Source organism: Streptomyces sp. NPDC000878, from assembly GCF_053599695.1.
The window spans coordinates 1-57,671 of sequence record NZ_JBSFMT010000063.1; the positions used below are offsets into that span (position 1 = coordinate 1).

Below are 57,671 nucleotides of genomic sequence, written 5' to 3' on the forward strand. Positions count from 1 at the left end.
GCCCCCGCCGCCCCTACCCGTCCCATCCTCGGGGGCTCCGCCCCCGAACCCCCGCATCGCGCTGAACGCGCTCGTCCTCAAACGCCGGACGGGCTGGATGGTGCCGGCCTGGGCTGGAGGGTTGCGGTCGGGGCTTGATCTTTCAGCACCGGCCCGCATTTCCAGCCCGTCCGGCGATTGAGGACGAGGCCGTTCAGGCCGACAGCGGGGGTCTGGGGGCCCAGCCCCCCGGAACGGGATGGGACGGGTAGGGGCGGCGGGGGCGAAACAGACCCCCTACTCCCCCACCGCCGCCGTAGTCTTCAACGCCAGCCACAGCTCCATCCGCACATCCGGATCATCCAGCGACCGCCCCAGAATCTCCTCCACCCGCCGCATCCGGTACCGCAACGTATGACGATGCACCCCAAGATCCGCCGCAGCCGCATCCCACTGCCCGTGCCGCGACAGCCACGCCCGCAACGACGCCACCAGATCCCCCCGACCCGTCGCGTCATGCTCGTTCAGTGGACGCAGCAACCCGTCCGCGAACGCCCGCACCGCATCGTCCGCGAGCAACGGCACCACGGACCCTGCGGCCAGCTGCTCATGCCCGACCAGCACCCGCCCCCGCCGCCGGGCCACCGACAACGCCTGCTCGGCCTGCTTGTACGCGGCAGCCGCCGCGATCGGCCCCGCCGGCCCCGACATCCCCACCACAAGCTCGTCCTCGTCACGGGAGCCGACCGAGGAGGAACCCCCAGACGCAGAGCCCGAGGCCTCCGCCCGAGCCCCCTCCACCGCCGCCGCGAACTCCCCACAGGCCGCCTCCGCCGCACCCCCGTCCACCGCGAGCACGACCAGCCGCTCCCCCTCCGGCACCACCAGCACCGCCTCCCCGGCCCGCGCGGCGGCGGACTCCAGGCACTCGGCGAGGCCGCCCAGCGGGTCCCCATTGGTGTCGGCGGCGACGAGACCACCGGCCGTGGGCCTGCTCACCGCTCCCACAGTCCCGGCCGGCGCCCCCTGCCCCACCGGCGGGGACGCCGACTCGGCGACGACGATCCGGAACGGCGCGTCGAGCAGCTCGCCGTACAGCCCACCAGCGACGGCACGCGCGTGGTCGGGCTCGCCGGCCAGCAGCATCCGCAGCACAGCCGCCCCGATGCGCTGCTCGGCGGCTTGGAGGGACCGGGACCTCTCCGTCGTCAACGTCAGCAGCGCGATGGCCGAGTGCAGGGCGTACCGCTCCGCCGTACCCAGCGCCGCAGCGGTCCCCACCGCCAGCGCGGCGCGCGGACGCCGCCCGGTACCGAGGGAGTGCAGCTCGACCCGGTCCTGGTCCTCGCCCCCACCGTCCGCCCCCGCACCCACCACCGCACTGGCCGGCGCCGGCCGCTCCCGCAGCCGTTCCACGTCCGCCGTGAGCCGTGCCGCCCGCCGCCCGGCCCACTCGGGCGCGGTGGCGACGACGGCGCCCGAGGCGTCGTACAGCGCGGCCCAGCCGTCGACCTGGGAGGCGAGCGCGGCGAGCAGGCCCTCCGGGCCGTCGCTCAGCGCCTGCCGGGTCAGTTCCCGCTGCGCCGCGAATCCGGCCGTCACGGCCCGGTACTGGTCGGCGGCGATGGCGGCCGACACCGCCTTGCTGATGGCGAGGAAGGGCGTGCGGCACGGGACTTCGAGGAGCGGGAGCCCCTCGTGCTCCGCCGCTTCCACCAGCGCCTTGGGGATCTCCGCGTAGTTGACCCCGACGGCGAAGCCGAGCCCGACGACCCCCGCCCCGACCAGCCGCTTCACATAGCGCCGCATGGCCTCGGGGTCCTCGGCGTCCAGCTTGAGCGCGGTGATCAGGAGCAGCTCCCCGCCCTCCATGTAGGGGACGGGGTCGGCCAGTTCGCTGGCGTGCACCCAGCGCACGGGTACGTCCAGGCGGTCCCCGCCCGCCCGCACGGTCAGCCGGAGCGCGGAGTGGTGGAGGAGCGAGGCGAGCGTCGGGGGCATGGGGCCTTCAGATCTGTGTGGACGCCGTGAACTTTTGGCCGCCGCGTATGAACGGCCTGTGCCGATTCTGCCTCACCGTACGTACCGCCGTACCTCGCGCCCCATACCTACGGCTCAGCCCCGCAGATCCACCAGCAATGGCGGTGCGTGCTCGCCCTCGACCGTCGTGAGGGACAGCACCGCATGCCCCGGCGGCACCTCGTGCGCCAGTTCGGACGCCGACCAGCGCTCCCGTTCGACCGTACGTACGGTCACGGCGTCGGTCGTGACGGCCTTGCCGGTGACCAGCTTGCGCAGGGCGTGGATGGCGCGGGTCATCGGCTGGTCCGCGAAGACCGTGTGCTTGGCCACGTCCCGTGTCTCCACCCAGGCGGTGCCCCAGGCCTGGGCGAACCGGCCGCCGTCCCAGGTCGTCACGCCGGAGAACGCCATCCGGCAGCCGACGGCGCCGTACAGCGGCCCGTGCAGCGCCTCCGGGACGTCGCCGATGGTCCGCAGGGCGAGCACGACGCCCGCGTTCTGGGAGCGCATCCGCTGGATACGGCGTACCGAACCGGCGGTGACCGTCCCGGTCGCGTCGTCGAGGACCAGGCAGGCGAAGTGCGCGCGCCGTCCGTCGCGTACGACCGCGCTGAACTGGGCGAGGACGAGCCGCGTGATCAGCCGGGCGGCCTCCTCGTGACCGTGCTCCGGCAGATCGACGCGGACGCGCAGCGGATGCTGGGTGAGCGCGCGAAGCGAGAAGGGACGAGCTGCACCGCCCCCGCCGAAGAAGCCGTCGAAGACGGGCCGGTTGAGCAGCGCGAGCCGATCCGCGACAACACGGCCGACGTCCGCCGGGCTCGCCGACTGCCGGATGCGTACGTCGAGTTCGCGCCGCATGACGGTGAACTCGTCCCCCGCGAGGGCGTCCCGCAGGGCGGTCAGCGCGGCGGGGTCGCTCTCCAGCAGCTCCCGCAGCACCGGCAGGGCGGGGAAGCGGCCGTGCGCCGCCCGGTACGGGCCGAGCACCTGGGCGAGCGCGGTGGCGGCACTCTCGGTACCGACGGTGTCGAGGTCGCCCACCAAGGCCTCGGCGAGGAAGGCGGCGGCCTCGTCGGGGTCGTCGGAGTCGGCGTAGGGATCGAGGTCATGGACGGAGTCACGGTCCCCGATCCGTACGACGACATCGAACGCGGAGTCGGCGGCAACGGGCGTCCCCGGCGCGGAGACGGCCACGAAAGCGCACTGCCCGGTGAGCGCCCGCAGGGCCAGCGCCTCGGTCACGGGTTCGACGAGCTGCCGTGTCTTGCCCGCCCCGGACGGTCCGACCGCGAGCAACGACGTCCCGAGCACCGCGGGCCCGAGCGCGGCGCCGGCGCCGTGATAGACGAGCGGGGCACGCTCGGCCGCCACCCACCGCCCGATCCGCACCTGCCCCACGGACAGATCGTGCTGCGCGGTACGCCGGGCCAGGTCCCGCGCTCCGGAGGGATGGCTCCAGGCAGCCGCTCCCTGTCGCAGGACGGTGTCCCGAAAGCCCGCGAGCGACCCGTCCCGCCTCGCGACCGCCCACGCGTGCTCGACCCGGGCACAGTCCACGTCGTTCATACGACCGCCGATGACCTCGGCGGTGAGCACTTCGGCGGCCTCGTACTGACCGGCCTCGCGGAGGTCGGGCCACTGTTCGCGGGGCCGGTCGGCGGGCGCGGGCCCGGTGGGCCCGGCAGCGGCCTTACGAGCGGCGAGCCGCTCCTTGGCGTACGACCACCAGCCCCCGATCCGAGCGAACGGCCAAACGACAAGCAGGGTGATGACCGTGTACAGCCCGAACTTGAACGCGGTCGACCCGAACACATCGAACCCGCCGGAGATCAGGGCGACGAGGGCGAAGACGGCGTCGACGATCGGCAGGGCGTCCCAGCCGACGCCCGGAAAGGCGTGGGGAAACACGAAACTGAGCGTGACGAGAGCGCCGAGCAGTGCAAGCAGCGCCCGAGCGGGCTGTGGCCGGCGCGCGACGAAATGCCGGGCGATGTCGGGCCAACTACCGAGCCGCCCCATGGCATAGAGCAGCACAAGAAAGAAAACACCGTTGTAGACGAGGACGGCAGCGCTGCCCTCCCAGCCCTTGGGCGAGACGGTGCCGGGCCACCACCAGTCCTCCGGCGTGAACACCTTCAGCAGCACCGACTGGTAGGGCATGGCGCCCCGCCGCCAGAGCGACCACAGGAACAGCCCGACAACGAGCGGAACGAGTATCCCGACAACGGTGACCGGGGAGAGACGTTCCGCCGCCTGGGCCCCCTTGGGCAGCCGGTACCCGTACCGCCAGATCCCCGGCTCGGCCTCGGGCCGAGGCTCGTTGAGCCACTCGGCGACGGACGCCCGAGCGGGCACCCCCCGCTCGACGGGCCCCGGCACCCTCCCCGGCCGAGGCGGCACGGAGGGCACGTCCGGCGGCCCCGCCGGACGCGGCACAGGATTCGCATGCGTACCCCGCGCGTCCTGCGTCCCGTCGCTGTCCATCGCCTTGCCCCCTGACCAGCCTGACCAGCCGTTCCGGCCACCAACACTCAACAGCGGTCAATCTAACGCCCCCACAAGGGGAGTTCACCGCTTACAGGGCCGACCTCGCGGAGCGGACCTACACGTTCCGGATATCGTCGTCCCTTCTCGCAGGCCGCGGAAGACAAAACAGGGGGCTTCTCAGGTGACCCACCAGAACGACTCGGCGCACGGCGAGGGGGCTGTGGCGTGGGACGATCCCGCGACCCGGCGCGCGTGGCGGCGCCAGACGGGACGCGGTCTGCTGATCGTCGCCGTCTGCGCCGGGTACTGGACCCTGTTCGCCAACGCCACGGACGCGGTGCGGGGGCGACTGGTCTGGGTGACCGTGGCCTTCTTCCTCTTCACGGCGATACGCGTCCCCCTGGAACTGCTCGCCGAACTCCCGAACGCCTGGCGGGTTCGCCGCGTCCTGCGCGACCGTCCCTGGCACACCACCGTGAACCCACCGCACGGTGTCTCGGACCATCCGAAGGCCCAGGACGTGCGTCACGCATGGTTCGAGGTACCCGACCCCGCCGCGCCGGAGCGACGACTTGCGTTGGTCCTCTCCAGCACGCCGAGCTGGTGGAGGCGGCGTATGCGCGCGGAGGCCCCGGCGGAGCGCCGGGAACAGATCGCCGTCCTGTGGTGGTGCGGCGTCCCGGGCGAGCGACTCGTCGTCGCGGCCTCCCGCCGCACGGAGAAGGCCCCGCGCCACATGCGCGAGCAGTACCAGCGCAACCTCCTGGTCCCGACGGAGGACACCCCCCGGCCGGATGCCGCCGTCCCCACGCCCGGAGTGAGCGCGCTGTCCCACCCGCCCACGCGCCGCGCGATACGCCGCCGGACGCACGTCCTCGTCGTGGCGCTCCTCCTCATCTGGCCGGCCCTGGTGTGTCTCCAGATCGCCGAGGTGGTGGCGGACGAGGGCCACGACAGGATCGGCCTGTTCGCCCTGCCCCTGGTCCTCGAACTGACGCTCCTCCCCCTCCACATCGGCCTGATCGTGGCCGTCCGCCGGATGGCGGCGACGCTCACCGAGCACTCGTGGCGCCTGGTCGACTGCGAGATCCGCCGCCATGGCACGAATCAGCGGATCAGCGTCGGCGGCCTCACCCTGGCACTGGCCCCGCGGGTCCGCCTCGACCCGCGGGCCACCCGGCTGTGGATGGCCGGCCACCCGGACCGGCGCTGTCTGGTCTCCGAGCCCGGCGGCGCCCGCCCACTCCGGGCCGGCGCTATGTCCACCGCGGACAACCGAATCCCCTGACAACGCCCACATGGAGCATGCCCACCCCCCTCTCCCACCCCTAGCCTGCGGAGAAAGAAACGAAGCGTCCGAAATTCTCCGCCCGCGAACCCCACCCGGAAGCCCAGCCAGGAAACTCCGGTTCGCAAGATCACCAGGGAGCCCTCATGACCGCCCTTCCCGCCCTCCCCCAGGAGCGCCGCGTACTCACCGCCATCCCCGGTCCCAAGTCGCAGGAACTGCAGGCCCGGCGGCTCGCCGCCGTCGCGGGCGGGGTCGGGTCCGTGCTGCCCGTCTTCACCGTGCGTGCGGGCGGCGGGATCATCGAGGACGTCGACGGGAACCGGCTGATCGACTTCGGGTCCGGTATCGCCGTCACGTCGGTCGGTGCGAGCGCCGAGGCCGTCGTGCGCCGGGCCTCCGCCCAGCTCGCCGCCTTCACGCACACCTGTTTCATGGTCACGCCGTACGAGGGGTACGTCGAGGTCGCCGAGGCGCTCGCCGAGCTGACGCCGGGCGATCACGCCAAGAAGAGCGCCCTCTTCAACAGTGGCGCCGAGGCCGTCGAGAACGCCGTGAAGATCGCGCGGGCCTACACCAAGCGGCAGGCCGTGGTCGTGTTCGACCACGGGTACCACGGGCGGACCAACCTCACGATGGCCCTGACCTCGAAGAACATGCCGTACAAGCACGGCTTCGGGCCGTTCGCGCCCGAGGTGTACCGCGTGCCGGTGGCCTACGGCTACCGGTGGCCGACCGGGGCGGAGAACGCCGGGCCCGAGGCCGCCGCTCAGGCCATCGACCAGATCAGCAAGCAGGTCGGGGCCGAGAACGTGGCCGCGATCATCATCGAGCCCGTACTCGGCGAGGGCGGCTTCATCGAGCCCGCGAAGGGCTTCCTGCCGGCCGTTCGGCAGTTCGCCGCCGACAACGGCATCGTCTTCGTCGCCGACGAGATCCAGTCCGGGTTCTGCCGTACGGGACAGTGGTTCGCGTGCGAGGACGAGGGCATCGTGCCCGATCTGATCACCACCGCGAAGGGCATCGCGGGCGGGCTGCCGCTCGCCGCCGTCACCGGGCGCGCCGAGATCATGGACGCCGCGCACGCGGGCGGCCTGGGGGGAACGTACGGCGGCAACCCCGTCGCCTGTGCGGGCGCCCTCGGCTCGATCGAGACCATGAAGGAACTCGACCTCAACAGCAAGGCCAAGCGCATCGAGGCCGTCATGAAGGCCCGGCTTTCCGCCATGGCGGACAAGTTCGAGATCATCGGTGACATTCGCGGGCGCGGTGCCATGATCGCCATCGAGCTGGTCAAGGACCGCACCACCAAGGAGCCCCACCCGGAGGCGACCGCAGCTCTGGCCAAGGCCTGTCACCAAGAGGGTTTGGTGGTCCTTACCTGTGGCACCTACGGCAACGTCCTCCGCTTCCTGCCCCCGCTGGTGATCGGCGAGGACCTCCTCAACGAGGGCCTCGACATCATCGAGCAGGCCTTCACCAGCGTCTGACCCGTCCCCGGCTCCCGCCACCCCTCCGCACCACCCGTTCGTACCGGCCGACCGGCCCGGATTCCGCTTGTTTCCGGGCCCGTGCGGAGCCCGTGCGGACGCCGTCAGAGCGTGTGAAGAAGGTGTGCGGGGTGGATGGCGGGTCGCCGATCCGCCTGTTTCAAGCCCCTCCCCTGCCGTAGGTTCTATCCAGATGAGAGATACACCCCGCCCGCAGGAAACTGTGGGTGGCACCTGGTCGGGGCCTCCCCAGCTTCGATCCGGTCGTGCCCTCGCGCACACAACCGGAGCTTCCGGCTCCGGGTCTCCTCACCGATCGGACAGTGGCCCGCCCCAAACCCCCCGGGGCGGGCGACGATCCGATCTGATCGACCGGCCCGGTACTCTCCCCCCTGTTCCGGGCCGGTCGAACTCTCGGATTCTCCTCACTCTCCTGACCCTCGCGGTCCTCCTCTTCGCGCTGATCACCTGGCAGGTCGCCGTCCACGGCCCCCTCGCCCGCGCGGACGAACGCCTCAGCGACTCCCTGGTCCACCCGACCCGCGGCTGGGCGCTCCTCGCGGATCTCGGCGGCATCGCGGTCGCCGTTCCGGTCCTCCTCGTCGTCCTGGTGTACGTCGGACTGCGCGCGCGTCGGGCGGGTACGGAGCGCTGGTGGCGGGAACCGGTCGGCGCGGGCCTGCTGATGGCGGCCGTACCGGCGATCGTCGTACCGCTGAAGGAACTGGTCGCCCGCTCCGGGCCGCCGGTCATGGGCCCCGGCACCGGCTTCTACCCCTCCGGTCACACCGCGACGGCCGTCGTGGCCTACGGCTCCGCCACACTGCTCCTGCTGCCGTGGCTGCGCCGTACGTACGCCCGTCTGCTCGTCCTGGTCAGCTGCCTCGCCCTCAACGCGGCCGTCGCCGTCGGGCTGGTCGTCCGGGGTTTCCACTGGCCGCTGGACGTGGTGGCGAGCTGGTGCCTGTGCTCGGCGCTGCTGATCCTGCTGCGGCTCTTCGTCCTCCGCAGGCCGCCCGCACCCGCACCCTCACCCTGAGCCCGTCGGCGGCCAGGCCACCCTCCAGTGCGGCGCCAGCACATGCACCGGGGTGAACTCGGGCCCGGTGCCGCCCGGGTGGAAGGCCCGCATGGTGGTCTCGGCGGTCACCAAGAGGTCCCAGCTCATCGTGGCCCGCTGGTCGCCGCAGGTGACATCGGCGAGCAGCCGCCAGTCGACGCGTCCTCGGTCCGCCGTGTGCGGCGCGAGCACGATCCGCCGGGCCGTGCCCGAGGCGATCCGCAGCGGCAGCCCGAAATCCGGCACCACGGGTATGCCCTTCACGTCGAGCGCGGGGCGCACCAGCGGCGGAGTCTCGTCGAGGAACACCTCCGCGTCCGGCACCTGCATGGGCTGGTAGTTCTCCAGACCGCGCCGACGCGCCTCCGCCAGATCCTCGGCGAACGAGATGCTGGGACCGGGCTGCGGTACGAGGCTCACCCCGTTCGGCTTCATCGGGCTGCGGCCGGTCACCTCGGCGCGCAGAGCGTGCAGTACGAGGTCAGGGTCGCCGCTCGCCACCAGGTCGACGTACACGTTGTGGCCGGTGAGGGGGATGTGCAGGGGTTCCGGGCCGACGGTCGTGCTGGGGTCGAGCACGGCGAAGACATGGCTCAGCCCGCCGACCCGTATCTCGAAGTTCTCGGGGCGCGGGGGCTCCCCCGGATGCCCCGGAACCTGGTTCGGCCGCTTCCGCTCCCGTCCACGCCACCACTTCACGCCAGGTCCTCCCAGCTCAGGCCGCGCGGCGGCCGGGCCGCCGTGCGGAACGGGTGGCCCGCGAGGTCCACCCTGACCGTTCCGGTGCGCCGGCCGCACACCCAGTCCAGCTCCAACTCCCAGGCCACCTGCCAGCGTTCGGTCTCCGCGCGCAGTTCGAACGTCTCCGGGTCGTCCGGGCCGACCGTGTACGAGAACGTGGCCGGCGTGTCCTCGCCGCGCGGATCGAGCCGGGGCGGGTCCTCGTCGAGCAGCACGGTGTACGCGCGCACCGGCAGTATCCCCGCGTGCGGCGACAACTCCCCGCGCGGCGGCCTCCGTTCGATGACGACGACCCGAAGTCCCGCCAGGACGACGGTACGTTCCGTCGCCGTGACGTACAGCTTCACGGTGTGCCCGCTCGCCGGAATGACGCGGGGCGGCTCACCGGCTCCCGCGGGCACATGGACGTAGCTGGCGTCCGAGACACGGACGTGGAAGTCCACCGGGTCGCCGCGGGGTGTTCGGCGACGCTGGAGGCGGACCGTTTCCTCGACCAGCGCGGCGGTGACGACCGCGCCCAGGGCAGGGGCGAGCCAGCCCGGGGCCAGACCGGAGACCCACAGGACGACCGTCGTCACGGCGGCGACGGCGAGACCGGCCGCGACCGCGCGCCCTCGGGCACGGACACGCCTCACTCTGTCTCCGAGCGCCACGGCGGCTCCTGTCTCCGTCAATTACCCGGCTGTACCCAGCTGTTGACTGCATGACACACCTACGGCACCCCAACAGCACACACCTGTACGCCACATGGCCACGGTTCGCGTCGACCGCACGGACGGCCGACGAGAGCGTGGTCATGCGGTGACTACGAGAACCGCGCGGGCCTCGGCATCACCTGTCCTCGTCGGTCGCCAGACCCGCCGCCGCCTCGTGCATGGCCAGTTCGAGGAGTGCCGGGTCGGTGAGGGTGCCCGAGCCGTCCGGCGGGATCAGCCAACGGACGCCTCCCGTCGCGCGGTTGGGGTACGGCACGACGATCCACGTGCCGCGTCCCGCCGTACGCACCCCCGTCCCCAGCCACCGGGCCGCAGTGCCCGGCGGCACGAAGAACCCCATCCGGGAGTCGCCGAAGTCGACGAGCACCGGGCCGGGTTGGTCGATGACGCGGGTGAGGACGTCGAGGGTGGGGTAGCCGAGTTCGCCCGGCAGGATCAGTACGTCCCAGGCCTTGCCGGCGGGCAGCAGCGCGATCCCCAGGGGATTGCGCTCCCATTCCCACCGGCAGGCCTCGGGATCCGGAGCCACGGACGCCAGCCACTCGACCGCCGTTTTCGCCCCTGTCATGAGGGGTCCTCCCTTTCTCTGTGAACGCTGATCGCGTCACGAGGGAGAGAGAGGTTTCCCTGAAGCATTACGCGGGTTCCGCCAGGTTTCGGGAGTGAACCAGCTCATAGCCACTGAGCTGGGCGCAAGCGCCCCCTAAGGGGCGCGGGGAACTGCGCGACAAGCCCCCACGGGCCCGCACCCGACGAACAACCTGCTAACTGTCGAATCCCAACCCGAACCGATCCATCGCCCGAAGCCACAGATTCCGCCGCCCCCCATGCGCGTCCGCCCGCGCCAGCGACCACTTCGTCAACGCGATCCCCGTCCACGCGAACGGCTCCGGCGGAAACGGCAACGGCTTCTTGCGAACCATCTCCAACGACGTACGCTCCGTCCGCTCCCCCGCCAGCAGATCCAGCATCACGTCCGCACCGAAGCGCGTCGCACCGACACCGAGGCCGGTGAACCCCGCCGCATACGCCACACGCCCCCCGTGCGCGGTGCCGAAGAACGCCGAGAAGCGCGAGCAGGTGTCGATCGCGCCGCCCCACGCGTGGGTGAAGCGGACGCCCTCCAGCTGCGGGAAGCAGGTGAAGAAGTGGTCGGCCAGCTTGGCGTAGGTCTCCGGCCGGTCGTCGTACTCGGCGCGCACCCGGCCGCCGTACGGATAGATCGCGTCGTAACCGCCCCACAGGACGCGGTTGTCGGCGCTCAGCCGGAAGTAGTGGAACTGGTTGGCGCTGTCCCCGAGGCCCTGCCGCCCCCGCCAGCCGACCGAGGCGAGCTGCTCCTCGCTCAGGGGTTCGGTCATCAGCGCATAGTCGTAGACGGGGACGGTGTACGCCCGTACGCGCTTCACCAGACTCGGGAAGATGTTCGTCCCGAGCGCGATCCGCCGGGCGCGGACCGACCCGTAGGGGGTGCGTACGGCCATTCCGGCGCCGTACGGCCGCAGGGTCAGCGCCGGTGTGTGCTCGTACACGCGGACGCCCAGGCGCAGGCAGGCCCGCTTGAGCCCCCAGGCCAGTTTCGCCGGGTTGAGCATCGCGACGCCGGTGCGGTCGTGCAGGCCGGCCAGGAAGGTTGGGGACGCGACCTGGTCCCGTACCGCCTCCGTGTCCAGGAACTCGATGCCGGTCGCGAGGCCCTTGTCCGCCAACTCCTCGTACCAGGCGCGGAGTTCGGCCGCCTGGTGCGGCTCGGTGGCCACGTCGATCTCGCCGGTGCGTTCGAAGTCGCAGTCCAGGGAGTGGCGGGCCACCGCCTTCTCGATCTCGTCGAGGTTCTGCGCGCCCAGCTCCTGGAGGCGGTGGATCTCGTCCGGCCAGCGGGCGAGGCCGTTGGCCAGGCCGTGGGTGAGGGAGGCCGCGCAGAAGCCGCCGTTGCGGCCGGAGGCGGCCCAGCCCACCTCGCGGCCCTCGACGAGCACGACGTCCCGCTGCGGGTCGCGCTCCTTGGCGATCAGCGCGGTCCACAGCCCGCTGTAGCCGCCGCCCACCACAAGCAGATCGCAGCTCTCGCCGCCGGTCAGGGCGGGCTCGGGGTGCGGCTTGCCGGGGTCGTCCAGCCAGTAGGCGACCGGCTGGGCGTCCGAAAGAGATTTCGTCCAGCGATTTACGTTTCCATGGGTCATGGCGCTTGGGGCCATGATTCCAACTCCCTACGAATTCTTCTGCCTGTTTCGGCGGTTGCCGATGACCATTCCACTCAGCACTAGCAGTACGGCGACCAGGAACATGGCCGTACCGATGACATTGATCTGAACGGGCGTTCCGCGTTGTGCCGAGCCCCAGACGAACATGGGGAAGGTGACGGTCGAGCCCGCGTTGAAATTGGTGATGATGAAATCGTCGAAGGAGAGCGCGAAGGCGAGCAGCGCGCCCGCCGCGATCCCGGGGGCCGCGATGGGCAGGGTCACGCGTACGAAGGTCTGCACCGGGCCCGCGTAGAGGTCCCGGGCGGCCTCCTCCAGCCTCGGGTCCATCGACATCACGCGTGCCTTCACCGCGACGACGACGAAGCTGAGGCAGAACATGATGTGGGCGATCAGGATCGTCCAGAAGCCCAGCTGGGCGCCCAGGTTGAGGAACAGGGTGAGCAGCGAGGCCGCCATGACGACCTCGGGCATCGCCATGGGGAGGAAGATCATCGAGTTGACGGCGCCCCGCGCGCGGAAGCGGTACCGCACCAGCGCGAAGGCGATCATCGTGCCGAGGACGGTCGCCCCGACGGTCGCCCAGAAGGCGATCCGGAGGCTGAGGGAGAGCGAGCCGCACATGTCGGCGACCCCGCAGGGATCACGCCAGGCGTCCGTCGAGAACTGCTGCCACTCGTAGTTGAAGCGGCCCTTCGGCTTGTTGAAGGAGAACACCGTGACGACGACGTTCGGCAGGAGCAGATAGCCGAGTGTGATCAGTCCCGCGATGACGACGAAATGGCTCTTGAGCCAGCGCCCGATGGAATTCACGAAGGCCATTTAAACCAGGTCCTCCGTCCCGGACTTGCGGATGTAGAGGGTGACCATGATGAGGATCGCCGCCATGAGGATGAAGGAGAGGGCGGCGGCCGTCGGATAGTCGAGGATGCGCAGGAACTGCGTCTGGATGACGTTTCCGATCATGCGGGTGTCCGTCGAGCCGAGCAGATCGGCGTTGACGTAGTCGCCGCTCGCCGGGATGAAGGTGAGGAGCGTGCCGGAGACGACCCCGGGCATCGACAGCGGGAAGGTGACCTTGCGGAAGGTGGTGAAGGGCCTGGCGTACAGGTCGCCGGCCGCCTCGTGCAGCCGTCCGTCGATGCGTTCGAGCGAGGTGTAGAGGGGCAGGATCATGAACGGCAGGAAGTTGTACGTCAGACCGCAGACCACCGCGAGCGGCGTGGCCAGCACCCTGTCCCCGGCCGTGAAGCCGAGCCAGCTGGTGACGTCCAGGACGTGCAGCGAGTTGAGGGCGCCGACGACCGGGCCGCCGTCCGCGAGGATCGTCTTCCAGGCGAGCGTACGGATCAGGAAGCTGGTGAAGAACGGCGCGATGACCAGGATCATGATCAGGTTGCGCCAGCGCCCGGCACGGAACGCGATCAGGTAGGCGAGCGGATACCCCAGCACCAGGCAGAGGATCGTCGCGGCACCGGCGTACAGCACCGAGCGCAGGAACTGCGGCCAGTAGTCGGCCACGGCGTCCCAGTAGGTCGCGAAGTGCCAGGTGACCTTGTAGCCCTCCTCCAGGGAGCCCGTCTGCACGGACGTGGAGGCCTGGTAGACCATCGGCAGCGCGAAGAACACGAACAGCCAGAGAATGCCGGGCAGGAGCAGCCAGTACGGCGTCCAGCGGCCCCTCTTCCTCGGGGGCTTCTTGGCCGGCGCGGGCGCCAGGGGCGGCGCGTCGGGCGTCGCGGTGGCCATCAGACAACCGCCTCTTCGCCGACCGTCTCGACGCCTGCGTCTATGTCCTGGGCGGCGTCCAGCCCGAAGGTGTGGGCCGGGTTCCAGTGCAGGACGACATCGGCGCCGGGGGCGAGCCTGGCGTCGCGGTCGACGTTCTGGACGTACACCTCGAACTCGGGACAGACCGGGCTGTCGATGACGTACTGCGTGGAGACGCCGATGAAACTCGTGTCGGCAATCGTGCCGGTGATGCGGTTGCGGCCGGCCGGGATGTCGCCGGCGTCGTCCGCGTGCGTGAGGGTGATCTTCTCGGGGCGGACCCCGACGAGCACCTTGCCGCCGGTTCTGGTCGGCGCGGAACAGCGGGCCTCGGGGAGCAGGAGCTTGCCGCCGCCCGCCTTGAGGACGATCTCGTCGCCGCTCTTGGCGTCGACCTCGGCCTCGATGAGGTTGGAGGTGCCGAGGAAGTTCGCGACGAAGGTCGTCTGTGGGTTCTCGTAGAGGTCGGCGGGCGAGCCGAGCTGCTCCACGCGCCCCGCGTTCATCACGGCGACCGTGTCGGCCATCGTCATGGCCTCCTCCTGGTCGTGCGTGACATGGACGAAGGTGATGCCGACCTCGGTCTGGATGCGCTTCAGCTCCAGCTGCATCTGACGGCGCAGCTTGAGGTCGAGGGCGCCGAGCGGCTCGTCGAGGAGCAGCACCTTGGGGGTGTTGATCAGCGCACGGGCCACGGCGACGCGCTGCTGCTGGCCGCCGGAGAGCTGGTGCGGCTTCTTGCGCGCCTGCTCGCCCAGCTGGACGAGTTCCAGCATGTCCTCGACCTGCTTCTTCACCGACCTGATGCCGCGCCGGCGCAGACCGAAGGCGACGTTCTCGAAGATGTCGAGGTGCGGGAAAAGGGCGTACGACTGGAAGACGGTGTTCACCGGCCGCTTGTACGGCGGCAGGTTGGTGACCTCCTGCTCGCCGAGGTAGACGGTCCCGGAGGAAGGTTCCTCCAGCCCGGCGATCATCCGCAGGGTGGTCGTCTTGCCGCAGCCGGAGGCGCCGAGCAGAGCGAAGAACGAGCCCTGCGGGACGGTGAGGTCGAGGGGGTGTACGGCGGTGAAGGAGCCGTAGTTCTTGCTGATCCCGGAGAGACGGACGTCGCCGCCGTGTTCTGTGTCTGTGCTGGTCATGGTGTTGATCCCTGGGAGGTCGGAGGGGGTTTCGCACTGCCGTGCCGGGGCGCCTGACGTGTCCGCTACGCGCCGGTCAGCTTGGCGAACTTGCCCTCGTAGGCCGTCTCTTCCTTCTGGCTCAGCAAGCGGAAGGCGTGGGACTTCGCGGCCATCGCCGCGTCGGGGATGATCAGCGGGTTGTCCGCCGCCGACTTGTCGATCTTCGCGAGGTAGGGCTTCACTCCGTCGACGGGACACACGTAGTTGATGTAGGCGGCCAGTTCGGCGGCCGGTTCGGGCTCGTAGTAGTAGTCCATGAGCCGCTCGGCGTTCGTCTTGTGGCGCGCCTTGTTGGGGATCAGCATGTTGTCGCTGGACGTGATGTAGCCGCTGTCCGGGATGATGAAGTCGATGTCCGGGCTGTCCGCCTTGAGCTGGACGACGTCCCCGGCCCAGGCGATACAGGCCGCGAAGTCGCCCGAGGTCAGGTCGGCCGTGTAGTCGTTGCCGGAGAAGCGGCGGATCTGCCCCTTGTCGACGGCCTTCTGCAGGCGGGCGACCGCCGCGTCGTAGTCGTCGTCGGTGAAGTTCGCCGGGTCCTTGCCCATGTCGAGCAGGGTCATGCCGATGCTGTCGCGCATCTCGGAGAGGAACCCGACGCGCCCCTTGAGCTTGGGATTGTCGAGCATGTCGGAGACCGACTTCACCTCGACACCGTCGAGCGCCTTCTTGTTGTAGGCGATGACGGTCGAGATGCCCTGCCAGGGGTACGAGTAGGCGCGGCCCGGGTCCCAGTCGGGGGTGCGGAACTGCTCCGCCAGGTTCGCGAAGGCGTGCGGAAGGTTCGACGCGTCCAGTTTCTGGACCCAGCCGAGGCGGATCAGCCGGCCGGCCAGCCAGTCGGTGAGGACGATGATGTCGCGGCCGGTGTCCTGGCCCGCCGCGAGCTGCGGCTTGATCTTGCCGAAGAACTCGACGTTGTCGTTGATGTCCTCGGTGTACTTGACCTTGATGCCGGTCCTCTTGGTGAACGCGTCGAGCGTGGGGTGGTGCTTCTCGCTCTCGTCGACGTCCATGTACTCGGTCCAGTTGGAGAAGTTGACGGTCTTCTCCTTGGCCGAGTGGTCGTCCGCGGAGACGCCTCCCGCGGTCTTGCCGGCCGCGGGGATGCCGCAGCCGGTCAGCGCGCCGAGGCCGCCGGCCACCAGGGCGCCGCCCGCGGAGGCGCGCAGCAGGGACCGTCGGGTCAGGGCGGCCCTGCCGTTTCGGAAGCTGCGCCGCATGGCGGCCACCTGGGCCGGGGAAAGGCGGTCGGGCTCGTACTGCTCCATGCGCTGGTGCCCTTTCGGGAGGATGGTTCGGCCGCTGGTCGGTCGGCCTGTGTCCGGTCAGCGGTCCCCGAAGATCGTGCGGTGCCAGTCCTTTCGGGCAACCGCGGTGTTGTCGAACATGACGTGCTTGATCTGCGTGTACTCCTCGAACGAGTACGAGGACATGTCCTTGCCGTAGCCGGACGCCTTGTACCCGCCGTGGGGCATCTCGCTGATGATCGGAATGTGGTCGTTGACCCACACACTGCCCGCCTTGATCTCGCGGGTGGCGCGGTTCGCCCGGTAGACGTCGCGGCTCCAGGCGGAGGCGGCGAGACCGTAGGGCGTGTCGTTGGCGAGCCGGATGCCTTCGTCGTCGCTGTCGAAGGGGAGTACGACGAGAACGGGCCCGAAGATCTCGGACTGGACGATCTCGCTGTCCTGGGCGGCGTCGGCGACCAGGGTCGGCCGGTAGTAGGCGCCGTTCTTCAGCTCCCCCTGGGGAGCCTCGCCGCCGGTCACCACGCGCGCGTAGGCACGCGCCCGCTCGACGAAACCGGCGACCCGGTCGCGCTGCGCGTGGGAGATAAGCGGCCCGAGGTCGGTGCCCGGGGCGAACGGATCACCGAGCCGGACGCTGTCCATAAGGGCAGCCGTTTTCGCGACGAACTCCTCGTACAGCGGCCGTTGCACGTACGCGCGCGTGGCGGCCGTGCAGTCCTGCCCGGTGTTGATGAGGGAGCCCGCGACGGCGCCGTTGACAGCCGCGTCGAGATCGGCGTCGTCGAAGACGACGAAGGGTGCCTTGCCGCCCAGCTCCAGGTGGAGCCGCTTGACGGTGGCGGTGGCGACCTCGGCGACGCGCCTGCCGACGGCGGTGGACCCGGTGAAGGACGTCATGGCGACATCGGCATGCCCGACGAGATGCTCACCGGCTTCCAGTCCGGTCCCGGTGACGACGTTGACCACCCCGTCCGGAATCCCGGCCGCGGTGGCCGCCTCGGCGAAGAGGAGCGAGGTCAGCGGGGTCAGCTCGGCGGGCTTCAGCACGATCGTGTTGCCGGCCGCGATCGCCGGGAGGATCTTCCAGGCGGCCATCTGGAGGGGGTAGTTCCAGGGCGCGATGGAGCCGACGACACCGAGGGGCTCCCGGCGGACGTACGAGGTGTGGTCACCGGAGTACTCCCCGGCCGACTGCCCCTGGAGGTGCCGGGCGGCGCCGGCGAAGAACGCGGTGTTGTCGATCGTCCCCGGCACGTCGAACTCACGGGTCAGCTTGAGCGGCTTGCCGCACTGGAGGGACTCGGCGCGGGCGAATTCCTCGGCGCGCTCGGCGAGGACGGCGGCGAAGCGGTGCAGCGCGTCGGAACGCTCGCCCGGGGTGGCCCCGGCCCAGCCCGGGAAGGCCGCACGGGCCGCGGCGACGGCGGCGTCCACGTCGTCACGACCGGCCAGCTCGTACGTGTAGACCTCGTCGCCGGTGGCGGGGTCGACGACCGCGAACGTACGGCCGGAGGTGCCGTGGGTCAGCCGGCCCGCGATGTACTGCGCGCCGGCCGCGAGCCGCTCCTGCGCCGGGAAGCGATGGCCCGGATCGTGCATGTCGCTCTCCTCCGTCGCCCGCCCCGATCTGCGGGGGTCAACGTAGCTCCAGGTCGATTTGAGTGCCGATCCTGACAGAGTAAGTGGACTCCAACAAGGGATTCCGTTGTTGCCATTTGGTTACGCGACGGAATCTGTCGACCAGGTGTCGAGTCGAACGGGAAAAGGCGGGGCACGTTGTCAGTGGTGGCTGCCAGACTCGCACGCATGGGGAAAATCGCAGAGATCAACGCAAACGCGCCGAATCCGGATCATTCGGGGCAGATCACTTCGTTGGAGTCTCTGACCAGGGAAGTCCGTGCGGGGGACCGGGTCAAGTATCTGCACTTCTGGGGTCACCGGCCACGCCCGGACGGCCGCGTGGGAGCGAGCTGTCTCAGCCAGTGGTGGCCGGCCCCGTTCTCGGTGGCCGGGGTGGAGTACGCGACGGCGGAGCACTGGATGATGGCCGCCAAGGCCCGCCTGTTCGAGGACCCGGAGGCGGAGCACCGGGCCATCACGGCACCGAACCCGGCACTGGCGAAGAAGGCCGGCCGGCTCGTACGCGGCTTCGACGAGGCCATATGGGAGCGCGAGCGGTTCGGAATCGTGGTCGAGGGCAGCGCCCAAAAGTTCGCCGCACATCCCGCGCTACGGGAGTTCCTACTGGCCACGGGCGAGCGCGTCCTGGTGGAGGCAAGCCCGATGGACCGCGTGTGGGGCATCGGCCTCACGGCGGACGACGAGGCGGCCCAGGACCCCGAGCGCTGGCGGGGCCTGAACCTGCTGGGGTTCGCGCTGATGGCGGCGCGGGAGCAACTGCGGGGCTAGGAGCGCGCCCCAAAGGGGCGCGGGGCTGTGTCGATCTGCGGCTCCGCCGCGTGGGCGCGACCAGCCACGACGAACCCGCAGACAAAGACGGCCCCGAAGCCGCGCAGCCCTGCTCGCCCGGCCTACTGGTGGGGCTGCGCGGCCTGGGACAGAGACGTCGAGTAACCGTCGTCAAAGGTGCTCGCGTCACTGTCGTCGCCAAAGGCGATGACGATGACACCGAACGCCACAGCGATGACGATCCCGACCGCCCCGCAGATGATCCCGGCCAGCGCCTGCCCCGAGTTGGTCGCCTCACCCCGCCTGGCCTTCCCGCGCCCGATCACCCCGAAGATCACCGCGAGGATGCCCAGGATGATCGCCAGCGGCCACAGACAGAAGATGACGGCCGAGACGATGCCGACCACGAGCGCGGCCGTACCCATGCCGTTGCTCGGCTGGGGTGCCATGGGGGCCCAGCCGTAGCCGGGGCCACCACCGTAGGCCGGAGGGGGCGGGGCATACACGGGGCCGCCACCGCCGTATCCGGGCTGCTGCGGGTAGCCGTACACCGGTCCGGCCGGATAGGAGTGCGGGGCCTGTCCGGGACCGTCGGGGGCTATGGGCGGCGGGGGCACCGGCGCGGCGGGCTGGGCGTAGGAGCCGTGCGGGGTGGGAGGTGCGAAGGGGTTGTCCTGTGGGGTGCCCGCCACGGAACCGCCGGGCGGGGCGAAGGGGTTGGCCCAGGGCTGGGAGGGCTGGGGCGGGGTGACCGGGGCCGGCTGCCCGTAAGCACCAGGCTGGGGCGCGCCGGCCGCAGGCGTCGCGGGGACCGTCGGGTGGCCGTGGACGGAGGGGACCGGCGGGACCGTACCGCCGTCGTCCCAGAACTGCGTGGTGCCGGAACCGCCGGCGGCGGACCCGGAGCCCGGGGCGTCCTCGGCCGGCGGTGCCCAGGGATCGAACTCGGGAACGGAGTCCGTGGTGCCGCCGGAGGCCGACCCGGCCGGAGGCTTGTCCAGCGGGACCCGGGCAGGCGTGCCGCTCGCGGGGCTCTCGCTGACTGTCTCACCGGTCGCCGCGCCCTCGGAACTCGCCCCCTCCGAAGGGACGTTCTCCGGTGGGTGCGGCGGCTGCGCGGCGTCGGACATGCGTGGGGTCCCCTCGTTCGTGCGTTCCCGTCATGCTACGGCCCGGGATCACTGGGCGACGGGGGACCTCGGCATCCCCTCCCACCACTCCCCCGCCCGCCACTCTCCCCCGCGCCCTCCCCGCCCCGGGACGGAATCCCCCGGGCGTCTCCCCGTGGACCCGGCCTACGATGATCCCCGAGTCATCGATCAGCCGATCACCCGCGTCCCGCCGACCGTCGCATGTCCGGGGCGCCGTTCCCGGGGAGGAACCCTTGACCGACAACCACCAGCGCTCCGCGGCAGGCGTCCCTGACCCGCACGCCTTCATCGCCGGGCTGCCCAAGGCCGAACTGCACGTCCATCACGTCGGCTCCGCCTCCCCGCGGATCGTGTCGGAGCTGGCCGCGCGCCACCCCGACTCCAAGGTCCCCACCGACCTCGAAGCCCTGGCCGACTACTTCACGTTCACGGACTTCGCCCACTTCATCCAGGTGTACCTGTCCGTCGTGGACCTCATCCGGACCCCGGAGGACGTGCGGCTGCTGACCTACGAGGTGGCCCGCGACCTGGCCCGGCAGCAGGTCCGGTACGCCGAGCTGACGATCACCCCGTTCTCCTCGACCCGGCGCGGCATCGACGAGCGCGCCTTCATGGACGCCATCGAGGACGCCCGCAAGTCGGCCGAGGCCGAGTTCGGGACCGTACTGCGCTGGTGCTTCGACATCCCCGGCGAGGCCGGGCTCGAAGCCGCCGAGGAGACCGCGCGACTCGCCACCGACGACCGGCTGCGCCCGGAGGGGCTGGTCTCGTTCGGGCTCGGCGGGCCCGAGATCGGCGTACCGAGACCGCAGTTCAAGCCGTACTTCGACCGGGCGATCGCCGCCGGGCTGCGCTCGGTGCCGCACGCGGGCGAGACCACAGGCCCGGAGACCGTCTGGGACGCGCTGAACCATCTGCGCGCAGAACGAATCGGGCACGGTACGAGTTCCGCGCAGGACGCCGAGCTGCTCGCGCACCTCGCCGAGCAGCGCATCGCCCTGGAGGTCTGCCCGACCTCCAACATCGCCACGCGCGCGGTCCGTACCCTCGACGAGCACCCGATCAAGGAGTTCGTGCGGGCCGGCGTCCTTGTCACGATCAACTCCGACGACCCGCCGATGTTCGGCACCGACCTCAACAACGAGTACGCGGTCGCCGCCCGGCTGCTCGACCTCGACGAGTGGGGACTCGCCGACCTCGCCAAGAACGCCGTCGAGGCCTCCTTCCTCGACCCGGCGGGCAAGGCCGCGCTGGCCGCCGAGATCGACACGTACACCTCGGCGTGGCTCGCCCCCTGAGGAGCGCCGGGGAACACCACGGGCCCTGTCCCAGCACAATGGACCCATGCAGAACGTGACCGCCGTGGCTCATCGCGGCGACCCCTACAGCGTCCGTGAGAACACGCTCGCCTCCCTGCGTTCCGCGCTCGACAAGGGCGCGGACGCGGTCGAGTTCGACGTACGCCTCACCCGGGACGGCGTGCCCGTGCTGCTGCACGACGCGACGCTCAAGCGGCTGTGGGAGCGGGACCGGCCGCTGGCCGCGCTGTCGGCGGCCGAGGTGCGCGGGCTGACGGAGGGCGGGGTGCCGACGCTCGCGGAGGCGCTGGCCGTGACCGAGGGCAGCCGGGTGATGATCGATCTGCCGGGGTCGCCCGACGCGCGGGCGGTACGGCGGGTGGTGGACGTGGTCCGGGAGTGCGCGGCGGCGGACCGCGTGTACTACTGCTCGGACGCCCCGGCGATGCTCGCCGTGCGCGCGGCCGACCCGTCCGCCGAGATCGCCCTGACCTGGAAGACCCTCGCACCGCCGCGGCCGGCCCTGCTGGCGGCGGTACGCCCGCGCTGGCTCAACCACCGCTTCGCGCTCGTCGACCGGAGCCTCACGGCACGGGTGCACCGGGACGGCTACCTGCTGTCGGTGTGGACCCCGGACACCCGCCGCTCCATGCGGCGACTGCTCGACGTGGGCGTCGACTCGATCACCACGAACCGCATCGACACGTTGTGCGCGCTGCGCAAGGGCTGACGAACCCTCCTGTCAGGCGGGCCCGCCCGCGAACTCCCGTGGCGGCGTGATCGCCTGAGCATCCGCCCCCTCCCCCACCCACAGCCCGATCAGCAGCGCCGCCGTCGCCTCCAGCAGGGCCGCCCGGTCCAGGCTTCCGGCGCTCAGCGGCTCGCAGCCCAGGTCGCGGACGAGCTGTCGTACGACGGACAGCGCGTGTTCGTCGTCGCCGGCAAGGGGGACGGCGAGGGGGCGGCCGTCGAAGACCGGCGGGGTCAGACGCCAGACGTCCTCGTGGCAGAGGTTGAAGGCCTTGACCACGTGGGCGGCGGGGGCGGCGGACGCGATGCGCCGGGCCGCCGAGGGGCCGTCCGCCGTCAGCAGGACGAAGCCCGGACCCACCGGATTGGTGCAGTCGATCAACACCCGCCCGCGCAACGGGACTTCGAGCGCGGCGACCGTCTCCGCCGCCAACGGGTAGGGCAGCGCGAGGAGTACGGCGTCGGTGCCGTGTTCCGCCGCCTGCAGCAAGTCGCCGCTGCCGACGGCACCGACGCGGTGGGCGAGCGCCGCCGCGCGTTCGGCGTTCCGGCCACCGACGAAGACCTCGTGACCGGCCCGCGCCCACTGCGTGCCCAGGGCGTCCGCCATTCCTCCCGTACCGAGGATTCCGATTCGCCGTGTCGTTCTCATGCTCGTTCTCATCTGCCTGACGGTAGAAGGCCGTTCGGGCACCATTCGGTACGTGGCCACCGACACCGAACCGCCCTTCCTCGCCGACTGCCGGGCGCGGCTCGCCTTCGATCTGCTGGGCAACACCTGGAACGCGGTGGTGGTGTGGGCGCTGCGCCACGAGCCCGTGCGCCATGGGGAGTTGAGGGACCGGATCGGCGGCATCAGCCAGAAGGTGCTGACCGAGACGCTGCGGCGGCTGGAGTTCAACGGGCTCGTCCGACGGCGGGCGTACGACGGCTCGCCACCGCGCGTGGAGTACGAACTCACCGGCCTGGGACGGTCGTTGCTCGCCCCGGTCGAGGCCTTCGGCGTGTGGGCCTTCGAGCACGGTGACGAGGTCATGGAGGCACAGGAGAACTACACGCGGGACGCCTGAGCGACGGTCGCCGGGTCGGTCGGGATGGACCGGGTGACGTACTGCGGAACCGGGGTGTCGTCCCCGCCGGTGTCGCGGACCAGGCCGTAGCGGGTGGCGCCTTCGGGGGGTCCGCTGGTCACGTCCTGCTCCACCTTGTCCCAGGTCGTGGGGAAGACGTTGAGGCCGTAGTCGGCGCCGCGTTCGTTGACGGTGAGGGTGACGCTGCCGTCGACGTAGAAGTACTCGTTCTGCCACATCTGCTGGGTGCCGGTGGGCAGGACGGTGTAGCCGGTGGTCGCGTTGCCCATGCCGGTGGCGGTGGTGTCGGTGGTGCTGACGCTGTCGTCCATGCGGCGGCCACCGCCCGAGGCCACGTGGAAGAGCTTGCCCTTCAGGGCGGTCCAGGTCGGCATGACCAGGCTGCCGGACCGGTACTGCGGTGAGATCTGCCAGCGGACGAGGACATAGCCCTTGCCGGTGAGCGTCACGCTGTCCCCGCGATGGTTCATGGTGGCGTGCGCGCCGCCGGTGCTGGTGATCCCGGACTCGGTCCGGTGCGGGAGGACGGCGGGCCGGGCGTTCGGGTCGGGGGCCGTGTCGACGGCGTCGACGACCGTGCCGTACGCGTCGGTCTTGGGCCGGGTCGCGGACGGGGAGGGCGAAGGAGTGGCCGAGGGCGAGGGTGAGGGGGACGCCGACGGGGACCGGGGCGGGGAGGCGGTGGGGGCCTCGGGCGACTGGGCGCGGGCCGTGGGAGCCGCGATGGCCGGCGGCGGGTCCTCCGGGGCCTGCGTCACGACGTACGCGCCCCCCGCGACGATCGTCGCCCCGGCGCTCAGGGCGACGGCCGGCTTGGCCAGGGCGCCGAGCACCTTGCCCGACCAGCCGACGGAAGCGGCGGCGGTGGCTGCTGCGGCCGTCTTGCCGCCGAAGGCCAGCGACAGGGTGAAGCCCACGGGGAGCGGGACGAGGGCGATGCCGACGAGGAGCCGTTCCGCCGGTACGACGACCGCCTCGCCGGGGCTCGCGCAGTACGCGCACCCCCTGATGTGCCGGGCCAGCCGCTTCCGCCAGACGGAGTCCGGGTCGCCGTCCCAGCGGGCGGTCAGTTCGCGCAGGTCGGGGCAGGCGCCGTCGAGCGCCCGGACGATTCCGCGCGAGGCCTCCAGGCGCTCCTTCATCCGCTGGACGCGTACGGCGGCGTGCTGCCGGCTGATACCGACGGCCGCCGCCAGCTCACGCCGGGTGAGTTCGCCCGCGACCTCCAGCCACCACAGCGACAGCAACTGCCGGTCCTCGTCGTCGAGCCAGCGCACCGCCTCCGCGACCTCGCGCCGCTGCCCCTCCAACTGGAGCCGCAGCACCGTGAGTTCGGCGAAGTCGGCGGCTCCGCCGGCGGTCTCGTCGCGCAGGGTGTCGGTCGTACGGCGGCGTGCGCGGTCCCGGATCTGGCGCATCGCGATCGCGACGAGCCACGACCGGAAGCTGTCGGGGTCGCGCAGCGAGCCGAGGTTGTCGACGGCCCGGAGCATGGTCTCCTGCACGACGTCGTCGACGTCCGCGTGACCGTTCAGGGCCCGGCCGACGATGTTGTAGACCAGCGGCAGCCAGCCCGCGACCAGCTCGTCCAGCGCCCGCCGGTCACCGGCCTGCGCCGCAGCGATGGTGGAACTCCACTGGCGCCCGTCCACGAAAGCCCTTTCTCGTACGTATGTGCACCTTACGTCGCCCTATTGCACACCAGCCCCACACCCCGGTGACACACCAGGTCGCCCGGGGAGACGGATCGGGGGCGCCTCCGATAACAGTTTTTTGCCTCCCGCAGAGGCGGGCCGGGACACGGCCCCTAGGTGCGATCCCCTACAACTTCCGTACGGGGTAACCCAGTTGGCCTCGGGCCGACACCGGGGTCGACGTCATCCTCGGTGACGATCCGCGCCACCCCTCATGGATCAAGGATGTGAACACCGACACCAGCCGCCTCCAGGAGCAGCCGATGACCACACGCACCCGCACCGCCTTACGCACCACAGCTCTCGCCACCGCCCTCACCCTCGCCCTGGCGGCCGGCCCGCTGGCCGCACCCGTGCTCGCCACCTCCGCGCCTGCGACCGCTACCACCACCACGACCGCGCACGTCAAGGGCCCCGACGCCAAGGCCCTGCGAGCCGCGATCGCCGGGCTGCCGAACGCGGACGCGACCGCCGCACTCGTACGGGTCGGTGGCAGAGGCCCGGACTGGCACGGCAGTGCGGGGGTGCACGACCTCGTGAGCGGGCGGGCGGCGGACCCGGACGGGCGTTTCCGGGCCGGGTCGACGACCAAGGTGGTCACGGCGGCGGTCGTGCTGCAGCTCGCGGCGGAGGGTCATGTGGACCTCGGCCGGCCGGCCCGGCACTATCTGCCGGACCTGATCCCGGCCGCGTACAAAGACGTGACCGTGCGCCAACTGCTCAACCACACCAGCGGAATTCCGGCCCCCGACTTCCCCGGCGACACCTTCGAGGAGGTGTACGCCCACCGCTTCGACATCCACACGGCCCGCGAGATGGTCGCCTCGGCCACCGCGAAGAAGCCCGAGTTCGCGCCGGGCACCGGGCAGCACTACCTCAACATCGGCTACACCGTCCTCGAGGTGCTGATCGAGCGGGTCACCGGGCACGCGTACGAGCGGGAGGCGGCCCGCCGGATCTTCGGGCCGCTGGGGATGCGGGACACGTATCTCCCGGGCACCGACCCGGAGATCAGGGGGCCGCACAACCACGGCTACCAGGCCGTGCCGCGCACGGACGGGACGACGGAACTGCGCGATGTGACGGTGTGGGGTGCCACGGACAGCGGGGCGGCGGGGGCCATGATCTCCACGACGGCGGACCTGGAGCGGCTGCTGACCGCCCTGTTCCGTGGCCGGGTCGTGCCCGAGCGGCAGCTGGCGGAGATGTTCACCCTGCCCGCCGGTGTCCCCGGGGCCACGATGAGCGCGGGCCTCCAGCGGCATGTCACCGACGACGGCACGGAGGTGTGGGGGAAGTCGGGCGGTCGCTGGGGCTACAACACGATCGTCGCCGCCACCCGCGACCTGTCCCGCACGCTCGTCTACTCGGTCAACTCGACCGACGCGAAGGGCTACGACATGAACCCCGTCGCCGCACGCATCATCGATGCCGCGTTCAGACGGTGACGGCCGCCGTGGCCGGGGGCGCCGGGCTGAGCGCCTCCAGCCGCTTGATCCGCTTCCGTACGGCGTACAGCGGGATCACCCCGAACACCCCGAACGAGATGTCGATGACCGTCCACCAGAAGGGGATTCCCCGGATCGGCCCGCAGATCAGCGCGAGCGGAACGATCCCGGCACAGGCGATCATCCCGAACTCGACGACCCAGATGTTGCGTACGGGGTCGCGGTAGGGCCCGTAGAAGGCAACCGCGATGACGAGGTGGGCGAAGGCGAGCCAGTCCGTGCCGTAGAGGACGAAGGGGTAACGCTCGTCGGTGGCGTCGAGACCGTCACGGACGCGCGCGACCCAGTCCATCAGCCCCGGCAGATGCTCGGGGACGGACAGGGCCCGCAACAGGCTCTCGGTCCAGCGCAGTTCGTGCACGAGGGGGAAGGCGGTGGCACCGCTGAGCACCAGACAGACGACGAAGAGGACCAACCAGGCGCGGATGCCCTTGAGAAGGGCGGCTCTGTCGCTCATGGAGGGAGCATACGCTTGAATTGAACACGTTCAAAAGAACTGCCACCGCGTGAAACCGGCCTGCCGTTCAGATCATGCAGATCATGCCGACGGGGGCACCAGGGCCGCGAATGCCTCGTCGAGGAGGGCGTCGAGGTCGGGGCCGCCGTCGGAGGAGGTCCAGTGGTCGACGGCGATGTTCAGGGCGTCCACCGCGGCGGCGGCACGCACCAGCGGGCGCAGTGCCGTGGGCCCGGACGAGCCGGCGCGCTCGGCGAGGGCCGCGGCGATGACGGGCCGCCAGCCGGCCTGCTTCTCCTGGCTGCGCGCGCACAGCGCGGGCGTCTCCATGATCAGACGGGACATCACCAGCGCACCGGCCGGATCCCGGCGATGGGGTTCCAGGACGACGGCGAGCGCGTGCCGCAGCGCCGTCCAGTCGTCCTCGTCGGCCGGGCGGGCGCGCAGCGCGTCGGCGATCGTCTCGCCCTGCGCGTCGACGGCACCGAGGACGGCGTCCTCCTTGGTCCCGAAGTAGCGCAGGAAGGTGGAGCGGGACACGCCTGCGGCAGCGGCCAGGTCATTGACGGTGACCTTGTCGAACCCCTCGGACCGGAACAGCTCGAAGGCCACCTGGGCCAGCTCCGCCCGTACGGCGGCCCGTGCGATGTCCCTCGTATTCGTGCGCACTGTTGCACTCACCCCCGATGACCTCCGGTCGCTCTTCTGACACCAAGTCTCGATCATACCCGGCCGTCGCCGACACTCCGAGTTCACCACATGCGTACCCCGAATCAATTCGGACGGGTGCGGCGAGAAAAGCGATTTGAAAACCCAGGAAAAGTGTGATCGAAGGCAGGCCGCACTCACCCGTGCCCACACCTCGACCGAAAAGGCAAATCGACGTCCGAGCAGATCAGGAGGCCTGTTGCACGGGATCCGGCGAGAATGTCAAGCGCGAGAATGACCACATCACATTCCCCCTCTTCCGTGGCCTCGCCGGAATGGAGGAGGTGCTACGGTCGCATTTCTCCATTCCCACGGATCAGCGGGCCGTTTCCCCATCCGAAGCTCTCGGGAATGCTGTCGCCCTCACACTCCCTCTGGAGTTCTCGCATGCCTTCCGACAGCGCGACTGTCACCCCCTCGGTCCACACCGGCGCGGATACCGGCGCCCCCGGTGGCCCACACCGTCTGGGGCTCGCCCTCGTCGTGATCGCCGCGGCCCAGCTGATGCTGATCCTCGACGCCACGATCACGAACATCGCCCTGCCCGCCATCCAGACAGAACTCGACGTGTCCGACGCGAACCTCGCCTGGATCGTCAACTCCTACGCCCTGGCCTTCGGCGGACTGCTGCTGCTCGGCGGCCGGGCCGGCGACCTCTACGGGCGGCGCCGGGTCTTCCAGATCGGCATCGCCGTCTTCACCGTGGCCTCCCTGCTCGGCGGCCTCGCCCAGAACGAGGGCGTGCTGATCCTCGCCCGCGTCCTCCAGGGCGTCGGCGCGGCACTCGCGGCGCCCAGCGCGCTGGCCCTGATCACCACCACGTTCCCCGCCGGCAAGGAACGCAACAAGGCCATGGGGGTCTACGCGGCCATGGCCGGCATCGGCGCCACCGTCGGCCTGCTCCTCGGCGGTGTGCTCACCGACACCCTGGACTGGCGCTGGGTGTTCTTCGTCAACATCCCCATCGGCGTGGCCGTCCTGGCCGGCACCCGGCTGCTCGTCGAGGCCGAACGCCACCCCGGCCGCCTGGACGTGCCCGGCGCGGTCACCGGCACCGGCGGTCTGATCTCCCTGGTGTACGGCATCACCCGCGGCGGCGAGCACGGCTGGACCAACGGCCTCACGCTGGCGTCCTTCGCGCTGGCCGCCGTACTGCTGGCCGTCTTCCTGGTGGGCCAGCGGCGCGCCGCGCACCCGATGATGCCCCTGCAACTGTTCAAGGACCGCACCCGGTCCGGCAGTTACGCCACGATGCTGTTCATCGGCGCCGGGATGATCGCCTTCTTCTACTTCCTCACCCTCTACATGCAGCTCATCCTCGGCTACAGCGCCGTGAAGACCGGCTTCGCCTATCTGCCCTTCAGTCTGGGCATGGGCATCGCGGCCGGCGTCAGCTCCAAGCTCGTCACGCATGTCGCTCCGCGCGTCGTGGCGGCGCCCGGGCTGCTGGTCGCCGGAGGGGGCATGTTCTGGTTCGCCGCCCTCACACCGGACTCCTCCTTCACGGCCCATCTCATGCCGGCGATGTTCGTCACCGCCCTCGGCCTGGGCATGAGCTTCGTCCCGATGACCCTCGGCGCGGTCCACGCCGTGGAGCACCACGAGACGGGCAGCGCCTCCGCACTGCTCAACACCGCCCAGCAGATCGGCGGCGCGCTCGGCCTCGCCGTCCTGTCGACGCTCTCCACCACGGCCGCCGACGACAGGCTCCCCGAGGCGGCCTCCTCCCTCTACCGGGGCCTGGCCACCCAGGACCACGCCCTGACCGCGAAGGCGGGCGAGGCCCTGACCCATGGCTACACCGTGGCCTTCGCCGCCGCGTCGGTCATGTTCCTGGCGGCCCTGGTGATCACCGCGACCGCCATCAACGCGAAGAAGCAGCAGCACGTCGAGGGCGCGGCCCCGGTCCACATGGGCTGACACCGGCCCGCATGGAGCGAGCCGGTCGGCCTTCGGGCCGACCGGCTTCATTCACCGTCCTCAACACGCCGAGGAAGGCCCGAGAAAGGCGCGAGGAAGGCCCGATGAAGAGCTACGCCTCGCCGGGAACCGCCGACGAAGTCGATCCGGTCAGTTGTGCGCCCAGCCAGGCGCGGCTGCGCTCCAGCAGCTCCCGGGCGAGGCGCGAGTCGGGAGCCCATGTCTCGAAACCGTGGGGAGCGCCGGGGACGAGGTCGAAGACGCAGTCCACGCCCGCGCCGCGCAGGCGGTCGGCGTAGGTGCGGCACTCGTCGGTGAACAGGTCGATGTCGCCCACGCTGATCCAGGCCGGTGGCAGTCCGCGCAGGTCGGCGCGGCGGGCCGCGACCGCGTAGTCGGGGGTGCGGAGGCCGCCGGGCTCGGTGCCGAGGTAGGCGCCCCAGCCGAACCGGTTCGCGGCGTTGTTCCACACCCGGTGCTGGACCTGGTCCAGTTCGCGGCGCGTGGCGGTGCGGTCGTCGGCCATCGGGGCGAACAGCCACTGCGCGACCGGCCGGGCACCGCCTGCGTCGTGCAGCCGTTGCACCAGGCAGGCGGCCAGCCCCGCACCGGCGCTGGCACCCCCGACGGCGACGCGTTCCCGGTCGATCCCCAGGGAACCGGCCGCCTTCGCCAACCACTCCCAGGCGGCGAAGGTGTCGTCGAGAGCGGCCGGGAAGGGGTGTTCAGGGGCGAGGCGGTAGTTCGCCGAGACGACGACGATGCCGAGGGCGTGGGCTGTCGCGGAGCAGAAGACCTCGTCCTGCAAGGCGTCGCCGATGACGTATCCACCGCCGTGCACCCACAGCAGTGCCGCCCCCGAACCACCGTCGGCCGGGGTGTACACACGCATGCCCTGGCCTTCGTCGACGATGTCGACGTCGACGCCCCGCACCGGCTCGCCCGGACTGTGCCGACGGGCCAGGGCGCGCACACCGCGCAACACCCACCTCGGGCGGAGCGGCAGTCGCGGCATCCGCGTGACGCCGCGGCGCAGTTCCGGGGCGACCAGGTCGAGCTTCATGGGCACTCTTCCATCTGGTAAATCGTATTACCATGGGTTCGCGGTAGCCTAACCAGCGGGCCCGAGACCGCACAAGACCCGGGACCCGGAGCGGAGTACACCCAAGAGGCCCGCCCACGGCCCGGCGCCCCGAGGAGCGAGCAAGTGAGCGAGTCCCCGCGACAGTCCGCGCGACCTTCCCCGCGCGTGACGGCCAAGGACGTCGCCCGAGCGAGCGGTGTCTCGCAGACGACGGTGAGCTTCGTCCTCAACGGCGCCGCCGGGCACGTCTCGCAGGAGACACGGGAACGGGTCCGGGAGGCCGCCCGCACCCTCGACTACGTCCCCAACGGTTCGGCGCAGGCGCTGCGCAAAGGGGCGTCCCGCATCGTCCTGCTCAACGTCGAAGGGGTGCCCACCGGCAGCGGCCTCGGCAGCTACATCCGCGGCCTCGACGCCGAACTCGCGTCGCACCAGCACGTACTCCTGGTGCTGCACGGCCACCTTTCCTCGCAGGCCCTTTCCGACGTGGCCCAGGCCGTCTCCGCGCGGGCCGTGATCGATCTCGGCGACGCCGGCCACGCGGACGCCCTCGCCACCGGCCTCGGGGCCTCCCTCACCGCGTTCTCCGCACAGGCCGACGTCCCGGTCCAGTACCTCGTCGAGCGGGGCCACCGACACATCGCCACCGTCCTGCCGGACACCGCCGAGCTCCAGACCCTGGCCGGTCTGCGCGAGCGCCTCATGTGGCAGGCCGCTCACACCGCGGGCCTGGCCGACTGCCCGACGCTCGTCCTCCCCGGTGACCCCGAGGCCGCCGGGCAACGGCTACGGACCTTCCGCGCCGAACACCCGGACGTCACCGCCCTCGCCGCCTACAACGACGACCTCGCCCTCGTGACGCTCGCCGCGATGCGCCACCTCGGCCTGCGGGCCCCGCAGGACCTCGCCGTCATCGGCTTCGACGACACCCCGCACGGGGCACTCTTCTCACCGGCGCTGACCACCGTACGGCTGGACGCGGAGTCCCTCGGCCGCATCGCCGCACGCCACGCACTGGGGCTGCCGACAGCTGGCCTCGCCCCCGAACCGGCGCGGGTGATCGTCCGACAGTCCGGATAGCGGCCCGGACGTCGTGGGCGGGCAGTCAGGGAGGGGCGACCGCGCCCGCCGACACCTGGGCCAGAGACAGAGCCAAGAGACAGAGCCATGCGCTGCGGGGCGACCGGCGAGGCTACAACCCCACGATCACGTTCCACCGCTTGGCGAACTCCACCCGCTCCTTCCCGGTGATGTCCCGGGCGATCGCGAGCCGCTTGCGCATGGCGGTGTCGGGGAAGATCAGCGGGTCCTCGGCGAGAGCGGCCGTGTCCTCGTCCTTCGAGGACGCCAGCACGTCCTGTGCGGCCGGTACCGGACAGACGTAGTTGACCCAGGCGGCCAGCTCGGCGGCGACCTCGGGCTGGTAGTAGTAGTCGATCAGCGCTTCCGCGTTCGCCTTGTGCCGCGCCAGATTCGGGATCATCAACGACTCCGCCCACAGCTCGGCGCCCTCCTCCGGGACGACGAAGCGGATGTCCGGGTCGTCCGCCTGAAGCTGGATCACGTCGCCCGAGTACGCCTGACAGGCGAGTACGTCGCCACTGGCCAGGTCCTTGATGTAGTCGTTGCCGGTGAAGCGCCGGATCTGCCCGCTGCGCACCCGCGCCGCGACCTGCTCGCAGACCAGCTCGAAGTCGTCCGCGGTCCACTTCGTGATGTCGACCCCGTTGCCCTGCATGAGCAGCGCGAACGCCTCGTCCAGCCCGGAGAGGAGCGTGACGCGCCCCTTGAGGTCGTCCGCCCAGAGGTCGGAGACGTGCCGGATCTCCCGCCCGACCCTGCGGCGGTTGTACGCGATACCGGTGATCCCCGACTGCCACGGCACGGTGAACTTACGTCCGGGGTCGAAGGCGGGTGAACTGAGCTGTGGATCAAGGTACTTGGTGACGTTCGGCTGCCGGGCACGGTCCATCTCCTGGACCCAGCCCAGCCGGACGAACCGCGCGCACATCCAGTCGCTGATGACGACGAGATCGCGGCCGATGCTCTGGTGGTTCATCAGGGCCGGGCTGATCTTCCCGAAGAACTCGTCGTTGTCGTTGATCTCCTCGACATAGTCGACGGTGATCCCCGTGCGCTTCTCGAACCCCTCCAGCGTGGGCCGCCGCGTCGTGTCCTCGTCGTCGGTGTCGATGTAGAGGGGCCAGTTCGCCCAGGTCAGCCGCTTGTCCCGGGCAGAGAGATCAGCCCCGGCCCGCTCCCCCGGGGCCACATAAGCGGCGGGCACACCACACCCGGCGAGCACCGCACCTCCGCCCACCGCGCCGATCGTACGCAGCACGGACCGGCGGGTGAGGGGCGCGGACACACGGGTCAATGGCACCCGGGCAGCATGCCCGGCACACGTACACCCAGGCAATCGACGCCGTGTCGAGATGTACGGGGCCTCAGCGACACCCTGTCGACCAAGGGGGGTGCGGATTCCGTTGGCAGCGGCGGAGACGCGCCCCCAAGGGGCGCGGGGAACTGCGCGACCAGCCACGACGAACCCGCACCCTCCCCCTCAGGAACCCCTCGTCAACACGCGGCCCCGAACGGAGACCTCCCGCCCGGGGCCGCGTGTCACAGAGAATCCCTAGCCGTCGAGCGACGTCATCACATGCTTGATCCGCGTGTAGTCCTCGAACCCGTACCCCGAGAGGTCCTTGCCGTAGCCGGACTTCTTGAAGCCGCCGTGGGGCATTTCCGCGACCAGCGGGATGTGGGTGTTGATCCACACGCAGCCGAAGTCCAGGACCTTGGACATCCGCATCGCCCGCGCGTGGTCCTTCGTCCACACGGACGAGGCGAGGGCGTAGTCCACGCCGTTGGCCCACTCCACGGCCTGCTTCTCGTCCGTGAAGGACTGGACGGTGATGACCGGGCCGAAGACCTCGTTCTGGATGATCTCGTCGTCCTGCTTCAGGCCCGACACGACGGTCGCGGCGTAGAAGTAGCCCTTCTCACCGACCCGGTGACCGCCCGCCTCGACCTTCGCGTGGGCGGGCAGCCGCTCGATGAACCCGGAGACCTGCTTGAGCTGGTTCGGGTTGTTGAGCGGCCCGTACAGCACGTCCTCGTCGTCCGGCTGCCCGGTCTTCGTCTCGGCGGCGGCCTTCGCGAGCGCGGCGACGAACTCGTCGTGGATGGACTCCTGGACGAGGACGCGCGTGGCCGCCGTACAGTCCTGGCCCGCGTTGAAGTAGCCCGCGACCGAGATGTCCTCGACGGCCTTGGCGATGTCCGTGTCCTCGAAGACGACGACCGGCGCCTTGCCGCCCAGCTCCAGGTGGACACGCTTGAGGTCCTTCGCCGCGGACTCGGCGACCTGCATACCGGCGCGCACGGAACCCGTGATCGACGCCATCGCCGGAGTCGGGTGCTCGACCATGAACCGGCCGGTGTCACGGTCACCGGTGATGACGTTGAAGACACCCTTGGGCAGGATCGCGCCGATGATCTCGGCGATGAGAACCGTGGACGCGGGCGTCGTGTCCGACGGCTTGAGCACCACCGTGTTGCCGGCCGCGAGAGCGGGGGCGAACTTCCATACGGCCATCATCATCGGGTAGTTCCAGGGCGCGACCTGCGCGCAGACCCCGATCGGCTCGCGCCGGACGATCGACGTCATCCCGTCCATGTACTCGCCGGCGGACCGCCCCTCCAGCATCCGGGCGGCACCCGCGAAGAAGCGGATCTGGTCCACCATCGGCGGGATCTCCTCGGACCGGGTGAGCCCGATCGGCTTGCCGGTGTTCTCCACCTCGGCCGCGATCAGGTCCTCGGCGCGCTCCTCGAACGCGTCCGCGATCTTCAGGAGGTACCTCTGCCGCCTGGCCGGCGTCTCGTCGCGCCAGGCGGGGAAAGCGGCGGCAGCCGCCGCCATGGCGGCGTCGACGTCCGGCTGCCCGGACAGCGGCGCGGTCGCGTACGCCTCGCCCGTCACGGGGTTGACCACCTCGGTGGTCCGCCCGTCGGCGGCGTCCCGGAACTCACCATCGATGTAGTTGCGCAGACGACGCAGCTCGGTGCTCACTGCCGGCCCTCCAGGTTCGGTGTCGATTGACTCGGGTCTCGACTGACTCAGGTGTCCATTGGGGACTCAGGTGTCCATTGGTTGAGACACCCACACCCACACCCACCCTAATCCGCAGCCCGACGTTTTCAACACCCTCACTCCCCCATTGGCTGCGAAATCCGCACGCTACTGGCTCATGAACAACGAATTACATCGATCGAGCCTTGCGAAACCGTCGACTCCTCGTGCACAGTGAGCCCGTGGCCAGTCGAAGCGCAGAGCACAAGGACGCACGCGAGCCCAGAACTCGTGAGTCCAGGAACGGCACCCCCCAGTTGGACGCCGTCTCCCTCGCCATCGTCGAACAGCTCCAGGAGGACGGCCGGCGGCCCTACGCGGCGATCGGCAAGGCGGTGGGCCTCTCAGAGGCTGCCGTGCGCCAGCGCGTCCAGAAGCTGCTCGACCAGGGCGTGATGCAGATCGTCGCCGTCACGGACCCGCTCACCGTGGGTTTCCGCAGGCAGGCGATGGTCGGCATCAATGTCGAGGGAGACACGGAGTCGGTGGCGGACGCGCTCACGGCCATGTCGGAAGTCGAGTACGTGGTGATGACCGCGGGCTCCTTCGACCTCCTCGCCGAGATCGTCTGCGAGGACGACGACCATCTGCTGGACGTCATCAACAAACGCATACGGGCCCTGCCCGGCGTGCGCTCCACCGAAAGCTTCGTCTACCTCAAGCTCAAGAAGCAGACCTACATGTGGGGAACCCGATAACCGTGACGACGACCGACAGCCACCACCCCAAGGACCTCAGCCGCACCGCGTACGACCACCTGTGGATGCACTTCACCCGCATGTCCTCGTACGAGAACGCCCCCGTTCCGACGATCGTCCGGGGCGAGGGCACGTACATCTACGACGACAAGGGCCGGCGCTACCTCGACGGCCTCGCGGGCCTGTTCGTGGTCCAGGCCGGACACGGCCGCGTCGAGCTCGCCGAGGCCGCCTTCAAGCAGGCGCAGGAGCTGGCGTTCTTCCCGGTGTGGTCGTACGCCCACCCGAAGGCGGTGGAGCTGGCGGAACGTTTGGCCAACTACGCGCCCGGCGACCTCAACAAGGTCTTCTTCACCACGGGCGGCGGCGAGGCCGTCGAGACCGCCTGGAAGCTCGCCAAGCAGTACTTCAAGCTGACCGGCAAGCCCACCAAGTACAAGGTCATCTCGCGTGCCGTCGCCTACCACGGCACCCCGCAGGGCGCCCTGTCCATCACCGGCCTGCCGGCCCTGAAGGCCCCCTTCGAGCCGCTCGTCCCCGGCGCCCACAAGGTCCCGAACACCAACATCTACCGCGCCCCGCTCTTCGGCGACGACCCGGAGGCGTACGGCCGCTGGGCCGCCGACCAGATCGAGCAGGAGATCCTCTTCGAGGGCGCGGACACGGTGGCCGCGGTCTTCCTGGAGCCGGTCCAGAACGCGGGCGGCTGCTTCCCGCCCCCGCCCGGCTACTTCCAGCGGGTCCGCGAGATCTGCGACCGCCACGACGTCCTGCTCGTCTCCGACGAGGTCATCTGCGCCTTCGGCCGTCTCGGCACGATGTTCGCGTGCGACAAGTTCGACTACGTCCCGGACATGATCACCTGCGCCAAGGGCATGACCTCGGGCTACTCCCCGATCGGCGCGTGCATCATCTCGGACCGCCTCGCGGAGCCCTTCTACAAGGGCGACAACACCTTCCTGCACGGCTACACCTTCGGCGGCCACCCGGTCTCGGCGGCGGTGGGTCTGGCCAACCTGGACCTGTTCGAGCGCGAGGGCCTCAACCAGCACGTCCTGGACAACGAGGGCGCGTTCCGCTCGACCCTGGAGAAGCTGTACGACCTGCCGATCGTCGGCGACGTCCGCGGCAACGGCTTCTTCTACGGCATCGAACTGGTGAAGGACAAGGCGACCAAGGAGTCCTTCGACGCGGAGGAGACGGAACGTATCCTCTACGGCTTCCTGTCCAAGGCCCTCTTCGAGAACGGCCTGTACTGCCGCGCCGACGACCGCGGCGACCCGGTCGTCCAGCTCGCCCCGCCGCTGATCTCCAACCAGGAGACGTTCGACGAGATCGAACAGATCCTGCGCGCGACACTGACGGAGGCGTGGACCAAGTTGTAGCCTCCGGCGGTTCAACAGCTCGTCACGGCCCGGGGTTGCACCCATACAAGTGAGAAGGGTGCACCCCGGGCCGCGTGCTGTCCGGGGTGCACGCCCAGGATCTTTAGCGTGCCTGGTAACCGATCGGCCCTGCTTTCGTTCCCCCGCACGGGGGACTGCAAGGCACAACGGACCAGAACGAGGTGTACGCGATGGTGGCCCCGCCGGACAACGACGTGCTCTGGGCACGCGCCCTGCACTTCCAGCACAACGACGGCTCGCCGGCGCTGAGCGGTGTCTCGCTCGGCGTCCGGGAGGGCGAGATCCTCGCCGTCAGCGGCCCGCGCGGCAGCGGCAAGACGACCCTGCTGCGCTGCCTCTCGGGCCTGGTACGACCGCTGCGGGGCGAGGTCTGGTTCAACAGCGTGCCCGTGCACACGATGGGCCCGGTCACCCGCGAACGGCTGCGCCGCGACCGGTTCGGCTGGATCGACCCGGCCCCCGTCCTCGTACCCGAACTGAACGTCTGGGAGAACGCGGCCCTGCCCCTCATGCTGCGCGGCACCAGCCGCCGACGCGCCAAGACTGCGGCCCTGGAGTGGCTGGAGCGCCTGGACATCGGCGAACTGGCCCGCAAACGCCCGTACGAACTGCGCCAGTCCGAACGCCAGCGCGTCTCGATCGCCCGGGCGCTGGCCCCGGCCCCCACGGTTCTCTTCGCGGACGAACCGACGGCACCCCTGTACCAGGCGGACCGCGCCCACGTCCTCAGAACCCTGACGACAGCGGCCCGCTCACACGGCATCACGGTGATCCTGGCGACCCACGACACGGCGACGGCATCCCTGGCGGACCGCACGGTCTCCCTCCTGGACGGCCGCCACGTGAACACCGTCCACCTGCCCCCGGTCACCGAGAGCGAGAACGGGGGCACTAGCCAGACCAGAGCTGGGAACGGGGCCGGCAGCGGGACCGGTGCCGGTGCCGGGACCGATGCGGAAGGTCGGGCCGCGTGCTCGCTCTCCGTCTAGCCCGCGGCTCCCAGTCGGCCGTCCAGCTGCGCCGTCTGCTGGTGGCAACGGCGTCGGCGGCCACGGGTTTCCTCCTCCTGGGCACCCTGGGGCACGCCCTCGTCCACCAGGACTCCGCCGGCGGCTCGGCCCTGCGGCTGGCCTGGTGCGTGGCCCCCATCGCGGCCACGGTCCACTTCGCGGTGACGGTGGCCCGCACGGACCCCGGCACGCGACCGCGCCCGGGCCTGTCCGCGATCGGCCTGGGCCCGGCCCGCCTGATGGCCGTCTCGGCCACGACAACGGCCCTGTCCTGCACCCTGGGTTCGATGGTGGCCCTCCTGTTCTTCCTCCACCTGCGAGGCGACCTGACGGGCATGCCCTTCGACGGCGCCGCGTCGGACTTCCTGGCCGCCAGCCACCCCCTCCCCCTCCCGGCAGCCCTGACCCTCCTGACCCTGGTACCGGCGGCGGCATCGATCTCGGTCGCACTGACCTTGCGCCCACGGGACACACGCCGCCGCGCACCAGCTGCGGGCACACCCGCCCAAGCCGCGCGCGCACGCACCCAAGCCGCAGGCACACCCGCCCAAGCTGCGGGCAGCAGTGCCGCTGGGGCGGCGCCCGTCCCACAGAGAGACGGCACCCCGCAAGCGCCGGGCAGCGCGACCAACCCCCCAGCCCCCACCCCGGGCACCCCTGAATCCCCGGCCCAGGACCCCGACCCCATCCCCACCGACCCGCACCCCCTCCCCACCCCCAACCCCACCCCCCGAGACCTCCCCTGGGGCATCGCGGTCCTCGCAGCCGGCCTCGCCGTAGAGGCGTACGCCAGCCGCGACACCCACACCCCCGGCCTCACCATCCCCGGCGGAGCCACCGGCAGCCCCGCCGCCGTACTCGCCGGCTGGACCCTCACCGCCCTGGGCCTCGCCCTCGCCGGCCCCGGCCTCACCCACCTCTGCGGACGCCTGCTCCAGGCCGTCCGCCCCGGCGCCCTCCGCCTCCTCGCCGGCCGCGTCCTCATGGCGGAGTCGACCCGCATCGGCCGCCCCCTGGGCGTCGTCTGCGCGGTGGCCTCGGGCGCGTACGCCATGGCCGCCCTGTACGACGCCGACGACCCGTCCCTCGGCCCCCTCACCGCCCTCGGCGCCCTGGTCGTGGCCGGCTGCACCGTCGCCACGCTCCTCACGGCCGCCGCCGAGGCCAGACACTCCCGCGCGGACACCACCGAGGCCCTGCTCCGCCTGGGCGCTCCGGCGACGACCCTGCGTACCGCCGCGGCCCTGCGCGCGGGAGCCCTCCTCGCCCTCTTCACCCCGCTGACCTTCCTGATCGCGGAGCTGGCGGCGCTACCGCTGACCACCTGAACCCCGTACAGAGCCCGTACGGAGCCCGTACGGAGCCGTCCAGAACAACTCGCACCGAAGACTCGTACGAAAAAATCCCGCACCCGCCGATGAGTTCCGCCCGACCCCCGGGTCTACCCCTCCGAACAGCACACATCCGAATGGGAGAGACTCCGATGACTTCGCCGACCTACCAGCAGATGATCTTCGTGAACCTGCCCGTGAACGACCTCGGTGCCTCGAAGAAGTTCTTCACGGAACTCGGCTACACGATCAACCCGCAGTTCAGCGACGACAACGCCGCGTCCATCGTGATCAGCGACACCATCGTCGCGATGCTGCTCACCAAGGCGTTCTACGCGACCTTCACCCAGAAGGAGATCGCGGACGCGACGAAGACCAGCGAGGTGCTGGTCGCGCTGAGCGCCGAGAGCCGCGAGAAGGTCGACGAGCTGGTCGACAAGGCGCTCGCCGCGGGTGGTTCCCCGGCCGGCCAGACGCAAGACCTCGGTTTCATGTACGGCCGCTCGTTCGACGACCTCGACGGCCACACCTGGGAGGTCGTGTGGATGGACCCGGCGGCTGTCCAGGGCTAGTCCGAGCACGTACACGGACCGTGCTTACATGGGCGGGTGCAGACGAGCCCCGCCCATGCGGCCCACCACGACGACCGTGAGATCGAGACGCTGGAGGAGTTCGACGCCGTGGTCTCGGCGCGCGGCACCCTCGCCGGATTCCGCGTCCAGGCAGTCGATCTGACGGACCGTACGAAGGAACTGCTGACCAGCGACACCGCGGGCGCCGTCTTCCTCGGCTGCCCGATGCGGCAGGACGCGGCGGCGAAGGTCCGCGCGGGCGGCGCTCTGGTCTTCCCGCCCGCCCCCGACCTGCCGTTCGACCCGTACCGCGGCCATCCCTACGCACCGGACGAGCTGTTCGCCGGGCTCGACAAGGGCTACGAGCGGACACCCGACGCCCTGGCGTACGCCTGGTTCCAGCGCACCAAGGCCGACGGCGACATCTTCGCGTCGATGCTGCGCTCCGTCCACGACGACTCCGTCACCGACGCCCTCGACGAACTCCTGCGCGGGACACAGGTGGTGGGGGTGATGGGCGGGCACGCGATGGCACGCGGGACCGAGGCGTACGCCGGTGCCGCGCGCCTGGGGCGTGAGCTGACGCGCGCCGGGTTCACGGTGGCCACGGGCGGCGGCCCGGGCGCGATGGAGGCGGCGAACCTCGGGGCGTACGCGGCGCCCTTCGAGGACGCCATGCTCGACGAGGCGTGCGAACTCCTCGCCGGGGCACCGTCGTTCACGCCCTCGATCACCGACTGGGCGCGCGCCGCGTTCGAGGTCCGTACCCGCTGGCCGCGCGGCGGCAATTCGGTCGGCATCCCGACCTGGTTCTACGGACACGAGCCGCCGAACGCCTTCGCCTCGCACATCGCCAAGTACTTCGCCAACGCCACCCGCGAGGACGGCCTGCTGGCCCGCTCGAACGCGGGGGTCGTCTTCCTGCCGGGCGCCGCCGGGACCGTACAGGAGATCTTCGACAACGCGACCCCGAACTACTACCAGTCGCGCGGCGAGCCCACGCCCATGGTGCTCGTGAACCGCGCCCACTGGACCGAGCGGCTGCCCGCCTGGCCGCTGCTCCGGTCACTCGCACGGGAGCGGGCGATGGAGGACCGAATTGCCCTGGTCGACCGGATCGAGGAGGCTCCGGAGGCCTTGAAACGTCTCGCTGGTTAACGGGTAGGCAAAACCAATCCCTGTAGCCCGCATACGGATTGACAGCCCTTATCCCGCGCTTATAAACCTGTGAGACTCCTGGGGGTGACGAGGTGATGAGGTCTCTTCACTCCCTCCACCCCCCTCAGTTGCGCATCCCGTGAAGGGCAATCGTGTCCATATCTCGCCGTACCGCACGTTCCGTGCGTTTTCTCGGTGTCGCCTCCGCCTCGGCCGCGCTCGCGCTGGGTGTCGCCGGCAACGCGTTCGCCTGCAACATCAGTGAGTTCTCCGCCGTCGCCAAGTGCGACGGCGAAAAGGGTGTCATCAGCGTCACCGACAAGGACCCGTCGGGCACCCCGGCCACGGTCACCGTGTACCTGGGCGACAAGGTCATCGGCTCCGAGGACGTCGTGGGCACCCGCGAGGGCGTCACCGTCGACTTCTCCGAGGACTGGGCGCCGAACACGACGTACCGCGTCCACGTCAAGGCCGGCAACCAGGTCGACGAGTACGTCAAGCCGGACGTGACCACCCCGGGCGACGCCTGCAAGACGGAGCCGACCCCGACGCCGACCCCGCCGGCCTCGGAGACCCCGGAGCCGTCCGAGCCCGCGACGCCGACCCCGTCGGCCTCGGAGCCCGAGGAGTCGGCCACCCCGACCCCGTCGGCCGACGAGAGCACCCCGGGTGCCCCCGCCAGCAGCGTTCCGACGCCCGCGGGCGGCAGCTCCAACCTCGCCGAGACCGGCGCCAGCTCGAACACCGGCGTGATCGCCGGTATCGCGGCTGCCCTGGTCGCCGTCGGCGGCGGCGCCGTCTTCTTGGGCATGCGCCGTCGTGGAGCGTCCAGCAACAGCTGACGTTCCGCAGCAGTACCTGTATCGGTATCAGTTGTACGTTGTGGCCCGCTCCTCGTCAGGGAGGCGGGCCACTCCGCTGTCGCGGAGGACAGCCTGTGGCCTGATCGTCAGTCGAAGGTGGCCCTCTCCAGCCAGAACTCCAACAGCTCCCGTTCGCCGAGGATCTCCAACTCCGGACTGTCCAGCGGGAGTCGACGGTAGAAGGCGAGCAGGACGTCGGTGAGGGGTCCGCGCAGAGCGACCGTAGCTTTCTCATGACCGCGACGCCACACAACACCACCTTCGGTGAGCTCGACGAGCCACTCGGCGTTCAACTCCGGTGCGGTGTCCGTGGCATGAAGATGAATGCTGCGCCCCACCCCCCGCAACTCCCTCGCCGCGTCGTGCGGATCGTTCCGCTGCACGAACTCGACGATCTGCAGCCACTCGTCGATCGCGTCGGCGGCGATGCCAGGCGCCACCTCGTACGGCAGCCCGGCGGCGAGGGTCGCGTCCGCGCGGTGGACGGTGATCTCGTGGGCCATCCGCCGCGCCCAGAACCCCGAGTTGAGGATCCCGGCCCACGCCCACACCTTGGTGTCCGGCCCGGCCTCACGCAACGCCCCGACAACCAACTCACCGGTCTCGGCAAGCCAGGCGTCGAGCGCACCGACATCGCCCCGCACCTCAGGCCCGCCACTCAGAGGAACGTCCTCCTCATCAACGTTCTCGTCGGCCCGCGTACGCACCAGCGTGTCCACCCACCGCAGAGCACCACCGGTGTGCCGCACCAACTGCTCCAACGACCAGTCGGGGCAGGTAGGCACAGTCGCGGCCAGATCGACACCGGAGGTCACGACAGCCCTCAACTGTCCAACCTGGTGGGCGATTTCATCGCAATAACGGTCATGTGCGAGAGTCGTCATACCTCGCACCCTAATGCCGCACCTTCAACCCGGGCCGGGTATTTTCCGCCCGGCACCATCCAGCCTGTCCGGCGTTTGAGGACGAGCGCGTTCAGCGCGATAGGGGGGTCTGGGGGCGCAGCCCCCAGGGATGGGACGGGTAGGGGCGGCGGGGGCGAGAAAAGCACCCCCACTCACCCGAGCACGACAGTCTCCGCCCCATCAAAGACCACCCCCACCACATCCCCCAGCCCAGGCGCCTCCCGCAACGCACACGCAGCCTCCACCCGAGGCACATCCCCGGACGCATCCTCAGGCTGAAGCCGCACAGCAACATGCGTACCCCGAAAGGTCCGCGCAGCCACAACACACCGCAGCCCCTCCTCGGCAGCCACCAACCGCACACCAGCAGGCCGCACAAGCACCATACGCACCCCCTGCAAGCTGCCCTCGGGCACCGGCACCTTCCCCCATGCCGTATCCGCGACCAGCCCACTCACCGTCGCCTCAACAACATTGTCGAACCCGAGAAACCGCGCCACGAACTCATCAACAGGCCGCTGCCACACCTCAAGAGGCGTACCGGACTGAGCGATCCGCCCATCACGCATCACCACCACCCGGTCGGCAAGAGCAAAGGCCTCACCCTGGTCATGGGTGACCGCAAGCACGGTGGTCCCCAACCGCCCGAAGAGTTCCCGGAGTTCGACAACAAGCCGCTCCCGCAGCGAACGGTCCAACTGACCCAGCGGCTCGTCGAGCATCAGCAGCCGAGGCCGGGGCGCAAGGGCCCGGGCAAGAGCCACCCGCTGCTGCTCCCCACCGGACAACGAGGCAACGGCCCGCCCCGCAGCCCCCGGCAACCCCACCAGCTCCAGCAACTCCCGCACACGCAGGCCCTGTTGCTCCTTGGACACGTGATGCATCCGCAACCCGAACCCGACATTGCCACCGACATCCCGCTGCGGGAACAGCTGATGGTCCTGGAACATCAGCCCGACCCCCCGCTTGTGCGCGGGCACCCCGGCAAGATCCCGCCCGTCGAGCAACACCCGCCCCGCGTCCAGCGACTGAAGCCCGGCAACCGCCCTCAGCAACGTCGACTTACCACTGCCGCTCGGCCCGAGCACACACACGATCTCGTGCTCGGCAACATCGAGGCCGACGCCATCCAGCACGGCCCGCGCCCCGAACCGAACGGTCGCTCCTTCAAGACTGAGCATGGCCATGGTCAGAACTCCCCCGTCCGATCGGTCCGCAGCCGCTCCAGCACCAACAGAGCCACCGCACACACCACCATCAAGATCGTCGAAAGGGCCATCGCCTGGCCGTAGTTGAGGTCACCCGGGCGACCCAGCAAGCGGGCCACGGCGACCGGCAGGGTCGGATTGTCGGGCCGCGCGATGAACACGGTCGCCCCGAACTCGCCCAGCGACACGGCGAACGCGAACCCCGCCGCGACCAGCAGCGCCCGCCGCACGATCGGCAGATCCACCTCGCGCCAGACCCGCCAGGGCGAGGCCCCGAGCACAGCAGCCGCCTCCCGCAACCGCCCGTCCACCGCCCGCAGCACCGGCAGCATGGTCCGCACCACGAACGGCACCCCGACCAGCGCCTGGGCAAGCGGTACGAGGATCCAGCTGCTGCGCAGATCGAGCGGCGGCTCGTCGAGCGCGATGAGGAACCCGAACCCGACGGTCACCGCCGACACCCCGAGCGGCAGCATCAACAGCGCGTCGAACCCTCGCACGATCCGCCCTGCATCGCGCCGCGTGAGCGCCACGGCGGCCAGCGACCCCACGACGACGGCGATACCGGTGGCGGCGAGGGCGTACTGGAGCGAGTTCCCGATGGCGGCGATCGGCGCGACGAGAAAGATCCCCGAGTCGTCGCTGGTGAGCGCCCTGTAGTACCCGAAACCCGCCCCACCAGGCGTATCGAACGACCGCTGCACAAGAACACCGAGCGGCAGCACGAGCAACAAGGCGATACTCGCCAGCACTCCACCCAACAGCGCCCACTGCCCCCGCCCGCGCGGCCGGCGTGAGGTGGTCTCCGGCGCCACGAGCCGCAGCGCGCTCTCCCGCCGCCGTACCGTCCCGGCGTGCACGGCGAGGATCGCGCCCACGGCCACGAATTGCACGATGGTCAGCACAGCGGCCGTACCGAGGTCGAAGATCTCCGAGGTCTGCCGGTAGATCTCCACTTCGAGGGTGGCGAAGGTCGGTCCGCCGAGGATCTGCACGACCCCGAAGGAGGTGAAGGTGAAGAGGAAGACCATGAGCACGGCGGCGGCGACGGCGGGCGCGAGAGCGGGCAGGGTGACCTGCCGCCAGGCCGCGAACCGCGATGCACCGAGCACCCGCGCGGCCTCCTCCTGGCGCGGGTCGAGCTGCGCCCAGAGCCCACCAACGGTCCTGACGACGACGGCGTAGTTGAAGAAGACATGCGCGAGCAGGATCGCCCACACGGTCGTGTCCAGCCGTACGCCCCACAGCTCGTCGAGCAGCCCGCCGCGTCCGACCAGCGCCAGGAACGCCGTACCGACGACGACGGTCGGCAGCACGAACGGCACGGTCACCACGGCCCGCAGAATCTGCTTGCCCCTGAAATCGAAGCGCGCGAAGACATACGCGCCCGGGAGCGCGATCAGCAGCGTGAGCACGGTGGACGCGAGCGCCTGCCAGGCGGTGAACCAGAGGACGTGCCGAATACCGGAGTCCCCCAGCACCTCCCCCACTTGCCCGAACCGCCATACCCCGTCGACGTGCAGACCGCGCGCGACGATCGCGGCGACGGGGTAGGCGAAGAAGAGCGCGAAGAAGACGACGGGCACCACGAGCAGGGCACCGCGCAGAACGGCACCCTTCCCGCGTCGGGCGGCCGGACCTGCCTCCGGGGCTACTTCAGTACGAGCGATGTCCACGACTTGACCCACTGGTCACGGTGTTCGGCGATCTTCGCGGGGGCCATGGTCTCGGGGTCCTTGGCCTGCGGCCCGTACTCGGTGAACTCGGCGGGCACCTGGGCGCCCTCCCGCACGGGGTACACGAACATGTTGAGCGGCATGTCCTCCTGGAAGGTCTTGCCGACCAGGAAGTCGAGCAGCGCCTTGCCGCCCTCGCTGTTCCGGGCGTTGCTCAGCAGCCCGGCGTACTCGACCTGCCGGAAGCAGGTGCCGGTCGCGACCCCGGTCGGGGCGGTGGCGGGCTTCGGGTCGGCGAAGATCACCTCGGCGGGCGGCGAGGAGGCGTACGAGACGACGAGCGGCCGGTCGCCCTTGGCCTTCTTGCCGCCGGCCGACCCGGAGAACTCCTCGTTGTAGGCCTGCTCCCACCCGTCGACGACCTTGACGCCGTTGGCCTGGAGCTTCTTCCAGTAGCCCTGCCAACCGTCGTCGCCGTACTTGGCGGCGCTGCCGAGCAGGAAGCCGAGCCCGGGCGAGGAGGTGGAGGCGTTCTCGGTGACGAGGAGATCCTTGTAGGCGGGCTTGATCAGATCGTCGAACGTCTCGGGCGGGGTCAGCTTGTGCTCGCTGAACCAGGCCTTGTCGTAGTTGACGCAGATGTCCCCGGTGTCGATCGGCGTGACCCGGTGCTTGTCGTCGTCCGTCCGGTACGCGGGCAGGATCGCGTCGGCGCCCTTCACCTCGTACGACTGGAAGAGCCCGTTGTCGAGCGCGCGGGAGAGGAGGGTGTTGTCGACGCCGAAGAAGACATCGCCCTGCGGGTTGTCCTTGGTCAGGATCGCCTTGTTGACGGCCTGCCCGGCGTCGCCGTCCTTGAGGACCTTGACGGTGTACCCGGACTGCTTCTCGAAGGCGGCGAGAACGCTCTTGGAGACGGCCCACGAGTCATGGCTGACGAGGGTGACGGTCTTGGAGCCCGTCGAACCGCTGCCGCCGTCCTCGGACCCGCACGCGGCCAGCGTGACGAGCCCCAGCCCGACGGCCACGGCTGTGACCTGCTTGGTGATGCCCACTGGATTTCTTCCTCCTGGGATGACCAGGAAGAGACGCGGCCCTGCCCGGGGCCTCATGGAGGGTTCCCGGGCAGGGCGCAACAGCAAGAGTGATGACCGAACTTCCTACCCAGAATGACCTGGGCGAGGTTCAGAGGGTCTGCGGCCCACCAATGTGATCTGGCTGCCGCACTCTCAGCGCTGTGGCGCTCCCCTGTCGGAATATGAAGATATGTAGGTACGACGTAAGACTACCGCTCGATCGCCGCAGACTACCGCTCGGTGGCCGCGAGCTGGCCACACGCCCCGTCGATCTCCTGCCCCCGGGTGTCCCGAACGGTGACGGGCACTCCGTGCGCGGCGATCGCCTCGACGAACGCCTTCTCGTCCTCGGGCCGCGAGGCGGTCCACTTGGACCCCGGAGTCGGGTTCAGCGGGATCAGGTTGACATGCACGGGCTTGCCCCGGAGCAGCCGCCCGAGGCGGTCACCGCGCCAGGCCTGGTCGTTGATGTCCCTGATCAGCGCGTACTCGATGGACAGCCGGCGCCCCGACTTGGCCGCGTACTCCCACCCGGCGTCGAGAACCTCCCGCACCTTCCACCGTGTGTTGACGGGTACGAGGGTGTCGCGCAGTTCGTCGTCGGGTGCGTGCAGGGAGATGGCGAGCCGGCACTTGAAGCCCTCGTCGGAGAACCGGTTGATGGCCGGCACCAGCCCGACGGTCGAGACGGTGATCCCCCGCTGCGACAGCCCGAGCCCGTCCGGCTCGGGGTCGGTCAGCGCACGGATGGCACCGACGACCCGCTTGTAGTTGGCGAGGGGCTCGCCCATGCCCATGAAAACGATGTTGGAGAGCCGCGCGGGGCCCCCGGGGATCTCCCCGTCCCGAAGCGCCCGCATCCCGTCCACGATCTGATGCACGATCTCGGCGGTGGACAGATTCCGGTCCAGCCCGGCCTGCCCGGTCGCGCAGAACGGGCAGTTCATCCCGCACCCCGCCTGCGAGCTGATGCACATGGTCACCCGGTCCGGGTACCGCATGAGCACCGACTCGACGAGCGTCCCGTCGACCATCCGCCACAGTGTCTTGCGGGTGGTCTCCTGGTCGGTCGACAGATGCCGGACGACCGTCATCAGCTCCGGAAGCAACGCCTCCTGGAGCTTGGCGCGCGAGGCGGCCGGGATGTTGGTCCACTCGGCCGGGTCGTGCGCGAACCGCGCGAAGTAGTGCTGCGAGAGCTGCTTGGCACGAAACGGCTTCTCACCGATCGCGGCAACGGCCTCTTTACGCTCGGCGGGCGTGAGATCGGCAAGATGCCGCGGCGGCTTCTGGGCTCCGCGCGGGGCGACGAATGTGAGTTCTCCGGGCTTAGGCATGGCTGTACCAGTGTCGCAGACATCCGGACAGCCCCTCGCCGCCCTGTGGACAACCTCAGGAGCAGGCACAGAATCCCAGGTCAGCGGGCCCCTACATACTCACCGCGGCGCCGCCGCCATCGCCCCCCGCAGTTCCGCCACCTCTCGCTCCAGCTCGCGGTAGTGGTCGCTGACCTTGCGTCGGGCCGTCGGTGTGACGTGGCCGCCGTCCAGTTCGGTCAGGCGGGCGCCCAGGGCGGTGAGGGCCGTCTGCCAGCCGTGCCAGCCGTCGGCGCCCTCAGTGGCGGCCAGCTCGTCCTGGGCGGCACGCAGGGCCGCGTGGGCCCCCTCCCGCAGCGGGACCAGGTCGGCGCGCAGCCGTTCGGTGCGCTCACGGAGATAGGCCAGGGACTCGCCGACCCCGGCGAACGTCTCCCCCAGCCCGGTCATCGACCCGGTGTGCTCCCCGAGCGCCGCCAGCCAAGGAGCGGCCACCTCGACGCCGTGCTCGGCCGCCTCGACGGTTGCCGTACGGATCTCCTGGTACTGCTGGGACACGCTATCCAGGTCGGCGAAGACGGTCACCGCGCCGAGCGTCTGCTCGCGGATGGTGTCCGAGGGCAGCCCGTCGCCCTGGTCGAGCAGCGCTTCGAGCCGCGCCAGCTCGCCCCGCACCTCCCGGCGCAGCTCCAGCAGGGCCTGATGCGCCGCGTCGGCCGCCTCGACGGGACCGGTGACAGCGGCCAGCCCCTCGGCCTGCCGCTGGCGTCTCGCACGACTACGCCCCCACATGCACGCCACCCCTTCCGGACACATCGACCACAGTGAAGTCGATCTTAGGTTCGAAAGGGGTGGTTTCAGGCCGACGTAGGTATTTCAAAGGAAACCCGGACCGTACTGGAACATTCCGACCGGACCCATCCCCGCCGTCGTCCTCGCCATCGTCCCCGCCATCGCCCTGCCCTCAGCCCACGAAGGCGACGAACAGCAGCCACACGACCGGAGCCGTCGGCAGCAGCGAGTCCAGCCGGTCCATGATGCCGCCGTGACCCGGCAGCAGCGTGCCCATGTCCTTGATGCCCAGGTCCCGCTTGATCATGGACTCGCCGAGGTCGCCGAGCGTGGCGCTGACCGCGACCGAGAGGCCGAGCAGCAGGCCCTGCCACCAGGTGCCCTCGTCGATCGCGAACTCCATCAGCAGCGCGCCCGCCGCCATCGCGAACACGACCGCCCCCAGCATGCCCTCGCGGGTCTTGCCGGGGCTGATGCGCGGAGCGAGCTTGTGCTTGCCGAAGCGCCAGCCGATCGCGTACGCGCCGGTGTCGCTGACGACGGTCAGCAGCAGGAACGTCATGACGCGCTGCGCCCCGTCGTCGGCGGTGAGCATCATCGCGACGAACGTGGCCAGGAACGGGACGTAGAAGGCCGCGAAGACGCCTGCCGTGACGTCCTTGAGGTAGCCCTCCGGTGGTTCCGTCATACGCCAGACCAGGACCGCGAGCGCGGTGAGCGCCATCGCGACCCACGCGCCCTCGGCACCCCGGACGTATCCGGAGACGACCATCGCGGCCCCGCCGAGCGCGAGCGGCACCAGGGGTGCCTTGATGCCCTTGCGCTCCTGGAGCCGGGACGTCAGCTCCCACAGGCCCACCACGACGGCGACGACTATCACGCCGACGAAGACGGCCTTGACGACGAACAGCGACGCGATGATGACCGCACCCAGCCCGAAAGCGACCCCTATGGCCGCGCCCAGGTCCCGGCCCGCGCTCTTCTTCTGCGGGGCGGGGGCGGGCTGGGCGGCGTCGTCGGGCGTGGGCATGTAATCCGGCTTCTGCGGCACCGTCCCGTGGGGCTGCGCCTGTGGCATCTCGTCGCGGAACAAGGGGCCGCCCGGCCGAGCGGCCCCCCGGTCGTCATCCTGGTCCCCGCCATGTTCGGGTACGTCGGGCACGATGGGCATGGGGCGAGTCTGCTGCGCGTGGTGCGCATCGTATGCGGGACCCGCCGGGGCAGCCCCCTGGACAGGCCCCCGGTCGGACGGCCCCCAGTACCCGGCGTGTGGCGGCGCCCCCCAGGAAGAGTCGTTCATCAGACTTCGAGAAGCTCCGCTTCCTTGTGCTTGAGGAGCTCGTCCACCTGCGCGACGTACTTCGCGGTGGTGTCGTCGAGTTCCTTCTCCGCGCGGCGGCCCTCGTCCTCGCCGACCTCGCCGTCCTTGACGAACTTGTCGATGGCGTCCTTGGCCTTGCGGCGGATGGACCGGATCGAGATCTTGGAGTCCTCGGCCTTGGTCCGGGCGACCTTGATGTAGTCCTTGCGGCGCTCCTGGGTGAGTTCGGGGAACACCACGCGGATGATGTTTCCGTCGTTGCTCGGGTTGACGCCGAGGTCGGAGTCGCGGATCGCCTGCTCGATGTTGCGCAGCGCGCTCTTGTCGAACGGGGTCACCACGGCCATGCGCGGTTCGGGCACGGAGAACGAGGCCAGCTGGTTGATCGGCGTCAGCGCGCCGTAGTAGTCGGCCACGATCTTGTTGAACATCGCCGGGTGCGCACGACCGGTGCGGATCGCGGCGAAGTCCTCCTTGGCGACCACGACGGCCTTCTCCATCTTCTCCTCGGCCTCGAGGAGGGTCTCTTCGATCACCACTTGCTCCTGCGTGTCTTGAGTAGGCCCGGCTGCTGTTCGGTCAGGGTCGGCGGCCGGCTGCGTCGCGTCTTCTTCCTGCACGGTTCCCGACCGGCAGGCCATTGTCCATCCCCCGCTCAGGGTCCGTCCCCGGGCAGGGCTGATCCCCGGTCAGTCCCGGCTGCCCTGTTCACCGACGAGAGTGCCGATCTTCTCACCCTTGACGGCTCGCGCGATATTGCCCTCGGCCAGAAGCTCGAAGACGAGGATCGGGAGCTTGTTGTCGCGGCACAGCGTGATCGCGGTCATGTCGGCGACCTTGAGGTCCCGGGTGATGACCTCGCCGTAGCCGAGCGAGTCGAACTTGACGGCTTCGGGGTTGGTCTTCGGGTCGGAGTCGTAGACCCCGTCCACGCCGTTCTTGCCCATCAGCAGCGCCTCGGCGTCGATCTCCAGGGCGCGCTGTGCGGCGGTCGTGTCGGTGGAGAAGTACGGCATGCCCATACCGGCGCCGAAGATGACCACACGGCCCTTCTCCAGGTGCCGTACGGCGCGCAGCGGGATGTACGGCTCGGCGACCTGCCCCATGGTGATGGCGGTCTGCACCCGGCTGTCGATGCCCTCCTTCTCCAGGAAGTCCTGGAGGGCGAGGCAGTTCATGACGGTGCCGAGCATGCCCATGTAGTCCGAGCGGGCCCGGTCCATGCCGCGCTGCTGGAGTTCCGCGCCGCGAAAGAAGTTGCCGCCGCCGAGGACCACGGCGATCTGGGACCCGTCGCGCACGACGGCCGCGATCTCGCGGGCAATCTTGTGCACCACGTCAGGGTCGACGCCCAGGCCCCCGCCACCGGAGAAGGCCTCTCCGGACAGCTTCAGCATGTACCGGCCGCGTACCTTGCCGTCGTCGCTCTTCTTGGCCTTGGTGGTCATGGAGATCTCGCCTCTTCACGTGTCACACATACGAAGAAGGCCACTGCCGGTGGGGTGTCGATCGCATCCCATGCTCGGCAATGGCCTCCTCGTCAGATCTGCTGTCGTCCGCCACGCGCGCGTGCGTGACGGCGTACGCGCGTGACTGCCGTCGACCCTATAGGCATGCCTGTGTGGGCCGCGCGTCGATCGCGGTACGGACTCAGATGCCGACCTTGATGCGCGTGAAGCGCTTCAGGGTGACACCGGCCTCGTCCAGGACCTTCTGGACGGACTTCTTGTTGTCCAGGGCGTACGGCTGGCCGAGCAGCGTGGCGTCCTTGAAGAAACCGTTGAGGCGACCCTCGACGATCTTCGGCAGGGCGGCCTCGGGCTTGCCCTCGGCGCGGGTGGTCTCCTCGGCGACACGGCGCTCGGTCTCGACGACCTCGGCCGGCACGTCCTCCTTGGAGAGGTACTTCGGCGCGAAGGCGGCGATGTGCTGCGCGATGCCCTTGGCAACCTCGGCGTTGGGCTTGTCCAGCTCGACGAGGACACCGATCTGCGGGGGCAGGTCGGGCATCGTGCGGTGCATGTACGCCAGTACGAAACCGTCCGCGAACTGCGCGAAGCGGTCCAGGACGATCTTCTCGCCCAGGTTGGCGTTGGCCTCGTCGACGTACGCCTGAACCGTCTTGCCGGGCTCGATCTCGGAGGCGAGCAGCGCCTCCAGGTCGGCCGGGGAGGTCTTGGCGACGTGCTCGGCGAGCGCGTTCGCGGCGGCCTGGAACTTGTCACCCTTGGCGACGAAGTCCGTCTCGCACTTCAGCTCGACGAGGACACCGGAGGTGTTGTCGTCGGCGATGATCGAGACGACCGCGCCGTTCTCGGCGGAACGGCCCTCGCGCTTGGCGACGCCCTTCTGGCCCTTGATGCGCAGGGCCTCTACGGCCTTGTCGACATCGCCCTCGGCCTCGTCCAGCGCCTTCTTGCAGTCCATCATGCCGGCGCCGGTGAGCTCACGGAGCTTCTTGACGTCGGCGGCGGTGTAGTTCGCCATGATTCTCGGAGTCTCTCTCGAAGTCTGAAAGATCTACGGATCGAAGGCGGGGGCCCGATGGAGGTGCCCCCGCCGTCAACAACCCGAAGGGGTGAGGGTCAGGCCTGCTCGGCGTCCGCGGCCGGAGCCTCGGCGACGGGAGCCTCGACGGGGGCCTCAGCGGCGACCTCGACCTCGGCCTCGGCAGCGGCCTCAGCCGGAGCCTCGGCAGCGGCCTCGGCGGGGGCCTCGACAGCGGCCTCAGCGGGGGCCTCGACAGCAGCGGCCTCAGCGGCGGGCGCCTCGGCGTCGTCGGCCTTCTTCTCGCCCTCGAGGAGGTCGCGCTCCCACTCGGCGAGGGGCTCGCCGGCGGCCTTCTCGCCCTTGTCACCGGTGTTGACGCCGGAACGGGAGATGAGGCCCTCGGCGACAGCGTCGGCGATCACGCGGGTGAGCAGGGTGACGGAGCGGATCGCGTCGTCGTTGCCCGGGATCTTGTAGTCGACCTCGTCGGGGTCGCAGTTGGTGTCGAGGATGGCGACGACCGGAATGTTGAGCTTCCGGGCCTCACCGACCGCGATGTGCTCCTTCTTGGTGTCCACGATCCAGACGGCGCTGGGCACCTTGGACATCTCGCGGATACCACCGAGGGTCTTCTCCAGCTTGGCCTTCTCGCGCGAGAGCACGAGAAGCTCCTTCTTGGTCAGACCGGACGCGGCGACGTCCTCGAAGTCGATCTGCTCAAGCTCCTTGAGGCGCTGCAGACGCTTGTAGACGGTCGAGAAGTTGGTGAGCATGCCGCCCAGCCAGCGCTGGTTGACGTAGGGCATGCCGACGCGGGTCGCCTGCTCGGCGATCGCCTCCTGCGCCTGCTTCTTCGTGCCGACGAACATGACCGTGCCGCCGTGGGCGACGGTCTCCTTGACGAACTCGTAGGCGCGGTCGATGTACGACAGCGACTGGAGCAGGTCGATGATGTAGATGCCGTTGCGCTCCGTGAAGATGAACCGCTTCATCTTCGGGTTCCAACGACGGGTCTGGTGACCGAAGTGGACGCCGCTTTCCAGCAGCTCCCGCATCGTGACGACGGCCATGGCCGTTCTCCTTGTGTTTCTCGGTTGTGCCGCGGGTACCGGCCGGCACCCGCGCCTGACGCCCGATTGCGCCTTGCCGCGAGGGACCGAGAGGCGCTGACACCGACTCCATACGGGGCCTGATGTCGGGGCGTGCGAAGTCGACCCGGTGACCCGGATCGCCAAAGGAAGTGTACGGGACCCGCGAGGCCCCGGGTGACGCCGATATCCACAACCGGTCAGTACTCCACAGCCCCACCCAGACACCCGCGAATCGGTCCATCCTCTCGCCATGCGAGCGAACCGAGGAGCGTGCTGGACCGTGGGGCTACTACTGACACTGACGACGTCGACGGCACAGGGAGCACCCGAACCCGACCCGCTCACATCGGATGCCCCGCCCACCCCCACGATCGCCCACACCTGGCCCGTGGGCACCCGCCCCCTGGTCCTACGGGCCTGGGAACCACCTCCGACGCCCTACGCGAGGGGCCACCGAGGCGTGGACCTGGCGGCAACCGCGGGCGCCCCGGTCCGGGCCGTGGCACCGGGCCGGGTGCACTTCGCGGGCCGGGTGGCGGGACGGGGAGTCGTCTCGGTGGAACTCACGGGCACGGGCACCCCACCCCTGCGAACAACGTACGAACCGGTGACGGCAGCGGTGAAGAAGGGCACGGAGGTGACAGCGGGCGAGGTGGTGGGCACGGTGGAACCAGGAGGCAGCCACTGCCCGACGACGTGCGTGCACTGGGGCCTACTGCGGGGCGACACCTACCTGAACCCGCTCACACTCCTGCCCCCATGGTTGGTACGCAGGGGCCCGTCCCGCCTACTACCGGTACAGGGCGTCCCACTACCCGCATAGCCACGCAGCCTGCGCCCACCCCAACCCCACCCACCCTCAGCCCCGCACACCCCGCAAAGCCATCCCCACAGCCGCATCCGTAATCACCGCAGGATCTTCCACAACCCCGAACTCGATCCGCCGCACAGCCGCATCGACAATCCCCTGCAACAACATCGCGGCCAGCCGAGGCTCCGCATGTCCGATGTCCCGCAACGCCTCGACCACCATCGCGACAAGCCCACCGTGCGCGGCCCGGATCTTCTCCCGGGCCCCCGCATCCAGCTCACTGGCCGAGATCGCCACCACGGCCCGATGCCGCCGGTCCCCCACCAGAGCGAGCTGCCGGCGCACATACGCCTCGACCTTGCCCTCGGGATCCTCCGCCGCGGCCATCGCCGCCTCGACCTCGGCCGCCCAGACCGGGAAGTCGACCTCGCACAGTTCCTCGACGACGGCCGCCCGCGACCGGAAGTACTCATAGACGGACGACCGCGCGAGGCCCGTCCGCTCGGCCAGGGCCGGGAAGGTCAGCGCCTCCGTCCCGCCCTCGGACAGCAGGGACCTCGCCGCGTCCAGCAGGGCGGCTCGCTGCATCGACCGGTGCTCGGCCACGGAGGCCGCTCGAATCCTTGGCACGTCAACCACTGTACGGACGGACGGCCCCGGAGGGGAGTCAGCGCCCGAAGCTCGCCAGTTTCGCGCGCAGTTGCAGGACCGACTTGGTGTGGATCTGGCTGACCCGGCTCTCGGTCACGCCCAGGACGTTGCCGATCTCCGCGAGGGTGAGCCCCTCGTAGTAGTACAGCGTCACGACGGTCTTCTCCCGGTCGGGCAGCGTGTTGATCGCCCGCGCCAGGAACCGCCGCAGCTCCCGGCCCTCGGCCACCTCGACCGGGTTGTCGGCGGCGGTGTCCTCCAGGGTGTCCATGAGGCTCAGCCGGTCACCGCCCTCGCCCCCCGCGTGCAGCAACTCCTCCAGCGCGACCACGTTCGCCAGCGACAACTGGCTGAACACGGCGTGGAGTTCGTCGACGGCGATGCCCATCTCGGCGGCCACCTCGCCCTCCGACGGCGTCCGCCGCAGCCGCGCCTCCAGCGTCGCGTACGCCCGCTCCACGTTGCGCGCCTTCTGCCGTACCGACCGCGGAATCCAGTCCAGCGCCCGCAGTTCGTCGATCATCGCGCCCCGGATGCGGGTGATCGCGTACGTCTCGAACTTGATCTCCCGCTCGATGTCGAACTTCTCGATCGCGTCGATCAGGCCGAACACCCCGGAGGAGACGAAGTCCGCCTGCTCGACATTGGGCGGCAGCCCGACGCTCACCCGGCCGGCGACGTACTTCACGAGCGGCGAGTAGTGCAGGATCAACTGCTCGCGCAGCCGCTCGTCGCCCGTCGTCTTGTACGAACGCCACAGCTCGTCGAGCGTCGAGGGAGCGGGCGGGCGCACGTTACCGCCGTCGCGGGCGGCCGGTGGGGCCGCCGCCCGGTCGGACCCGGAGGTGTGCTGGGGCATACGTCGCCTAGTGCCGTTCTGCCGTGAACCGGTGATGTCTGGATGAGTGCCCGGTCGGGCCGTCGGTCTGATGCGGTCTGATGTCGAATTACCCGTCTGGTCGAATTGCCTGTCCGACTGCCGGTCTGAGCCGGAATCCACGTGAGCGTAGCGTGACTGAGGTGTCGCAGTGTGCGAGGTCGGGGGGACGGGGTGTACGCAGATACGTTCCGCTGGACGCCCTCCAGGGTCATGGCCGTTGCCCTGTGTGACCATCGGAGCGGACCAACTGCGGGAAATGGCAAGGGCGTCGGGCATCCCTCGGACGGCCGAACACGCTCGGTCAGCACCGGTCTCGCCCGGACCGGACGGAGATCATCGCCTCGCGTGTCAACTTCCAGCCGTCGTCGTGTCGTTCGACGTAACCAAGTGATCGGAGCTCGTACAGCCGGGCGACCGCGTCGTCCTTGGCCGTCGACGCGCCCCGCGCGATGTCGTCCACCGTCGCCGTCCCGCGCGCGGGCAGCGCGGCCAGGACGCGCTCCGCCGCCGGTTCCAGCAGGTCGCGCGGGAGCACCGGCCCGCGCCGGTCCGGCGCCAGCTCGCCCATGTCCCCGACCAGCTCGGCGACTTCCGCGGCGTCGGTGACCAGCATCGCGTCCCCGCGCAGGAGTTCGTGCACACCCGCGGAGAGCGCGCTGGTGGCGGGTCCCGGCACCCCTATCGTGAACCGCCCCAGCCGCTGCGCGGCGCGCGCCGTGACGAGCGAGCCACTGCGGTACGCGGCCTCGACGACCACGGTCCCCCGGGTGAGGGCCGCGATCACCCGGTTCCGCTGCACGAACCGGCTCGGCGTCGGATGGTCACCGGGCGGCAACTCGCCCACCACCAGCCCCTGTTCGGCGATCCTGGTGATCAACTGGGTGTGCCCGCGCGGGTAGGGCCGGTCGACCCCGCAGGCCAGTACGGCGACGGTGGCCCCACCCGCACCGAGCGCACCCCGGTGCGCGGCCCCGTCGACCCCGTACGCCCCGCCCGACACCACCACCCACCCGCGCTCCGCGAGCCCGGCGGCGAGCGTGGCCGCCATGTGGGCGCCGTACTCAGTACAGGCCCGGGCCCCCACCACCGCGACGGACCGCAGCGCCCACATCCGCAGACTCGGCCGCCCACGCACCCACAACCCCACCGGCCGCGCATCCCCGAGGTCGTCGAGCTGGGCCGGCCACTCGGGCCCGCCGGGCCACACGAACCGCACCCCGGCCGCCCGCGCGACGGCGAGATCCCGCTCGGGCTCGGCCTGCGCGGCCCGCGCACACAGCCCCGCCCACCGCGTCCCGGTGACCCCGGTCAACATGGGCCCACCGTCCCGCAGCCGCCGCACCACCTCCACGGCCCCGCACTCCCGAACCCACCGCCCGGCGACCTCGTCACCGGGCTCGACAACCCGGGTGAGGAAAACCCGAGCAAGCCCTTCCGCCCCCAAAGAGCTCCCCGCCTCACCGCCGACCGACTCCCCACTCCGCTCACCACCGGTCACGAGCCCAGCCACCTCCCCCGTAACGTCAGCACCCCGCTCATCGGCACCCCCGTGCCCAACCGCACCGCCAGGACGGCACCCGTCTGGTCGGAACAACCGCGGCCGGTCACCCAACTCACCACTGACCGCACCTCCGCCCACCTCCCCCGTCACGTCAACACCCCAATGACCATCGGCACCCCCGCACGCAACTGCCGCGCCGGAGCGACATCCGCAGCGCCGGGCCAGTCGCCGCAGACCACCCGGCCCACCACCACCCACGCCCCCGCTCGCATCAACACGCCCCAATGGCCATCGGCACCCCGCGCGGCACCCCCGTACGCAGTTGCAGCGCCAGGGCGACGTCCGCCGCGTCGGGACGGTCGTGGGCTACGAGGTCCGCGACGGTCCAGGCGACCCGCAGGACGCGGTCGATGCCGCGCGCGGTGAGCACGCCCCGTTCCAGATTCCGCTCGGCCTCCTCCATCGCGCCGGGGACGGCATGCCAGCGGCTGCGCAGTTCGCGTCCCGGTACCT

General features: G+C 70.3%; 51 protein-coding genes and 1 pseudogene (1 of these 52 running past the window's edge). 18 read left to right on the top strand and 34 right to left on the bottom strand.

The window, feature by feature from the left end:
- Positions 1–276 precede the first annotated feature (276 nt).
- Together ACWDR4_RS37680 and ACWDR4_RS37685 are read right to left on the bottom strand one after the other, a co-directional pair.
- Positions 277–1,980, bottom strand: coding sequence for a PucR family transcriptional regulator (locus tag ACWDR4_RS37680; protein ID WP_450415211.1), 1,704 nt, complete (start codon positions 1,978–1,980; stop codon positions 277–279).
- Between the two features lie 114 nt (positions 1,981–2,094).
- Positions 2,095–4,488 carry an ATP/GTP-binding protein gene (locus ACWDR4_RS37685; RefSeq protein ID WP_450415212.1) on the bottom strand — a complete coding sequence of 798 codons (2,394 nt, stop codon included), beginning with the start codon at positions 4,486–4,488 and terminating at the stop codon, positions 2,095–2,097.
- 184 nt (positions 4,489–4,672) lie between these two features.
- Here ACWDR4_RS37685 and ACWDR4_RS37690 point away from each other — a divergent pair, with 184 nt between their 5' ends.
- The 3 genes from ACWDR4_RS37690 (at position 4,673) to ACWDR4_RS37700 (ending at position 8,308) form a co-directional block, all read left to right on the top strand.
- A complete protein-coding gene (locus ACWDR4_RS37690; RefSeq protein ID WP_450415214.1) occupies positions 4,673–5,779 on the top strand; it encodes a hypothetical protein in 1,107 nt (368 codons plus the stop codon).
- A 146-nt stretch (positions 5,780–5,925) separates the two neighbouring features.
- Entirely contained in the window at positions 5,926–7,269 is a 1,344-nt protein-coding gene (gene gabT, locus ACWDR4_RS37695) for a 4-aminobutyrate--2-oxoglutarate transaminase (RefSeq protein ID WP_450415215.1), read from the top strand.
- Positions 7,270–7,462: 193 nt separating this feature from the next.
- The gene (locus tag ACWDR4_RS37700) at positions 7,463–8,308 is read left to right on the top strand and encodes a phosphatase PAP2 family protein (RefSeq protein ID WP_450415217.1); all 846 of its coding nucleotides are present in this window, start codon (positions 7,463–7,465) and stop codon (positions 8,306–8,308) included.
- Here ACWDR4_RS37700 and ACWDR4_RS37705 read toward each other — a convergent pair.
- From ACWDR4_RS37705 to ACWDR4_RS37745, 9 genes are all read right to left on the bottom strand, one after another.
- Positions 8,300–9,028: a hypothetical protein gene (locus ACWDR4_RS37705; RefSeq protein ID WP_450415219.1), complete on the bottom strand. Its 729-nt coding sequence runs from the start codon at positions 9,026–9,028 to the stop codon at positions 8,300–8,302. The genes ACWDR4_RS37700 and ACWDR4_RS37705 overlap by 9 nt on opposite strands.
- Positions 9,025–9,705: a hypothetical protein gene (locus ACWDR4_RS37710; RefSeq protein ID WP_450415221.1), complete on the bottom strand. Its 681-nt coding sequence runs from the start codon at positions 9,703–9,705 to the stop codon at positions 9,025–9,027. Before ACWDR4_RS37710 ends, ACWDR4_RS37705 begins: the two co-directional genes overlap by 4 nt.
- A 196-nt stretch (positions 9,706–9,901) precedes the next feature.
- Complete coding sequence (locus tag ACWDR4_RS37715; protein ID WP_450415222.1) at positions 9,902–10,354, bottom strand: hypothetical protein; 453 nt, start codon at positions 10,352–10,354, stop codon at positions 9,902–9,904.
- Positions 10,355–10,550: 196 nt separating this feature from the next.
- On the bottom strand, positions 10,551–11,984 hold the full coding sequence (locus ACWDR4_RS37720) for an NAD(P)/FAD-dependent oxidoreductase (RefSeq protein WP_450415224.1): 1,434 nt from the start codon (positions 11,982–11,984) through the stop codon (positions 10,551–10,553).
- A 12-nt stretch (positions 11,985–11,996) separates the two neighbouring features.
- Positions 11,997–12,812: an ABC transporter permease gene (locus ACWDR4_RS37725; RefSeq protein ID WP_450415226.1), complete on the bottom strand. Its 816-nt coding sequence runs from the start codon at positions 12,810–12,812 to the stop codon at positions 11,997–11,999.
- Positions 12,813–13,739, bottom strand: a complete 927-nt coding sequence (locus tag ACWDR4_RS37730) for an ABC transporter permease (RefSeq protein ID WP_450415228.1) — start codon at positions 13,737–13,739, stop codon at positions 12,813–12,815.
- Complete coding sequence (locus ACWDR4_RS37735; protein WP_450415230.1) at positions 13,739–14,902, bottom strand: ABC transporter ATP-binding protein; 1,164 nt, start codon at positions 14,900–14,902, stop codon at positions 13,739–13,741. The genes ACWDR4_RS37730 and ACWDR4_RS37735 overlap by 1 nt, the downstream gene beginning before the upstream one ends.
- Before the next feature lie 65 nt (positions 14,903–14,967).
- The gene (locus ACWDR4_RS37740; protein ID WP_450415232.1) at positions 14,968–16,215 is read right to left on the bottom strand and encodes a polyamine ABC transporter substrate-binding protein; all 1,248 of its coding nucleotides are present in this window, start codon (positions 16,213–16,215) and stop codon (positions 14,968–14,970) included.
- Between the two features lie 57 nt (positions 16,216–16,272).
- Complete coding sequence (locus tag ACWDR4_RS37745) at positions 16,273–17,796, bottom strand: gamma-aminobutyraldehyde dehydrogenase (RefSeq protein WP_450415234.1); 1,524 nt, start codon at positions 17,794–17,796, stop codon at positions 16,273–16,275.
- 177 nt (positions 17,797–17,973) lie between these two features.
- Here ACWDR4_RS37745 and ACWDR4_RS37750 point away from each other — a divergent pair, with 177 nt between their 5' ends.
- The gene (locus ACWDR4_RS37750) at positions 17,974–18,606 is read left to right on the top strand and encodes an NADAR family protein (protein ID WP_450415235.1); all 633 of its coding nucleotides are present in this window, start codon (positions 17,974–17,976) and stop codon (positions 18,604–18,606) included.
- A gap of 122 nt (positions 18,607–18,728) precedes the next feature.
- Here ACWDR4_RS37750 and ACWDR4_RS37755 read toward each other — a convergent pair whose 3' ends face one another.
- On the bottom strand, positions 18,729–19,736 hold the full coding sequence (locus tag ACWDR4_RS37755; RefSeq protein WP_450415237.1) for a DUF4190 domain-containing protein: 1,008 nt from the start codon (positions 19,734–19,736) through the stop codon (positions 18,729–18,731).
- Positions 19,737–19,890: 154 nt separating this feature from the next.
- On the opposite strand from ACWDR4_RS37755, the pseudogene ACWDR4_RS37760 reads away from it, so the two are divergent.
- Together ACWDR4_RS37760 and ACWDR4_RS37765 are read left to right on the top strand one after the other, a co-directional pair.
- Positions 19,891–21,055 (top strand): annotated as a pseudogene (locus ACWDR4_RS37760) (adenosine deaminase).
- Between the two features lie 46 nt (positions 21,056–21,101).
- A complete protein-coding gene (locus tag ACWDR4_RS37765; protein ID WP_450415239.1) occupies positions 21,102–21,785 on the top strand; it encodes a glycerophosphodiester phosphodiesterase in 684 nt (227 codons plus the stop codon).
- Between the two features lie 12 nt (positions 21,786–21,797).
- On the opposite strand, the gene ACWDR4_RS37770 is transcribed toward ACWDR4_RS37765, so the two are convergent.
- Positions 21,798–22,457, bottom strand: a complete 660-nt coding sequence (locus tag ACWDR4_RS37770) for an NADPH-dependent F420 reductase (protein ID WP_450415240.1) — start codon at positions 22,455–22,457, stop codon at positions 21,798–21,800.
- Between the two features lie 52 nt (positions 22,458–22,509).
- On the opposite strand from ACWDR4_RS37770, the gene ACWDR4_RS37775 reads away from it, so the two are divergent.
- Positions 22,510–22,875: a winged helix-turn-helix transcriptional regulator gene (locus tag ACWDR4_RS37775; RefSeq protein WP_450415241.1), complete on the top strand. Its 366-nt coding sequence runs from the start codon at positions 22,510–22,512 to the stop codon at positions 22,873–22,875.
- Here ACWDR4_RS37775 and ACWDR4_RS37780 read toward each other — a convergent pair.
- Positions 22,857–24,548 (bottom strand): RNA polymerase sigma factor, encoded by a 1,692-nt coding sequence (locus tag ACWDR4_RS37780; RefSeq protein ID WP_450415242.1) that lies wholly within the window; start codon positions 24,546–24,548, stop codon positions 22,857–22,859. The two genes, ACWDR4_RS37775 and ACWDR4_RS37780, sit on opposite strands and share 19 nt — an antisense overlap.
- 305 nt (positions 24,549–24,853) lie before the next feature.
- Between ACWDR4_RS37780 and ACWDR4_RS37785 the strand changes: the two genes are divergently transcribed.
- Positions 24,854–26,038: a serine hydrolase domain-containing protein gene (locus ACWDR4_RS37785; protein WP_450415243.1), complete on the top strand. Its 1,185-nt coding sequence runs from the start codon at positions 24,854–24,856 to the stop codon at positions 26,036–26,038.
- On the opposite strand, the gene ACWDR4_RS37790 is transcribed toward ACWDR4_RS37785, so the two are convergent.
- A complete protein-coding gene (locus ACWDR4_RS37790; protein ID WP_450415245.1) occupies positions 26,028–26,555 on the bottom strand; it encodes a hypothetical protein in 528 nt (175 codons plus the stop codon). The two genes, ACWDR4_RS37785 and ACWDR4_RS37790, sit on opposite strands and share 11 nt — an antisense overlap.
- Before the next feature lie 81 nt (positions 26,556–26,636).
- The gene (locus ACWDR4_RS37795) at positions 26,637–27,236 is read right to left on the bottom strand and encodes an acyl-CoA-like ligand-binding transcription factor (RefSeq protein WP_450415246.1); all 600 of its coding nucleotides are present in this window, start codon (positions 27,234–27,236) and stop codon (positions 26,637–26,639) included.
- Positions 27,237–27,650: 414 nt separating this feature from the next.
- Here ACWDR4_RS37795 and ACWDR4_RS37800 point away from each other — a divergent pair, with 414 nt between their 5' ends.
- Entirely contained in the window at positions 27,651–29,183 is a 1,533-nt protein-coding gene (locus ACWDR4_RS37800; protein WP_450415247.1) for an MFS transporter, read from the top strand.
- 112 nt (positions 29,184–29,295) lie between these two features.
- Here ACWDR4_RS37800 and ACWDR4_RS37805 read toward each other — a convergent pair whose 3' ends face one another.
- Positions 29,296–30,246, bottom strand: a complete 951-nt coding sequence (locus tag ACWDR4_RS37805) for an alpha/beta hydrolase (RefSeq protein ID WP_450415248.1) — start codon at positions 30,244–30,246, stop codon at positions 29,296–29,298.
- A gap of 144 nt (positions 30,247–30,390) precedes the next feature.
- Between ACWDR4_RS37805 and ACWDR4_RS37810 the strand changes: the two genes are divergently transcribed.
- A complete protein-coding gene (locus tag ACWDR4_RS37810; protein ID WP_450415249.1) occupies positions 30,391–31,347 on the top strand; it encodes a LacI family DNA-binding transcriptional regulator in 957 nt (318 codons plus the stop codon).
- Between the two features lie 112 nt (positions 31,348–31,459).
- On the opposite strand, the gene ACWDR4_RS37815 is transcribed toward ACWDR4_RS37810, so the two are convergent.
- Positions 31,460–32,650, bottom strand: coding sequence for a polyamine ABC transporter substrate-binding protein (locus tag ACWDR4_RS37815; RefSeq protein ID WP_450415250.1), 1,191 nt, complete (start codon positions 32,648–32,650; stop codon positions 31,460–31,462).
- 252 nt (positions 32,651–32,902) lie between these two features.
- Positions 32,903–34,342 (bottom strand): gamma-aminobutyraldehyde dehydrogenase, encoded by a 1,440-nt coding sequence (locus ACWDR4_RS37820; protein WP_450415251.1) that lies wholly within the window; start codon positions 34,340–34,342, stop codon positions 32,903–32,905.
- Positions 34,343–34,569: 227 nt separating this feature from the next.
- On the opposite strand from ACWDR4_RS37820, the gene ACWDR4_RS37825 reads away from it, so the two are divergent.
- The 7 genes from ACWDR4_RS37825 to ACWDR4_RS37855 all read left to right on the top strand — a co-directional run bounded on the left by ACWDR4_RS37825 (position 34,570) and on the right by ACWDR4_RS37855 (position 41,419).
- Positions 34,570–35,100 carry an Lrp/AsnC family transcriptional regulator gene (locus ACWDR4_RS37825; protein ID WP_450415252.1) on the top strand — a complete coding sequence of 177 codons (531 nt, stop codon included), beginning with the start codon at positions 34,570–34,572 and terminating at the stop codon, positions 35,098–35,100.
- Entirely contained in the window at positions 35,085–36,485 is a 1,401-nt protein-coding gene (locus ACWDR4_RS37830) for an aspartate aminotransferase family protein (RefSeq protein WP_450415253.1), read from the top strand. Before ACWDR4_RS37825 ends, ACWDR4_RS37830 begins: the two co-directional genes overlap by 16 nt.
- 191 nt (positions 36,486–36,676) lie before the next feature.
- Positions 36,677–37,495, top strand: a complete 819-nt coding sequence (locus tag ACWDR4_RS37835; protein WP_450415254.1) for an ABC transporter ATP-binding protein — start codon at positions 36,677–36,679, stop codon at positions 37,493–37,495.
- Positions 37,477–38,844: a hypothetical protein gene (locus ACWDR4_RS37840; protein WP_450415256.1), complete on the top strand. Its 1,368-nt coding sequence runs from the start codon at positions 37,477–37,479 to the stop codon at positions 38,842–38,844. The genes ACWDR4_RS37835 and ACWDR4_RS37840 overlap by 19 nt, the downstream gene beginning before the upstream one ends.
- Positions 38,845–38,999: 155 nt before the next feature.
- Entirely contained in the window at positions 39,000–39,419 is a 420-nt protein-coding gene (locus ACWDR4_RS37845) for a VOC family protein (protein ID WP_369033211.1), read from the top strand.
- 36 nt (positions 39,420–39,455) lie between these two features.
- Entirely contained in the window at positions 39,456–40,577 is a 1,122-nt protein-coding gene (locus ACWDR4_RS37850; protein ID WP_450415257.1) for an LOG family protein, read from the top strand.
- Between the two features lie 152 nt (positions 40,578–40,729).
- Complete coding sequence (locus ACWDR4_RS37855; protein ID WP_450415258.1) at positions 40,730–41,419, top strand: LAETG motif-containing sortase-dependent surface protein; 690 nt, start codon at positions 40,730–40,732, stop codon at positions 41,417–41,419.
- A 107-nt stretch (positions 41,420–41,526) separates the two neighbouring features.
- On the opposite strand, the gene ACWDR4_RS37860 is transcribed toward ACWDR4_RS37855, so the two are convergent.
- The 11 genes from ACWDR4_RS37860 to rpsB form a co-directional block, all read right to left on the bottom strand.
- Entirely contained in the window at positions 41,527–42,324 is a 798-nt protein-coding gene (locus tag ACWDR4_RS37860; RefSeq protein WP_450415259.1) for a maleylpyruvate isomerase family mycothiol-dependent enzyme, read from the bottom strand.
- Positions 42,325–42,497: 173 nt separating this feature from the next.
- The gene (locus ACWDR4_RS37865; protein ID WP_450415260.1) at positions 42,498–43,532 is read right to left on the bottom strand and encodes an ABC transporter ATP-binding protein; all 1,035 of its coding nucleotides are present in this window, start codon (positions 43,530–43,532) and stop codon (positions 42,498–42,500) included.
- Between the two features lie 2 nt (positions 43,533–43,534).
- Positions 43,535–45,229, bottom strand: a complete 1,695-nt coding sequence (locus ACWDR4_RS37870) for an ABC transporter permease (RefSeq protein WP_450415261.1) — start codon at positions 45,227–45,229, stop codon at positions 43,535–43,537.
- On the bottom strand, positions 45,205–46,284 hold the full coding sequence (locus ACWDR4_RS37875; protein WP_450415262.1) for a thiamine ABC transporter substrate-binding protein: 1,080 nt from the start codon (positions 46,282–46,284) through the stop codon (positions 45,205–45,207). Before ACWDR4_RS37875 ends, ACWDR4_RS37870 begins: the two co-directional genes overlap by 25 nt.
- Positions 46,285–46,535: 251 nt before the next feature.
- Positions 46,536–47,642, bottom strand: a complete 1,107-nt coding sequence (gene rlmN, locus ACWDR4_RS37880; protein WP_450415263.1) for a 23S rRNA (adenine(2503)-C(2))-methyltransferase RlmN — start codon at positions 47,640–47,642, stop codon at positions 46,536–46,538.
- Positions 47,643–47,741: 99 nt separating this feature from the next.
- Positions 47,742–48,413 (bottom strand): hypothetical protein, encoded by a 672-nt coding sequence (locus ACWDR4_RS37885; RefSeq protein ID WP_450415265.1) that lies wholly within the window; start codon positions 48,411–48,413, stop codon positions 47,742–47,744.
- 172 nt (positions 48,414–48,585) lie between these two features.
- Positions 48,586–49,713: a phosphatidate cytidylyltransferase gene (locus ACWDR4_RS37890; RefSeq protein WP_450415266.1), complete on the bottom strand. Its 1,128-nt coding sequence runs from the start codon at positions 49,711–49,713 to the stop codon at positions 48,586–48,588.
- Positions 49,713–50,270, bottom strand: coding sequence for a ribosome recycling factor (gene frr / locus ACWDR4_RS37895; protein WP_053739750.1), 558 nt, complete (start codon positions 50,268–50,270; stop codon positions 49,713–49,715). Before frr ends, ACWDR4_RS37890 begins: the two co-directional genes overlap by 1 nt.
- Positions 50,271–50,423: 153 nt before the next feature.
- Positions 50,424–51,182, bottom strand: coding sequence for a UMP kinase (gene pyrH, locus ACWDR4_RS37900; protein ID WP_450415269.1), 759 nt, complete (start codon positions 51,180–51,182; stop codon positions 50,424–50,426).
- A gap of 202 nt (positions 51,183–51,384) precedes the next feature.
- Positions 51,385–52,221 carry a translation elongation factor Ts gene (tsf, locus tag ACWDR4_RS37905; protein ID WP_450415271.1) on the bottom strand — a complete coding sequence of 279 codons (837 nt, stop codon included), beginning with the start codon at positions 52,219–52,221 and terminating at the stop codon, positions 51,385–51,387.
- Positions 52,222–52,319: 98 nt separating this feature from the next.
- Positions 52,320–53,294, bottom strand: coding sequence for a 30S ribosomal protein S2 (rpsB, locus tag ACWDR4_RS37910; protein WP_450415273.1), 975 nt, complete (start codon positions 53,292–53,294; stop codon positions 52,320–52,322).
- A gap of 271 nt (positions 53,295–53,565) precedes the next feature.
- On the opposite strand from rpsB, the gene ACWDR4_RS37915 reads away from it, so the two are divergent.
- Positions 53,566–54,138: a murein hydrolase activator EnvC family protein gene (locus tag ACWDR4_RS37915; protein ID WP_450415274.1), complete on the top strand. Its 573-nt coding sequence runs from the start codon at positions 53,566–53,568 to the stop codon at positions 54,136–54,138.
- Between the two features lie 36 nt (positions 54,139–54,174).
- On the opposite strand, the gene ACWDR4_RS37920 is transcribed toward ACWDR4_RS37915, so the two are convergent.
- From ACWDR4_RS37920 to ACWDR4_RS37935, 4 genes are all read right to left on the bottom strand, one after another.
- Positions 54,175–54,732: a TetR/AcrR family transcriptional regulator gene (locus ACWDR4_RS37920; protein WP_450415292.1), complete on the bottom strand. Its 558-nt coding sequence runs from the start codon at positions 54,730–54,732 to the stop codon at positions 54,175–54,177.
- A gap of 61 nt (positions 54,733–54,793) precedes the next feature.
- Positions 54,794–55,636, bottom strand: a complete 843-nt coding sequence (gene whiG / locus ACWDR4_RS37925) for an RNA polymerase sigma factor WhiG (RefSeq protein ID WP_330287505.1) — start codon at positions 55,634–55,636, stop codon at positions 54,794–54,796.
- A gap of 322 nt (positions 55,637–55,958) precedes the next feature.
- Positions 55,959–57,101: a DNA-processing protein DprA gene (dprA, locus tag ACWDR4_RS37930; RefSeq protein ID WP_450415293.1), complete on the bottom strand. Its 1,143-nt coding sequence runs from the start codon at positions 57,099–57,101 to the stop codon at positions 55,959–55,961.
- Between the two features lie 328 nt (positions 57,102–57,429).
- A protein-coding gene (locus tag ACWDR4_RS37935; RefSeq protein ID WP_450415276.1) for a YifB family Mg chelatase-like AAA ATPase crosses the window boundary here: on the bottom strand, positions 57,430–57,671 show its 3' portion. It continues 1,381 nt past the right edge of the window; only the last 242 of its 1,623 coding nucleotides appear in the window; its start codon lies off the right edge, out of view; it ends in the stop codon at positions 57,430–57,432.

Excerpts from the sequence above, each read along its gene's own strand:
- ACWDR4_RS37805 (WP_450415248.1), bottom strand. The coding sequence starts at position 30,246 with ATGAAGCTCGACCTGGTCGCCCCGGAACTGCGCCGCGGCGTCACGCGG.
- ACWDR4_RS37785 (WP_450415243.1), top strand. The coding sequence starts at position 24,854 with ATGACCACACGCACCCGCACCGCCTTACGCACCACAGCTCTCGCCACC.
- rlmN (WP_450415263.1), bottom strand. The coding sequence starts at position 47,642 with ATGCCTAAGCCCGGAGAACTCACATTCGTCGCCCCGCGCGGAGCCCAG.
- pyrH (WP_450415269.1), bottom strand. The coding sequence starts at position 51,182 with ATGACCACCAAGGCCAAGAAGAGCGACGACGGCAAGGTACGCGGCCGG.
- ACWDR4_RS37845 (WP_369033211.1), top strand. The coding sequence starts at position 39,000 with ATGACTTCGCCGACCTACCAGCAGATGATCTTCGTGAACCTGCCCGTG.
- ACWDR4_RS37860 (WP_450415259.1), bottom strand. The coding sequence starts at position 42,324 with ATGACGACTCTCGCACATGACCGTTATTGCGATGAAATCGCCCACCAG.
- ACWDR4_RS37755 (WP_450415237.1), bottom strand. The coding sequence starts at position 19,736 with ATGTCCGACGCCGCGCAGCCGCCGCACCCACCGGAGAACGTCCCTTCG.
- ACWDR4_RS37800 (WP_450415247.1), top strand. The coding sequence starts at position 27,651 with ATGCCTTCCGACAGCGCGACTGTCACCCCCTCGGTCCACACCGGCGCG.
- ACWDR4_RS37740 (WP_450415232.1), bottom strand. The coding sequence starts at position 16,215 with ATGGAGCAGTACGAGCCCGACCGCCTTTCCCCGGCCCAGGTGGCCGCC.
- ACWDR4_RS37725 (WP_450415226.1), bottom strand. The coding sequence starts at position 12,812 with ATGGCCTTCGTGAATTCCATCGGGCGCTGGCTCAAGAGCCATTTCGTC.
- ACWDR4_RS37680 (WP_450415211.1), bottom strand. The coding sequence starts at position 1,980 with ATGCCCCCGACGCTCGCCTCGCTCCTCCACCACTCCGCGCTCCGGCTG.
- ACWDR4_RS37730 (WP_450415228.1), bottom strand. The coding sequence starts at position 13,739 with ATGGCCACCGCGACGCCCGACGCGCCGCCCCTGGCGCCCGCGCCGGCC.
- ACWDR4_RS37685 (WP_450415212.1), bottom strand. The coding sequence starts at position 4,488 with ATGGACAGCGACGGGACGCAGGACGCGCGGGGTACGCATGCGAATCCT.
- ACWDR4_RS37745 (WP_450415234.1), bottom strand. The coding sequence starts at position 17,796 with ATGCACGATCCGGGCCATCGCTTCCCGGCGCAGGAGCGGCTCGCGGCC.
- ACWDR4_RS37915 (WP_450415274.1), top strand. The coding sequence starts at position 53,566 with ATGCGAGCGAACCGAGGAGCGTGCTGGACCGTGGGGCTACTACTGACA.
- rpsB (WP_450415273.1), bottom strand. The coding sequence starts at position 53,294 with ATGGCCGTCGTCACGATGCGGGAGCTGCTGGAAAGCGGCGTCCACTTC.
- ACWDR4_RS37885 (WP_450415265.1), bottom strand. The coding sequence starts at position 48,413 with ATGTGGGGGCGTAGTCGTGCGAGACGCCAGCGGCAGGCCGAGGGGCTG.
- ACWDR4_RS37765 (WP_450415239.1), top strand. The coding sequence starts at position 21,102 with ATGCAGAACGTGACCGCCGTGGCTCATCGCGGCGACCCCTACAGCGTC.
- ACWDR4_RS37835 (WP_450415254.1), top strand. The coding sequence starts at position 36,677 with ATGGTGGCCCCGCCGGACAACGACGTGCTCTGGGCACGCGCCCTGCAC.
- whiG (WP_330287505.1), bottom strand. The coding sequence starts at position 55,636 with ATGCCCCAGCACACCTCCGGGTCCGACCGGGCGGCGGCCCCACCGGCC.
- gabT (WP_450415215.1), top strand. The coding sequence starts at position 5,926 with ATGACCGCCCTTCCCGCCCTCCCCCAGGAGCGCCGCGTACTCACCGCC.
- ACWDR4_RS37715 (WP_450415222.1), bottom strand. The coding sequence starts at position 10,354 with ATGACAGGGGCGAAAACGGCGGTCGAGTGGCTGGCGTCCGTGGCTCCG.
- ACWDR4_RS37890 (WP_450415266.1), bottom strand. The coding sequence starts at position 49,713 with ATGAACGACTCTTCCTGGGGGGCGCCGCCACACGCCGGGTACTGGGGG.
- ACWDR4_RS37790 (WP_450415245.1), bottom strand. The coding sequence starts at position 26,555 with ATGAGCGACAGAGCCGCCCTTCTCAAGGGCATCCGCGCCTGGTTGGTC.
- tsf (WP_450415271.1), bottom strand. The coding sequence starts at position 52,221 with ATGGCGAACTACACCGCCGCCGACGTCAAGAAGCTCCGTGAGCTCACC.
- ACWDR4_RS37700 (WP_450415217.1), top strand. The coding sequence starts at position 7,463 with ATGAGAGATACACCCCGCCCGCAGGAAACTGTGGGTGGCACCTGGTCG.
- ACWDR4_RS37735 (WP_450415230.1), bottom strand. The coding sequence starts at position 14,902 with ATGACCAGCACAGACACAGAACACGGCGGCGACGTCCGTCTCTCCGGG.
- ACWDR4_RS37865 (WP_450415260.1), bottom strand. The coding sequence starts at position 43,532 with ATGGCCATGCTCAGTCTTGAAGGAGCGACCGTTCGGTTCGGGGCGCGG.
- ACWDR4_RS37770 (WP_450415240.1), bottom strand. The coding sequence starts at position 22,457 with ATGAGAACGACACGGCGAATCGGAATCCTCGGTACGGGAGGAATGGCG.
- ACWDR4_RS37720 (WP_450415224.1), bottom strand. The coding sequence starts at position 11,984 with ATGGCCCCAAGCGCCATGACCCATGGAAACGTAAATCGCTGGACGAAA.